Origin of the sequence: Agrobacterium sp. CCNWLW155 (genome assembly GCF_036888815.1) — a bacterium.
Taxonomy (GTDB): domain Bacteria; phylum Pseudomonadota; class Alphaproteobacteria; order Rhizobiales; family Rhizobiaceae; genus Agrobacterium; species Agrobacterium radiobacter.
On record NZ_JBAKFW010000002.1, the window covers coordinates 623649 to 680876 of the forward strand.

Annotated in this window: 53 protein-coding genes (2 of these 53 running past the window's edge); 36 read left to right on the plus strand and 17 right to left on the minus strand. The window is 60.7% G+C overall.

Annotated elements, in window-relative coordinates; all coding sequences use genetic code 11:
- The 4 genes in view from hisS to hisG are tightly spaced (at most 16 nt apart) and all read left to right on the plus strand, a layout consistent with a single transcriptional unit that may run on beyond the window.
- A protein-coding gene (gene hisS, locus V6S97_RS11570; protein ID WP_334426832.1) for a histidine--tRNA ligase crosses the window boundary here: on the plus strand, positions 1–624 show its 3' portion. 900 nt of this gene lie to the left of the window's left edge; only the last 624 of its 1524 coding nucleotides appear in the window; its start codon lies off the left edge, out of view; it ends in the stop codon at positions 622–624.
- A 4-nt stretch (positions 625–628) separates the two neighbouring features.
- A complete protein-coding gene (locus V6S97_RS11575; RefSeq protein ID WP_111792423.1) occupies positions 629–997 on the plus strand; it encodes a VOC family protein in 369 nt (122 codons plus the stop codon).
- Between the two features lie 16 nt (positions 998–1013).
- Complete coding sequence (locus tag V6S97_RS11580; protein ID WP_003503185.1) at positions 1014–2141, plus strand: ATP phosphoribosyltransferase regulatory subunit; 1128 nt, start codon at positions 1014–1016, stop codon at positions 2139–2141.
- Positions 2138–2830 (plus strand): ATP phosphoribosyltransferase, encoded by a 693-nt coding sequence (hisG, locus tag V6S97_RS11585; RefSeq protein ID WP_020010529.1) that lies wholly within the window; start codon positions 2138–2140, stop codon positions 2828–2830. Before V6S97_RS11580 ends, hisG begins: the two co-directional genes overlap by 4 nt.
- A 66-nt stretch (positions 2831–2896) precedes the next feature.
- Here hisG and V6S97_RS11590 read toward each other — a convergent pair whose 3' ends face one another.
- The 4 genes from V6S97_RS11590 to groES all read right to left on the minus strand — a co-directional run bounded on the left by V6S97_RS11590 (position 2897) and on the right by groES (position 6568).
- Complete coding sequence (locus tag V6S97_RS11590) at positions 2897–3343, minus strand: DoxX family protein (RefSeq protein ID WP_003503183.1); 447 nt, start codon at positions 3341–3343, stop codon at positions 2897–2899.
- 156 nt (positions 3344–3499) lie between these two features.
- Entirely contained in the window at positions 3500–3934 is a 435-nt protein-coding gene (locus V6S97_RS11595; protein WP_003503182.1) for a hypothetical protein, read from the minus strand.
- 628 nt (positions 3935–4562) lie between these two features.
- The gene (gene groL / locus V6S97_RS11600) at positions 4563–6197 is read right to left on the minus strand and encodes a chaperonin GroEL (RefSeq protein ID WP_003503181.1); all 1635 of its coding nucleotides are present in this window, start codon (positions 6195–6197) and stop codon (positions 4563–4565) included.
- Between the two features lie 74 nt (positions 6198–6271).
- On the minus strand, positions 6272–6568 hold the full coding sequence (gene groES / locus V6S97_RS11605; protein ID WP_003494080.1) for a co-chaperone GroES: 297 nt from the start codon (positions 6566–6568) through the stop codon (positions 6272–6274).
- Positions 6569–6937: 369 nt separating this feature from the next.
- On the opposite strand from groES, the gene V6S97_RS11610 reads away from it, so the two are divergent.
- From V6S97_RS11610 to V6S97_RS11625, 4 genes are all read left to right on the plus strand, one after another.
- Positions 6938–7786, plus strand: a complete 849-nt coding sequence (locus tag V6S97_RS11610; RefSeq protein ID WP_031234240.1) for a TIGR01459 family HAD-type hydrolase — start codon at positions 6938–6940, stop codon at positions 7784–7786.
- 32 nt (positions 7787–7818) lie between these two features.
- Positions 7819–8799 carry a bifunctional riboflavin kinase/FAD synthetase gene (locus tag V6S97_RS11615; protein ID WP_060726054.1) on the plus strand — a complete coding sequence of 327 codons (981 nt, stop codon included), beginning with the start codon at positions 7819–7821 and terminating at the stop codon, positions 8797–8799.
- Between the two features lie 281 nt (positions 8800–9080).
- Positions 9081–11984 carry an isoleucine--tRNA ligase gene (gene ileS, locus V6S97_RS11620; RefSeq protein WP_060722956.1) on the plus strand — a complete coding sequence of 968 codons (2904 nt, stop codon included), beginning with the start codon at positions 9081–9083 and terminating at the stop codon, positions 11982–11984.
- A gap of 142 nt (positions 11985–12126) precedes the next feature.
- Positions 12127–12768: a hypothetical protein gene (locus V6S97_RS11625; RefSeq protein WP_003503172.1), complete on the plus strand. Its 642-nt coding sequence runs from the start codon at positions 12127–12129 to the stop codon at positions 12766–12768.
- Between the two features lie 50 nt (positions 12769–12818).
- On the opposite strand, the gene V6S97_RS11630 is transcribed toward V6S97_RS11625, so the two are convergent.
- The gene (locus tag V6S97_RS11630) at positions 12819–13277 is read right to left on the minus strand and encodes a nucleoside deaminase (RefSeq protein WP_003503170.1); all 459 of its coding nucleotides are present in this window, start codon (positions 13275–13277) and stop codon (positions 12819–12821) included.
- 71 nt (positions 13278–13348) lie between these two features.
- Between V6S97_RS11630 and V6S97_RS11635 the strand changes: the two genes are divergently transcribed.
- The 3 genes from V6S97_RS11635 to V6S97_RS11645 all read left to right on the plus strand — a co-directional run bounded on the left by V6S97_RS11635 (position 13349) and on the right by V6S97_RS11645 (position 16959).
- Entirely contained in the window at positions 13349–15307 is a 1959-nt protein-coding gene (locus V6S97_RS11635; RefSeq protein WP_003503168.1) for a pseudouridine synthase, read from the plus strand.
- The gene (rsmD, locus tag V6S97_RS11640) at positions 15288–15845 is read left to right on the plus strand and encodes a 16S rRNA (guanine(966)-N(2))-methyltransferase RsmD (RefSeq protein WP_003503166.1); all 558 of its coding nucleotides are present in this window, start codon (positions 15288–15290) and stop codon (positions 15843–15845) included. The genes V6S97_RS11635 and rsmD overlap by 20 nt, the downstream gene beginning before the upstream one ends.
- Positions 15846–16032: 187 nt before the next feature.
- On the plus strand, positions 16033–16959 hold the full coding sequence (locus tag V6S97_RS11645) for a patatin-like phospholipase family protein (protein ID WP_003503164.1): 927 nt from the start codon (positions 16033–16035) through the stop codon (positions 16957–16959).
- Between the two features lie 61 nt (positions 16960–17020).
- Here the strand turns inward: V6S97_RS11645 and V6S97_RS11650 are convergent, their stop codons facing one another.
- Positions 17021–18850 (minus strand): monovalent cation:proton antiporter-2 (CPA2) family protein, encoded by a 1830-nt coding sequence (locus V6S97_RS11650; protein WP_003503162.1) that lies wholly within the window; start codon positions 18848–18850, stop codon positions 17021–17023.
- Between the two features lie 116 nt (positions 18851–18966).
- On the opposite strand from V6S97_RS11650, the gene V6S97_RS11655 reads away from it, so the two are divergent.
- The 6 genes from V6S97_RS11655 (at position 18967) to lpxK (ending at position 24979) form a co-directional block, all read left to right on the plus strand.
- Positions 18967–20313: a TldD/PmbA family protein gene (locus V6S97_RS11655; protein WP_003503159.1), complete on the plus strand. Its 1347-nt coding sequence runs from the start codon at positions 18967–18969 to the stop codon at positions 20311–20313.
- A gap of 93 nt (positions 20314–20406) precedes the next feature.
- Positions 20407–21213 (plus strand): 3'(2'),5'-bisphosphate nucleotidase CysQ, encoded by an 807-nt coding sequence (locus V6S97_RS11660; RefSeq protein WP_003503157.1) that lies wholly within the window; start codon positions 20407–20409, stop codon positions 21211–21213.
- A 61-nt stretch (positions 21214–21274) separates the two neighbouring features.
- Positions 21275–21514: a DUF4170 domain-containing protein gene (locus V6S97_RS11665; RefSeq protein ID WP_003503155.1), complete on the plus strand. Its 240-nt coding sequence runs from the start codon at positions 21275–21277 to the stop codon at positions 21512–21514.
- A 215-nt stretch (positions 21515–21729) separates the two neighbouring features.
- A complete protein-coding gene (gene waaA, locus V6S97_RS11670) occupies positions 21730–23052 on the plus strand; it encodes a lipid IV(A) 3-deoxy-D-manno-octulosonic acid transferase (RefSeq protein ID WP_080865886.1) in 1323 nt (440 codons plus the stop codon).
- Positions 23046–23783 (plus strand): HAD family hydrolase, encoded by a 738-nt coding sequence (locus tag V6S97_RS11675; protein WP_003503151.1) that lies wholly within the window; start codon positions 23046–23048, stop codon positions 23781–23783. The genes waaA and V6S97_RS11675 overlap by 7 nt, the downstream gene beginning before the upstream one ends.
- Before the next feature lie 149 nt (positions 23784–23932).
- Entirely contained in the window at positions 23933–24979 is a 1047-nt protein-coding gene (gene lpxK / locus V6S97_RS11680; protein WP_080865888.1) for a tetraacyldisaccharide 4'-kinase, read from the plus strand.
- Positions 24980–25212: 233 nt separating this feature from the next.
- Here the strand turns inward: lpxK and V6S97_RS11685 are convergent, their stop codons facing one another.
- A complete protein-coding gene (locus V6S97_RS11685) occupies positions 25213–25434 on the minus strand; it encodes a DUF2093 domain-containing protein (RefSeq protein WP_003503147.1) in 222 nt (73 codons plus the stop codon).
- Positions 25435–25585: 151 nt separating this feature from the next.
- Entirely contained in the window at positions 25586–27418 is a 1833-nt protein-coding gene (mutL, locus tag V6S97_RS11690; protein WP_003503145.1) for a DNA mismatch repair endonuclease MutL, read from the minus strand.
- A 409-nt stretch (positions 27419–27827) separates the two neighbouring features.
- Between mutL and V6S97_RS11695 the strand changes: the two genes are divergently transcribed.
- Both V6S97_RS11695 and V6S97_RS11700 read left to right on the plus strand, forming a co-directional pair.
- Positions 27828–29447: a response regulator gene (locus V6S97_RS11695; protein ID WP_060726390.1), complete on the plus strand. Its 1620-nt coding sequence runs from the start codon at positions 27828–27830 to the stop codon at positions 29445–29447.
- Positions 29448–29533: 86 nt separating this feature from the next.
- A complete protein-coding gene (locus V6S97_RS11700; RefSeq protein WP_003503140.1) occupies positions 29534–30886 on the plus strand; it encodes a putative bifunctional diguanylate cyclase/phosphodiesterase in 1353 nt (450 codons plus the stop codon).
- A gap of 191 nt (positions 30887–31077) precedes the next feature.
- On the opposite strand, the gene V6S97_RS11705 is transcribed toward V6S97_RS11700, so the two are convergent.
- Genes V6S97_RS11705 through V6S97_RS11720 form a run of 4 tightly spaced genes read right to left on the minus strand, consistent with a single transcriptional unit; the run spans position 31078 to position 34310 of the window.
- Positions 31078–31965 (minus strand): SMP-30/gluconolactonase/LRE family protein, encoded by an 888-nt coding sequence (locus V6S97_RS11705; RefSeq protein WP_060726057.1) that lies wholly within the window; start codon positions 31963–31965, stop codon positions 31078–31080.
- A 4-nt stretch (positions 31966–31969) separates the two neighbouring features.
- Positions 31970–32599 (minus strand): 2-dehydro-3-deoxy-6-phosphogalactonate aldolase, encoded by a 630-nt coding sequence (locus V6S97_RS11710; protein WP_334426838.1) that lies wholly within the window; start codon positions 32597–32599, stop codon positions 31970–31972.
- 14 nt (positions 32600–32613) lie between these two features.
- Positions 32614–33528, minus strand: a complete 915-nt coding sequence (locus V6S97_RS11715; RefSeq protein WP_334426839.1) for a 2-dehydro-3-deoxygalactonokinase — start codon at positions 33526–33528, stop codon at positions 32614–32616.
- Complete coding sequence (locus V6S97_RS11720; RefSeq protein ID WP_060726058.1) at positions 33528–34310, minus strand: SDR family NAD(P)-dependent oxidoreductase; 783 nt, start codon at positions 34308–34310, stop codon at positions 33528–33530. Before V6S97_RS11720 ends, V6S97_RS11715 begins: the two co-directional genes overlap by 1 nt.
- Before the next feature lie 72 nt (positions 34311–34382).
- On the opposite strand from V6S97_RS11720, the gene V6S97_RS11725 reads away from it, so the two are divergent.
- The 14 genes from V6S97_RS11725 to chrA all read left to right on the plus strand — a co-directional run bounded on the left by V6S97_RS11725 (position 34383) and on the right by chrA (position 49015).
- A complete protein-coding gene (locus V6S97_RS11725) occupies positions 34383–35252 on the plus strand; it encodes an IclR family transcriptional regulator (RefSeq protein WP_162686157.1) in 870 nt (289 codons plus the stop codon).
- 212 nt (positions 35253–35464) lie between these two features.
- Positions 35465–36205 carry a helix-turn-helix transcriptional regulator gene (locus tag V6S97_RS11730; protein ID WP_099085615.1) on the plus strand — a complete coding sequence of 247 codons (741 nt, stop codon included), beginning with the start codon at positions 35465–35467 and terminating at the stop codon, positions 36203–36205.
- A gap of 78 nt (positions 36206–36283) precedes the next feature.
- Complete coding sequence (locus tag V6S97_RS11735) at positions 36284–37507, plus strand: CmpA/NrtA family ABC transporter substrate-binding protein (RefSeq protein ID WP_112293133.1); 1224 nt, start codon at positions 36284–36286, stop codon at positions 37505–37507.
- Positions 37508–37626: 119 nt separating this feature from the next.
- Positions 37627–38757 carry an Mrp/NBP35 family ATP-binding protein gene (locus V6S97_RS11740; protein WP_113082698.1) on the plus strand — a complete coding sequence of 377 codons (1131 nt, stop codon included), beginning with the start codon at positions 37627–37629 and terminating at the stop codon, positions 38755–38757.
- A 336-nt stretch (positions 38758–39093) separates the two neighbouring features.
- The gene (locus V6S97_RS11745) at positions 39094–40071 is read left to right on the plus strand and encodes a magnesium transporter CorA family protein (RefSeq protein WP_080865900.1); all 978 of its coding nucleotides are present in this window, start codon (positions 39094–39096) and stop codon (positions 40069–40071) included.
- Positions 40072–40086: 15 nt separating this feature from the next.
- On the plus strand, positions 40087–42006 hold the full coding sequence (locus V6S97_RS11750; RefSeq protein WP_003503124.1) for a potassium transporter Kup: 1920 nt from the start codon (positions 40087–40089) through the stop codon (positions 42004–42006).
- 281 nt (positions 42007–42287) lie between these two features.
- Positions 42288–43451, plus strand: a complete 1164-nt coding sequence (locus V6S97_RS11755; protein ID WP_060726062.1) for a cell wall hydrolase — start codon at positions 42288–42290, stop codon at positions 43449–43451.
- Between the two features lie 270 nt (positions 43452–43721).
- Positions 43722–44087, plus strand: a complete 366-nt coding sequence (locus V6S97_RS11760; protein WP_003503122.1) for an AtpZ/AtpI family protein — start codon at positions 43722–43724, stop codon at positions 44085–44087.
- A 60-nt stretch (positions 44088–44147) separates the two neighbouring features.
- Positions 44148–44897: a F0F1 ATP synthase subunit A gene (locus V6S97_RS11765; protein ID WP_003503121.1), complete on the plus strand. Its 750-nt coding sequence runs from the start codon at positions 44148–44150 to the stop codon at positions 44895–44897.
- Between the two features lie 72 nt (positions 44898–44969).
- Complete coding sequence (locus V6S97_RS11770; protein ID WP_003494147.1) at positions 44970–45197, plus strand: F0F1 ATP synthase subunit C; 228 nt, start codon at positions 44970–44972, stop codon at positions 45195–45197.
- An 80-nt stretch (positions 45198–45277) separates the two neighbouring features.
- The gene (locus V6S97_RS11775) at positions 45278–45919 is read left to right on the plus strand and encodes a F0F1 ATP synthase subunit B (protein WP_003503119.1); all 642 of its coding nucleotides are present in this window, start codon (positions 45278–45280) and stop codon (positions 45917–45919) included.
- Position 45920: 1 nt separating this feature from the next.
- Positions 45921–46406: a F0F1 ATP synthase subunit B gene (locus tag V6S97_RS11780; RefSeq protein WP_020010562.1), complete on the plus strand. Its 486-nt coding sequence runs from the start codon at positions 45921–45923 to the stop codon at positions 46404–46406.
- 392 nt (positions 46407–46798) lie between these two features.
- Positions 46799–47611: a chromate resistance protein ChrB domain-containing protein gene (locus V6S97_RS11785; protein WP_020010563.1), complete on the plus strand. Its 813-nt coding sequence runs from the start codon at positions 46799–46801 to the stop codon at positions 47609–47611.
- A 6-nt stretch (positions 47612–47617) separates the two neighbouring features.
- Positions 47618–49015: a chromate efflux transporter gene (chrA, locus tag V6S97_RS11790; protein ID WP_128286730.1), complete on the plus strand. Its 1398-nt coding sequence runs from the start codon at positions 47618–47620 to the stop codon at positions 49013–49015.
- A gap of 56 nt (positions 49016–49071) precedes the next feature.
- Here the strand turns inward: chrA and V6S97_RS11795 are convergent, their stop codons facing one another.
- Both V6S97_RS11795 and V6S97_RS11800 read right to left on the minus strand, forming a co-directional pair.
- Entirely contained in the window at positions 49072–49725 is a 654-nt protein-coding gene (locus V6S97_RS11795) for a ribonuclease HII (RefSeq protein WP_080570173.1), read from the minus strand.
- Between the two features lie 449 nt (positions 49726–50174).
- Positions 50175–51332 carry a PA0069 family radical SAM protein gene (locus V6S97_RS11800; protein WP_003503108.1) on the minus strand — a complete coding sequence of 386 codons (1158 nt, stop codon included), beginning with the start codon at positions 51330–51332 and terminating at the stop codon, positions 50175–50177.
- A gap of 287 nt (positions 51333–51619) precedes the next feature.
- Here V6S97_RS11800 and V6S97_RS11805 point away from each other — a divergent pair, with 287 nt between their 5' ends.
- Positions 51620–52138: a glycosyl transferase gene (locus tag V6S97_RS11805; RefSeq protein ID WP_003503106.1), complete on the plus strand. Its 519-nt coding sequence runs from the start codon at positions 51620–51622 to the stop codon at positions 52136–52138.
- A gap of 10 nt (positions 52139–52148) precedes the next feature.
- Here the strand turns inward: V6S97_RS11805 and V6S97_RS11810 are convergent, their stop codons facing one another.
- From V6S97_RS11810 to V6S97_RS11820, 3 genes are all read right to left on the minus strand, one after another.
- The gene (locus tag V6S97_RS11810) at positions 52149–53582 is read right to left on the minus strand and encodes an FAD-binding oxidoreductase (protein ID WP_334426851.1); all 1434 of its coding nucleotides are present in this window, start codon (positions 53580–53582) and stop codon (positions 52149–52151) included.
- 50 nt (positions 53583–53632) lie between these two features.
- Entirely contained in the window at positions 53633–54610 is a 978-nt protein-coding gene (locus V6S97_RS11815; protein ID WP_087744271.1) for an L-threonylcarbamoyladenylate synthase, read from the minus strand.
- Positions 54611–54754: 144 nt separating this feature from the next.
- A complete protein-coding gene (locus V6S97_RS11820; RefSeq protein WP_087743453.1) occupies positions 54755–55363 on the minus strand; it encodes a DUF6656 family protein in 609 nt (202 codons plus the stop codon).
- A 332-nt stretch (positions 55364–55695) separates the two neighbouring features.
- Here V6S97_RS11820 and V6S97_RS11825 point away from each other — a divergent pair, with 332 nt between their 5' ends.
- A complete protein-coding gene (locus V6S97_RS11825) occupies positions 55696–56940 on the plus strand; it encodes an aromatic ring-hydroxylating oxygenase subunit alpha (protein ID WP_334426940.1) in 1245 nt (414 codons plus the stop codon).
- Between the two features lie 7 nt (positions 56941–56947).
- Positions 56948–57228 carry the start of a hybrid-cluster NAD(P)-dependent oxidoreductase gene (locus V6S97_RS11830; protein WP_035212538.1) on the plus strand. 802 nt of this gene lie beyond the right edge of the window, so only the first 281 of its 1083 coding nucleotides appear in the window; it begins with the start codon at positions 56948–56950; the stop codon falls past the right edge of the window.

A 57228-nucleotide genomic window follows, 5' to 3' on the forward strand; every position in this document is an offset into this window, starting at 1 on the left:
GTGCGCGGTCTCGAATATTACACCGGCCCGGTCTATGAGGCCGAGCTGACTTTCGATGTCACCAATGAAAAGGGCGAAAAGGTCGTGTTCGGCTCGGTCGGCGGCGGCGGCCGTTATGATGGCCTCGTTTCGCGCTTCATGGGCCAGCCGGTTCCGGCCACGGGCTTCTCCATCGGTGTTTCGCGCCTGATGACCGCGCTCAAGAACCTCGGCAAGCTCGGCCAGGTCAAGCCGCTCGCACCGGTTCTGATCACCGTCATGGATGGCGATGTGGAAAGCATGGGCCGTTACCAGCGCTTCACCCAGGCGCTGCGCGCCGAGGGCATCCGTGCTGAAATGTACCAGGGCAACTGGAAGAAATTCGGCAACCAGCTGAAATATGCCGACCGTCTCGGCTCCCCCATCGCCATCATCCAGGGCGGTGACGAGCGTGCCGAAGGCGTGGTGCAGATCAAGGATCTGATCGAAGGCAAGCGCCTTTCCGGCGAGATCGAGGACAATGCCAGCTGGCGCGAGGCGCGTGTGGCGCAGGTCAGCGTGCCGGAGGCCGATCTGGTGGCGAAGGTCCGCGAGATTCTGGAGCATCAGGCAGAGGACGTTCGCCGCGCCGCCGAAGGGCGCTGAAGCCATGGCGATCCTTGCGCTCGATCACGTTCAACTGGCGATGCCCGCCGGCCGGGAGGGTGAGGCGCGTGCCTTTTATGGCGGCCTGCTCGGCTTTGCGGAGGAGATCAAGCCCGCTAATCTGGCCGCGCGCGGCGGGTGCTGGTTCAGCCGGGGTTCGATAAAACTGCATCTCGGCGTCGAGCAGGATTTCCGCCCGGCGCGCAAAGCCCATCCGGCCTTTCTGGTCGATGATCTGGCAACCTTGCGAAAAACACTTGAAACAGCAGGCCGCCATGTGGTTGAGGATGAGCTGCTTGAAGGATATCACCGGTTTTATGTCCATGATCCCTTCGGAAACCGCATCGAATTGATGCAACCGCTCGAACCGTGACGAAAAGTACCGTTTCATGCCCCTGATCGACATGCCGGAATTTTCCGGAGAGCTACTGGAAGAATTCTCCGCGCGCCGCACGAGCCGTGTGAACACGCCCGTCATCCAGCCCGCCGAACCGTTTCTGGATATGGCGGGTGAGGATTTGCGCCGCCGTATCTTCATGACGGAGAGCGAGACGGGGACGAGCCTTTGCCTGCGCCCGGAATTCACCATCCCCGTCTGCCTGCGCCATATCGAGACGGCGACCGGCACGCCGAAGCGTTATTCCTATCTGGGCGAGGTCTTCCGCCAGCGTCGTGAAGGTGCGAACGAGTTTTATCAGGCCGGCATTGAAGACCTTGGCGATACCGATATTGCCGCTGCCGATGCCCGTGCCGTCATCGATGCCACCGGCATTCTGCAGCGCCTGCTGCCGGGCCGGGCGCTTGCCGTTACGCTGGGGGATCAGCAGGTGTTCGAGGCGGTGGTTGCCGCCCTTGGCCTGCCGCTCGGCTGGCAGAAGCGGCTGGTGCAGGCCTTTGGCGATATGGCGCAGCTCGACGCGCTGCTGGAAAGCCTCGTGCATCCCAAGCCGATGACCGGTCTTGATGCCCGGGTCGCGGGCCTGCTGGCGACTGGCGACGAGGCGGTGCTGGTCGATTATCTCGATACGGTGATGCAGGAGACCGGCTATTCCACCAATGCCAGCCGTTCGCCGCAGGAAATCGCCCGCCGTCTGCGGGAGAAACTGGCGCTTGCGGCCACCCGCCTGCCGGATGATAGCTTCGCGTTGCTCAAGCAGTTTCTGGCCCTGAAGGCGCCGCTGCCGCAGGCCTCGCAGGTTCTGGCTGATTTTGCCGCAAAGGCGAAGCTGAAGCTGGATGGTGCGCTTTCCGCTTTCGACAAACGTGTCGCAGCCCTTGCCAATGCCGGTGTCGATCTTGAGACCGTCACCTATGGCGCGGCCTTCGGCCGTCCGCTCGATTATTATACCGGCCTTGTTTTCGAGGTGGTGGAAGCGGGTGGAGACAGCGTTCTGGCCGGTGGCGGCCGTTTCGACCGGCTGCTGACGCTGCTCGGCGCACAGGAAAAAATACCGGCTGTGGGTTTTTCGCTCTGGCTGGATCGCATCGAAGCGGTGCGGGGGAGCGACAAGCCATGATCACCATCGCATTGCCCTCCAAGGGCCGGATGAAGGAAGACGCTTCCGCCGTTCTGGAACGCGCCGGATTGAAGGTCGCGGCAGTCGGCAATGACCGCTCCTATCGCGGCCGTATCGAAGGACGGGACGATATCGAGATCGCCTATCTGTCGGCCTCTGAGATCGCCCGCGAGATCGGCGCCGGCACGGTGGATTTCGGCGTGACGGGCGAGGACCTTGTGCGCGAGGGACTGACCAATGCCGATGCGCAGGTGGAATTTTGCGCCCGCCTCGGTTTCGGTCATGCCGACGTCGTGGTCGCCGTGCCGGAAATCTGGCTGGATGTGGACAGCATGGCCGATCTCGGCGATGTCGCTTCGGAATTCCGCGCCCGTCATGGCCGCAGGCTGGCGATCGCCACCAAATACTGGCGGCTGACGCAGCAGTTCTTTTCGCGCCAGCACGGCATCCAGCTTTACCGTATCGTCGAAAGCCTTGGCGCGACCGAGGGTGCGCCTGCGGCGGGGCAGGCGGATATCATCGTCGATATCACCTCAACGGGTTCGACGCTGAAAGCCAACCATCTGAAAATCCTCTCCGACGGCATCATCGTCCGCTCGGAAGCCTGCTTTGTCCGCGCCCGCAAGCCGGAGCACGAGGGTGATGCGAGGGTTGAGGAGATCGCCTCGCGCATAAGGGCGGCGGTGTGACGACGTAAGAACAAAAAAAGCCGCCGGAGCGATCCGGCGGCTTTTTTGTTGGTCGATCTATCTGGCTCAGGCGTGGGCCACAGCCGCGCCGCGCTTTGCGTCGACGGAGTAGGCGCCAGCGCCGAAGGCGGCAAGCAGGATGTAAGCGCCGGCAAGCGTGATGTTCTTCACCATCATGATGCCGTTCAGCGTGTTGATCCAGCCAAGAGCCGGCTCAGGCCAGCCGGGAACGGCAACGGTGCCGCTGTGGAAAACCAGACCGGTGAAGACGCAGAAGACGGCAAGCGCCCAGGCGGCGATTTTGGTCTGGAAACCAGCGAGAATGGCAAGACCGGCAACGAGTTCGAACAGGCCTGCGACATAGGCAAGCGCGGTTGCGGCGGGCAGGCCGGCGCCGGTGATCATGCCGGCCGTGCCGGCCGGATCGACGAGCTTGCTGAAGCCCGAAGTAATGAAGATGAAGGAAAGCAGAATGCGGGCGATGAGAACGAGAACGTTCTGGCTGCTGGACATGGATATCTCCGGTAATTGATCGGCGTGTTGCCGGTTGATCTGCAGGGCAATGTCTGGAGACATCAATGTCGGAAAATCACTCATCCATAAAGATGAACAACAGAAGACAAATTGTCTTCATTTTGTGAACGGTGGATGGCATCGCTGCAAAAAGCCTTAGGCGGCGAAGCGAATATCCTCAAGACGCGGAAACAGGAAAAGCCCTGATATGCGCCCTTGCTGGCCGTCTTCGAAGCCGGAAGATTCACCCATGCAGATGACCGGCTGCCGCATTGCCGGCAAGATGGAAAGGCCGGTTGAAAAACAGAAACGTGAGGGCGCCGTGGAAACCTGCTCGAAAAGTTCCAGCACGCGGGCGTGGTCAGCGCGGTCGTAACAGCGGACAAGGCTCAGCAAGCCGCACTCGCCCGGCGGCAGGCCGTGCATGAATGATGCGTGTTCGCCGAGCCGGATGACGCCGCTCGAAAGATCGCTGCTCCACTCCTCCGAAATGAAGAAATGCGACATGGTCCGAGGATCGGGCGTGGTCGTCACCGCCGTTGGCAGAGCATCGTTGCGTCTTGATATTTCAAACAAATCGCGCCCCCGCATGAACACGTGCCAGCGCCGCCATTTCTAGCGCCACTGCCAGGTTGAACCTTTACCGCCACCCGCAGTCGAACGTGTTTGCCAAGCATCGAAACCCCTTCAATGCTCGCCGCCCAGTCGCGGAACCCTTACGGGGGCTGACTTATAGTTTATTTTCCCCTACCTACAACAACCAGTCAGTGAGAAAATCAAAAATATTATGTATTTCTTCTTCAAAATCGCGAGATTTGCGAAAAAGCACAACTAAATAGCGCACTTATAAGCCGGTCCGAGTGGAAATCAGGCCCGTATGGGGTGGTGATTCGCTCATGGCGCTGCCGCATTATTGCATGGGATGGCAAAAAATAGCCGGATAAAATCACGGCTGTTCCAAAACGGGACAATATTTGAGCGCTTCCGCTTTCGGCCTTCAGAATTATGCAATCGGTTGATTTTATGAGGCATCTCTCGCAAGAGAGACGACGTCCTCCTCGGCCTCGTGCCGAGGATCTAATCACGTCGCGGGAAATCAATCGGTTGCAGATGCTCGGGACAGGCCCAAAGATGACGCCCCTTTCGTCAAACGTGCAGGGACGGCAAAGAAAAAGGGCGGTCCGAAGACCGCCCTTTCTTATTCCAGTGACAGGACTGATTAGAAGTCCATGCCGCCCATGCCGCCGCCGGGCATCTGCGGCATTGCCGATTCCTTCTTCGGAAGCTCGGCGATCATGGCTTCGGTGGTGATCAGCAGCGAAGCAACCGAAGCTGCGTTCTGCAGAGCCGTACGTACAACCTTGACCGGGTCGACGATGCCGAGCTGGATCAGGTCGCCATATTCGCCGGTCTGGGCGTTGTAGCCGTAGTTGTCTTCGTTCTTGTCGAGGATCTTGCCGACAACGATGGAAGCTTCGTCACCTGCGTTTTCTGCGATCTGGCGAACCAGAGACTGCAGAGCCTTACGCACGATGTTGATGCCGGCTTCCTGGTCGTCGTTTGCACCCTTGACGGTGATCTTCGTGGAAGAACGCAGCAGGGCAACGCCGCCGCCCGGTACGATACCTTCCTGAACAGCAGCGCGCGTCGCGTTGAGAGCGTCGTCAATGCGGTCCTTCTTTTCCTTCACTTCAACTTCCGTCGAACCGCCAACGCGGATCACGGCAACGCCGCCAGCGAGCTTGGCAAGACGTTCCTGCAGCTTTTCGCGGTCGTAATCGGAAGTGGTTTCTTCGATCTGCGCCTTGATCTGGGCAACGCGGCCTTCGATGTCGGACTTCTGGCCTGCGCCGTCAACGATCGTGGTGTTTTCCTTGGAGATCGAAACCTTCTTCGACTTGCCGAGCATGTCGAGGGTAACGCTTTCGAGCTTGATGCCGAGGTCTTCGGAAATGACGGTACCACCGGTCAGGATGGCGATGTCTTCCAGCATGGCCTTGCGGCGGTCGCCGAAGCCCGGAGCCTTGACGGCAGCGATCTTGAGGCCGCCACGCAGCTTGTTGACGACGAGCGTTGCAAGAGCTTCGCCTTCTACGTCTTCAGCGATGATGACGAGCGGCTTGCCGGTCTGAACGACAGCTTCGAGAACCGGCAGCATAGCCTGGAGGTTCGAAAGCTTCTTTTCGTGCAGAAGGATGTATGCGTCTTCGAGGTCAGCAACCATCTTTTCCGGGTTGGTCACGAAGTAAGGCGACAGGTAGCCGCGGTCGAACTGCATGCCTTCGACGACTTCGAGTTCGGTTTCAGCGGTCTTGGCTTCTTCAACAGTGATGACGCCTTCGTTGCCGACGCGCTGCATTGCTTCAGCGATGTCGAGACCGATCTGACGCTCGCCGTTTGCGGAGATCGTGCCGACCTGTGCAACTTCTTCCGAAGTGTTGATCTTCTTGGCCTTGGCCTGAAGGTCCTTGACGACTTCTGCAACAGCAAGATCGATGCCGCGCTTGAGGTCCATCGGGTTCATGCCGGCAGCAACTGCCTTTGCACCTTCGCGAACGATGGCCTGGGCCAGAACCGTTGCGGTGGTGGTGCCGTCACCGGCGATGTCGTTGGTCTTGGAGGCAACTTCGCGAACGAGCTGTGCGCCCATGTTCTCGAACTTGTCTTCCAGTTCGATTTCCTTGGCGACCGAAACGCCGTCCTTGGTGATGCGCGGAGCGCCGAAGGACTTGTCGATAACGACGTTACGACCCTTCGGGCCGAGGGTTACCTTCACTGCATCAGCGAGAATGTCGACGCCCTTGAGCATCTTTTCGCGCGCTGAGCGGCCGAATTTGACTTCTTTGGCTGCCATTTTCAAAACTCCTGGTTTCGAACGGCCGGAATGGATCCGGCTTGAAATTTAAGGAAACGATGGGTTCGGCGAAATCAGCCGATGATACCCATGATGTCGGCTTCCTTCATGATCAGAAGGTCTTCGCCGTCGAGCTTGACTTCGGTGCCCGACCACTTGCCGAACAGGACGCGATCGCCAACCTTGACGTCGAGAGCGACGACCTTGCCGGCCTCATCGCGAGCGCCGGAACCGACGGCGACGATTTCGCCTTCCTGCGGCTTTTCCTTGGCGGTATCGGGAATGATGATGCCGCCCTTGGTCTTTGCTTCGGACTCAACGCGACGAACGACGACGCGATCATGAAGCGGGCGGAAATTGGTGCTTGTCATTGCCTAATCCCTCGATCAAATGACTGCGCGAGCTTTTGGAACTCGCCTGATGGGTGTTAGCACTCTCCTTTATCGAGTGCCAGCGGAACCGAGATAAGGAGGGCGTCTGCCGGAGTCAAGAACGCCCTGTCTGAAAAATTTCATGGCTTATGGTTATCAGCGTTCCATGACAGAAATTTCCCATGTGCGGATGCGCGCCATGACGACATTCTTTTCGCGCGATGCGCGTCGCATCCATCTGCGGGACATTTGTGTTCATGCTGCGTCAGGCGGGGCCGAAGACCGGTCACGCGCCGCTTTTTTCCTTGCCATCGGCGTCCCGCTTTGCGATGTGACGCACACCCTCTTCTCGCATCCGGAAAGCATCTCATGGCCCACCGCATTCTCACTCTCGGCGAAATCACTGATGGGTTCGACGTTATTCTTTCGGATGTCTGGGGCGTGCTGCACAATGGGGTGAGCGCCTTTCCGGATGCGGCGGTTGCGCTGCGGGAAGCGCGCAAGGCTGGCAAGACGGTGGTGCTCATCACCAATTCGCCGCGTCCCGCCCCCGGCGTCATCGCCCAGTTGCGCGTTCTCGGCGTGCCTGATGAGGCCTATGACCGCATCATCACCTCGGGCGACGTTACCCGTGGTCTGATCGCGGAAGGCCCGAAAAAGGTCTTCCTGCTCGGCCCGGAACGGGACATGCCGCTGCTGGAAGGTCTCGATGTCGAATGTGTCGGCGAGGCGGAAACGGAATCCGTGGTCTGCACCGGCTTCTTCGACGACGAGACGGAGACGCCCGAAGACTATACCGAAATGCTCAAGGGCTTCATTGCCCGCAAGGTGCCGATGATCTGCGCCAACCCCGATCTGGTGGTGGAACGCGGCGAGCGCATCATTCCCTGCGCCGGCGCCATGGCCGCCTATTACGAACAGCTCGGCGGCGAAGTCCGCATTGCCGGCAAGCCGCATGCGCCGATCTATGAAGCCTGCTTAGCTGCGGCCAGGGAAGTGCGCGGCGCCTTCGCCAAGGATCGCGTGCTCGCCATCGGTGACGGCATGCCGACGGATGTGAAGGGCGCGATTGCGAGCGGTCTCAACCTTCTCTATATCAGCGGCGGCATTCACGCTGCCGAATATACGCTGAACGGCCAGACGGACGAGGCGCTTCTCAACGCCTATCTCAAGGGGCAGGGTGCTGCTCCCGGCTGGTGGATGCCCCGTCTCGCCTGAGGAATAGCTGGCGCAGGAATGGATCGATTGCCATGACCGTCTTTCACCGCAATGAAAAAAAGGAGCCGCTGCCGGAAGCTCTTCGTGGCGGCGTCATCGCCATCGGCAATTTCGACGGCGTGCATCGCGGCCACCGGGCTGTGCTGGATCGTGCTCTGGAACTGGCGGAAGCCCGTGGCGTTCCCGCGCTGGTGCTGACCTTCGAGCCGCATCCCCGTTCCGTCTTCCGTCCCGACACGCCGGTGTTTCGCCTCACGCCCGCGCCTTTGAAGGCGCGTATCCTTGAGGCCATCGGTTTCCGCTCCGTCATCGAATATCCCTTCGACCGGGAATTTTCGCAGCGCTCGGCGGAGGAATTCGTTCAATCCATCCTGGTCGACTGGCTTCATGCCAGCGCCGTCGTCACCGGCTTCGATTTCCATTTCGGCAAGGGCCGGGAAGGTGGCCCGGCATTCCTGATGGAGGCCGGCAAACGCCATGGTTTTGACGTGACGCTGGTGGATGCCTTCCGCGACGAGGGTGCGGATGTCGTCTCCTCCAGCCGTATCCGCTCGCTTCTGTGCGAGGGTGATGTGGCGGGCGCCGCAGGCCTGCTCGGATACCGCTTCACGGTGGAAAGCGAGGTCATTGGCGGCCAGAAGCTGGGGCGCACGCTGGGTTATCCCACCGCCAACATGGCGCTCGCCCCGGAAACGGAACTGAAGGCCGGCATCTATGCCGTGCGGTTCCGTCGCCCCGATGGTTCTATCCACGATGGCGTGGCAAGCTTCGGTTATCGTCCGACCGTCACAGAAAACGGCGCGGCGCTGCTCGAAACATTCGTCTTCGATTTCTCCGGCGATCTCTACGGCGAGGTCTGTTCGGTCTCCTTCTTCGGGCACCTGCGCGATGAACTGAAATTCGATGGCCTCGATCCGCTCGTCGCCCAGATCAGGCGCGATGAAGAAGAGGCGAGAGCGATGTTATCGGGCGTGCGCCCGCTCAGCGCGTTGGATGCGAAGATTGCGTTTTGATCTGATGAGACCTGTCAGCCCATATTCCGGGCTATATTGCCGTCGCTTTTCTCTTCCTTTTTGCCGGAAAACCGCATAAACAACCGGCCATGTCCCAATACCGGTTGAAGTTTACAGTTCAGATTGGCCGAATTATTGGCCCGGCCTTCCGCCCGCTCTGACGAGCCGGAAGGTCCGGGATTTTGGCGCTTGTCATGGCATTTGTCATGGCGCTTTCCGTATTTGCCCCTCTTTGAAATTGAGACGGCGCGACCGACACGGCGCGCAACAACGGTACGATTATGAGCGACACCGCAGAAAAACTGGACTACTCCTCCACCCTCTATCTGCCGCAGACGGATTTTCCGATGCGCGCTGGCCTGCCGCAGAAGGAACCGGAAACGGTGAAGCGCTGGCAGGAGATGGGCCTCTACAAGCGCCTGCGCGCTTCCGCCGCCGGCCGCGAAAAATTCGTGCTGCATGACGGCCCGCCCTATGCCAACGGCAACATCCATATCGGCCATGCACTGAACAAGATCCTGAAGGACGTCATCACCCGCTCTTTCCAGATGCGCGGCTACGACGCCAATTACGTTCCGGGCTGGGATTGCCACGGCCTTCCGATCGAATGGAAGATCGAGGAAGCCTATCGCGCCAGGGGCAAGAACAAGGACGAAGTTCCGGTCAACGAATTCCGCAAGGAATGCCGTGACTTCGCGGCCGGCTGGATCAAGGTTCAGTCGGAAGAGTTCAAGCGCCTCGGCATCGAAGGCGACTTCGAAAACCCTTATACGACGATGAACTTCCACGCCGAAGCCCGCATCGCCGGCGAACTCCTGAAGATCGCCAAGAGCGGCCAGCTCTATCGCGGCTCCAAGCCGATCATGTGGTCGGTCGTCGAGCGCACGGCGCTGGCGGAAGCCGAAGTCGAATATGCCGATGTCGAGAGCGACATGATCTGGGTGAAATTCCCGGTAAAGGACGCTGCGCCCGCTCTTTCCGGCGTCTCCGTCGTCATCTGGACGACCACGCCGTGGACCATCCCCGGCAACCGCGCCATCGCGTTTTCTTCGCGGGTCGAATATGGTCTTTTCGAAGTTGAAAGCGCGCAGAATGATTTTGGCCCGCAGCCGGGCGAAAAGCTGATCTTCGCCAAGAAGCTGGCCGATGAGGCCGCAGCCAAGGCGAAGCTGACCTTCAAGCTCGTTCGCGACGTGAAAACCGAAGAACTGGCCGCCATCACCTGCGCCCACCCTTTGGCTTCGCTCGGTTACGATTTCCCGGTTCCGCTTCTCGAAGGCGATCACGTCACCGACGATGCCGGTACGGGCTTCGTGCACACCGCGCCGAGCCACGGTCGTGAGGACTTTGACGTCTGGACCGCGCATCAGCGCGAGCTGGAAGCGCGCGGTGTTTCGTCGGCCATCCCGTTCCCGGTCGGTGACGATGGTTTCTACACCGAAGACGCTCCCGGTTTCGGCCCGTCCGCCGAAGGCGGCGCTGCCCGCGTCATGGATGATAACGGCAAGAAGGGCGACGCCAACGACCGCGTCATCAAGGCGCTGATCGCTGCCAATAACCTGTTTGCCCGCGGCCGCCTGAAGCACAGCTATCCGCATAGCTGGCGCTCCAAGAAGCCGGTCATCTTCCGCAACACGCCGCAATGGTTCGTCTATATGGACAAGGAACTGGGCGACGGCACGACGCTGCGTTCGCGCTCCTTGAACGCCATCGATCAGACCCGCTTCGTTCCGGCCTCCGGCCAGAACCGCCTGCGCGCCATGATCGAAGGCCGTCCCGACTGGGTTCTGTCGCGCCAGCGCAGCTGGGGCGTGCCGATCGCCGTTTTCGCCGACGAGCATGGTGAGGTTCTGGTCGACGAGGCCGTCAACGCCCGTATCATCGAGGCTTTCGAAGCTGAAGGTGCGGATGCCTGGTTTGCCGAAGGCGCCAAGGAACGTTTCCTCGGCAATGACCACGACCACGCCAAATGGCAGCAGGTCATGGACATCCTCGATGTGTGGTTCGACAGCGGTTGCACCCACACCTTCACGCTTGAAGACCGCCCGGACATGAAGTGGCCGGCGGATGTCTATCTCGAAGGTTCCGACCAGCATCGCGGCTGGTTCCATTCGTCGCTGCTCGAAAGCTGCGCGACGCGCGGCCGCGCGCCCTATAACGCCGTTGTCACCCATGGTTTCACCATGGATGAGAAGGGCGAGAAGATGTCCAAGTCCAAGGGCAACGTCGTCTCGCCGCAGGAAGTCATGAAGGACGCCGGCGCCGATATCCTGCGCCTGTGGGTCATGACGACGGATTATTGGGAAGACCAGCGTCTCGGCAAGGCCATCATCCAGACCAATGTCGATGCCTATCGCAAGCTGCGCAACACCATCCGCTGGATGCTCGGTACGCTCGCCCATTATAAGGGCGAAGAGATCGCCTATGACGATCTGCCGGAGCTGGAAAAGCTGGTGCTGCATCGCCTGTCCGATCTGGATAAGGTCGTGCGCGAGGGTTATGACGGCTTCGAGTTCAAGAAGATCGCCCGCGCGCTGGTGGATTTCGCCAATGTCGAGCTTTCGGCCTTCTATTTCGATATCCGCAAGGACACGCTTTATTGCGACGCGCCGTCGTCGCTGAAGCGCCGGGCATCGCTGTCGGTCATCGCCAAGCTGTTCGATTGCCTTGTTTCCTGGCTCGCGCCCATGCTGCCCTTCACCACCGAAGAAGCGTGGCTATCGCGTTATCCGGATGCGGAATCGGTGCATCTTGCCCAGTTCCCGGAAATCCCGGCGGAATGGAAGAACGACGCGCTGGAAGCGAAGTGGGAGAAAATCCGCAAGGTCCGCACGGTCGTGACAGGCGCGCTGGAAGTCGAACGCCGCGAAAAGCGTATCGGCTCCTCGCTCGAAGCCGCGCCCGTCGTGCACATTGCCGACGCCGATCTTCTGGCGGCGCTGAAGGGGCAGGATTTCGCCGAAATCTGCATCACCTCGGCCATCTCGGTGGTTGGTGACGAAGGCCCCGCCGATGGCTTCCGCCTGCCGGAAGTGGCAAAGGTCGTGGTCGAGCAGAAGCTGGCGGAGGGCGTAAAATGCGCTCGCTCCTGGCGCATCACCACCGATGTCGGTTCCGATCCGGACTATCCGGAGGTTTCCGCCCGCGATGCGGCCGCGCTGCGCGAGCTTGCAGCCCTGGCATAATGAAAATGGCCGGATGAATTGCGCTTTGCCTCTTCATCCGGTACACCTGCCTGAAAATGGCCGGATTTGCACGGCAATGCGGGCTGCCGCCTGCCGAAAGACGATGTCTGGCGCAGTGGGACGGACGGCTGGAAGGGTTTCGATGAAGACGATGCAGGGTAATGCGCAGGGTTTGGGCATGTTTCGCACGGTTGCAGGCATCACGGCGATAGGCGTGCTGCTCGGCGCCTGCACGAGCCCGACCTACGGTACGGGCAAGACGGCGGCTGAACAGCTTGTCGACGATCTTGGCAACGCGACCTCGATCACCGGTGACCAGAGCAAGCGCAACCTGAAATACAGCCCCCGCCCGGGTCTCGTCGTTCCCGCCCAGACCCGTGCCGAACAGCTGGCCACGCCGCAGCAGAACATGGCAAGCCGCGAAAACAACCCGCAATGGGTGGAATCGCCGGAAGAGACCCGCGAACGTCTGCGCGACGAGGCGGATGCCAACAAGAACAACCCGCATTACCGCTCGCCGTTGCTCGCCGGTAACGGCACTGCCGGCCAGATGACCGAAAGCCAGAAATGGGAAGCCTTCCGCAAGGCGAAGGCCGAAGCCCAGGGCGGCTCCGTCGTTAATGCCCAGCGCAAGTTCCTCACCGACCCGCCGGCTGAATATCGCAGCGTCCCGCAGGATCAGCTGACCGATCTCGGCGAGCCGGAGCAGAAGAAAGAAAAGCGCCGCAAGAAAGAAGCGGCAGTCGCCGGCACCGGCAAGAGCTGGTGGAACCCCTTCCAGTAAAAACGAATGGCTGATGGCCTGCGGGAAAGCATGAGCCTCCCGCCGGCCGCTCAATCGTCGAGGCGTTTCTCGCGAAAGAATTGCCGCAGGATGTCGGCACTTTCGCTTTCCGCCAGCCCGGAATAGACATCCGGCGCGTGGTGGCAGGTCGGCTGGCTGAAGAAGCGCACGCCATTATGCACCGCGCCGCCCTTCGGGTCTTCCGCACCGTAATAGAGCCGGCGGATACGGGCGAATGAAATCGCCGCAGCACACATGGTGCAGGGCTCCAGTGTCACGTAGAGATCAGCGCCGGGCAGGCGTTCCTGCTCCAGCGCTTCGCAGGCCATGCGGATCACGGCGATTTCGGCGTGCGCCGTCACATCATTCAATTCACGGGTGCGGTTGCCGGAACGGGCGATGACGCGGCCGTCCAGAACCAGTACGGCGCCGATCGGAACCTCCTGCCGCTCGCCGGCGGCACGGGCTTCCGCCAGCGCCAGTTCCATGAAATGCGTCCTTTCGGCCATTGCGTTTCAATTTCCTCTTAACCCTTGTGCTTGGACCTGATAGGACAGCCCAAACAACAGGCAAACAGCAAATGACTTTTAAAGACAAGCCGAAGCGTGACGGCGGCAAGACAATTAGCCGCGACAAGAAGCCGAAAGGCCCCGGCAAGCCCGCCGCAGAGCGCGAAAAGAAACCGACCGAGGCAAAGGCCGCCCCGGCGCCGGAAACCGTTGGCGGCTCCAAGCCCGAGCGCATTTCCAAGATCATGGCGCGCGCAGGTGTGGCCTCGCGCCGCGATGTCGAACGCATGATCATGGAAGGCCGCGTGTCGCTGAACGGCGTCAAGCTGGATACACCGGTGGTCAACGCCACGCTGTCGGACAAGATCGAAGTCGACGGCATGCCGATTCGCGGTGCCGAGCGCACGCGCCTGTGGCTCTATCACAAGCCCGCCGGTCTGGTGACGACCAACTCCGACCCGGAAGGCCGCCCGACCGTTTTCGACAATCTGCCGAGCGAACTGCCGCGCGTTCTGTCCATCGGCCGCCTCGATATCAATACCGAAGGCCTGCTGCTGCTCACCAATGATGGCGGTCTTTCCCGCGTGCTGGAACTGCCGACCACCGGCTGGCTGCGCCGTTACCGCGTCCGCGCCCATGGCGAGGTCGATCAGGCAGCGCTCGACAAGCTGAAGGAAGGCATTGCCGTCGATGGCGTGCTTTATGGCGCAATCGACGCGACGCTCGACCGTACCCAGGGTCACAACGTCTGGATCAGCATGGGCCTGCGTGAAGGCAAGAACCGCGAGATCAAGAACGTGCTCGGCGCACTCGGCCTCGAGGTCAACCGCCTGATCCGCGTTTCCTACGGTCCGTTCCAGCTCGGCGATCTCGCCGAAGGCAAGGTGCTGGAAGTGCGCGGCCGCATGCTGCGCGACCAGCTCGGACCGCGTCTGATCGAACAGGCCGGCGCCAATTTTGACGCGCCGATCTATAATGCGCCCGTTGAAGACGAGGAAGACAACACGCCGAAGCGGGCGGTGAAGTCCGAATGGGCAAAGAGCGATGCGCCGGAAGGCAAGCCGCGTTTCGACAAGGCTGCCGGCAAGCCGGAAGACCGTCGCGAAAAGGCGCTCGGACGGCTGGATACCAAGCGCGGCGACAAGCCGGCTGGCAAGTTCGGCTCCAAGCCCGCCGGGAAATTTGGCGCAAAGGGCCGCAGCGAGGATGATGGCGACGACCGCCGCCCACGCCAGCCCGCCGGCACCAGCCGCACGGCCAATGTCTGGATGGCACCCGGTGCAAGGCCCACCCGTGATGGCAAGGAGCGCAAGTCTTCCGCCCGCGCGGAAGCCGAAAACCTCTTCAAGAAGCCTTCCGCCCAGGACGAGGCGCGCCGCAACGTTGTGCGGCATGCGGATGCCGAGGGCGAGTGGATCCGCTCAGATTCCCCCCGCGAAGAAGAAGGTGGCCGCGGACGCGGCGACCGTCCGCGCGGCGAAAAGAGCTTTGGCGATCGTGGTGGCCGCGGCGGAAAGCCGTTCGGCGACCGGCCATTCCGCGACAAGCCGCGTGAAGAAGGTGATCGCCCGCGTGGCGACCGTCCGCGCGGCGAAAAGAGCTTCGGTGACCGCCCGGCGCGCGGCGGCAAACCTTTCGGCGACCGGCCGTTCCGTGACAAGCCGCGTGAAGAGGGTGATCGTCCGCGCAGTGACCGTCCACGCGGCGAAAAGAGTTTCGGTGATCGCACCGCCCGCGGTGAAAAACCTTTCGGTGACCGTCCGTTCCGCGACAGGCCCCGTGAAGACGGTGAGCGCCCACGCGGCGAGCGCCCGGCGGGAGACAAGCCTCGTGGCGGCAAGCCGGGCGGTAAACCCGGATTCGGCAAACCGTCCTTCGGAAAATCGGGCGAGCGTGGCGAACGTTCGGGTTTCTCAGGCAAGAGCAAAGGCCCCGGTGGTCCCGGCGGCGGCAAGCCGGGCGGCAAAGGCCCGGGTGGCAAACCTTCTGGAGGCAGGGGAATGACACGTAATGCGGATCGTAGGCGGTGAGTTCCGCGGCCGGACACTGGCCGCGCCGAAATCGAATTCCATTCGTCCGACCATCGACAGGACGCGGGAAAGCCTCTTCAACATTTTAAGCCACGCCTATCCGGAAAGTCTGGACGGCACGCGCGTTCTGGACGTTTTTGCCGGAACGGGCGCGGTTGGTCTGGAGGCGCTTTCGCGCGGCTGTCGTGTGGCGCTCTTCGTCGAAAACGGCGTCGAGGGCAGGGGGCTGCTCTGGGAAAATATCGATGCGCTGGGTCTGCATGGCCGCGCCCGCATTTTGCGGCGTGACGCCACCAAGCTCGGTGGTGTCAATAATATCGAGCCCTTCGATCTTCTCTTCGCCGACCCGCCCTATGGCCATGGCCATGGTGAGAAGGCTTTCTCTGCAGCCCATGGCGGCGGCTGGCTGACACCTGGCGCGCTTGCCATTCTGGAAGAGCGCGGCGATGTGGCGGTGAAGGTCGATCCGGTATTCAAGCCGCTCGAAAGCCGCATCTTCGGCGACACGAAAATGCATTTCTACCGCTACGAGCCCTAGAACCTTTCCAGGAAAAGTGGAGCCCGGTTTTCCGTCCGGAAATGCGACAGAACAAAGAGTTGGAGTGTTTTCGCGATTCGAAGAAAAGCGAAAACACTCTAATAGGAACACCTCCCGTCACGCCACGGTCTTGTCTTGTTTGCCAAATAGGCAGAGTCTTTGCCGCGGAAAGAATTTGGGTGTTCGCATGGAGCAGGGTGTAAACGAAAGCGTCACGATCGTCCGCGCCGGGGAAGAGGTTCTCCAAGTTGACGGCGCGGGTGGCCACGAGCCGACATTCGGACTGGCGCTCGGCGGCGGCGGGGCGCGGGGCATCTGCCACATCAACGTCATCGAGGCGCTGGACGAACTCGGCATCCGGCCGGTGGCGATTTCCGGTTCTTCCATCGGCTCCATCATCGGCGCGGGCATGGCAGCCGGCATGACCGGCCGCGAAATCCGCGAATACACGCTTGAACTCATGGGACGAAAGGGCTCGGTCGCCAACCGGCTCTGGAGCCTCGGCCCGGCATCGATGCGACACGCGGTGGACGGTTTTCGCCTTGGGCAGTTCAACCTCGAACTCATTCTGCACGCGCTGATGCCGCAGGCTCTGCCGAAGGATTTTTCGGAGCTTGCCATTCCGCTCAAAGTGATAACCACAGACTATTACGCGCAGACCGAAGTGGTGGTGGAACGCGGGGAGATCATCCAGGCGCTGGCGGCATCCGCGGCCATTCCGGCACTGTTCATGCCTGTTCGTATCGATGGCCGCATCATGATCGATGGCGGCATCTTCAACCCCGTGCCCTACGAACATCTGCTGGATCGGGCCGATATCGTCATCGGCGTCGATGTCGTCGGTGGCCCCGAAGGCGACGGCACCACCATGCCGAACCGGCTGGACAGCCTGTTCGGCGCCAGCCAGCTGATGATGCAGGCGGCAATCGCCCTGAAACTGAGGCTACGCCCGCCGCATATTTTCCTGCGCCCGCCGGTGCACCGTTTCGGCGTGCTGGATTTCCTGAAGTCCGAGGAGGTGCTGAACGCGTCGGCTAGCATCAAGGACGACCTGAAACGGCAGATCGACATGCAGGTGGAGCTGTTTCATCGCGGGCAGGGTGTGGAGGCTTGAGCGGTACGTCCTGGATATTCGCTGGGAAACAAGTGGCGCTCTTCCAGCCATCGCCTTTGAATCACAGCGAAACTTCCGTCTCGCTCTCCTCCGAACCCTCTTCCTCCTCCCACTTTTCCGCCTTGGTCTTCGGCTTCATCAGCGGTTCCGGCTTCACCTCGCGCACCGGCTTGTTGTGCAGCATCTGCCGACCGGCGGCGAGGCCTTCGACGGCCTGAAGCTCCAGCCGCTGCTCGTCGCGTTCGCGAATATCGTCGGCGATTGCCAACGCCCTTTCGCCGTCCATGTCCAGCCCCTCCAGAATGCGCCTGCCGAACAGCAGGCCGGATTCCAGCGTCTCGCGGATTTCATATTCCACGCCCTTTTTCCTGAGGTCGAGGGAATGCACGCGGTCATAGGAGCGGGCATAGATGCGCACGCTTGGAAATTCTGACTGGATCATATCGATGATACGGTCGGTGACCTCCTTTTTATGGGTGCAGACCGCCACGAGATCGGCCCTTTCTATGCCGGCGGCGATCAGCACGTCCTTGCGGGTGCCGTCACCGAAAAAGATGCGAAAGCCGAACCGGGCGGCCTGACGCACGCGGTCGGCGGAACTGTCGATGACGGTTACGTCGCGCCCGCCGGCGAGAAGAATCTGTGAGGCGATCTGGCCGAAACGGGAAAAGCCGATCATCAGCACATCCGCGCCCGCCCCGTCGAAATCCTCTTCCAGCTTGTCCTCTTCCGCATCCTCCGCCGTCAGCCGCCGCGAAATCACAGCCAGCAGCGGCGTCAGCGCCATGGAAAGCGTGACAACGGCAACGAGGATCGAGGCGGTTGCCTGCGGAAACAGCCCGGAGGCCGCCGCCGTGGTGAAAAGCACGAAACCGAATTCGCCGCCCTGCGCCAGAAGCAGCGCAATCCGGCTCGATGCATAACGCGAGGAGCCGGCGATGCGGCAGAGGCCATAGATCATGGCAGCCTTCACCGCCATCATCGCCGGCACGGCGATCAGGATGAGGACGATGTGCTCATAAACGATATGGATGTGCAGTGACATGCCGACGGCCATGAAGAACAGCGCCAGAAACAGCCCGCGAAACGGCTCGATATCCGCCTCCAGCTCATGGCGATAGGAAGATTCCGACAGCATCAGCCCCGCCAGCAGCGCACCCATGCCCATGGAAAGCCCGACCATCTCCATGATGGCGGCAGCACCGATGACGACAAAAAGGGCGGCCGCGATCATCACTTCACGCGCACCCGTGCGGGCGATGATCTGGAACATCGGCGTGAGCAGGTAACGCCCGGCCAGCACCATGCCCGCCACAGCAACGACGGAGGCGATGAGATCGGACACCATCGAATCCGTCGGCACATCCGGGCGGTTGGAAAGAATGGTGACGAGGGCAAGAAGCGGCACGATGGCAAGGTCCTGAAACAGCAGGATAGAGAAGGACCGGTTGCCATGCCGCGTATTCATGTCGCCGTCATCGGCAAGGATTTGTAGCGCAAAGGCGGTGGAGGAAAGCGCAAGACCGAAACCCGCAACCACGCTTCCCCGCCAGTCGATCAGCCCCGCCCACCATGCAATGGCCGCCAGCACGCTGCCGGTCACCAGCACCTGCGCCAGCCCGAGGCCTAAAATATCGCGCCGCATCTGCCAGATGCGTGAAGGCTTGAGTTCAAGGCCGATGATGAAGAGCAGAAAAACGACGCCCAGTTCCGAGACGTTGAAGATGTCCTTCGCATCCGTGACCAGATGCAGGAACGGGCCGATGATGATGCCGGCGACCAGATAACCGAGCACGGTGCCAAGCCCGAGCTTGCGGAAAACGGAGGCCGCGATGACTGCGCCGGCCAGAAGCAGCAATGGTTCGGAAAAGAGAGCGTCGTGCTCGGTCATGCGGGCGGACTTTCGAATAGGGTGGCGACAAAACCGTCCGAATGGAGAAAGCGGCGTTTCGCCCTTGATGCGGGGTTGCTGGCACAATAAATGGAACAGGAATGAAAGGCCAACTCATGTCCTCAGAAATAGATTCTTCCAAACTTCTCGATCGCGCCAGCGAACTTGTCGATCTTGCCCGTGCCGCCGGTGCGGATGAGGCGGATGCCGTTGTCGTCCGCTCGCGCTCGCAGTCGGTCGGCGTGCGGCTCGGCAAGGTGGAAAGCACCGAATCCTCCGAAAGCGACGATTTTTCCCTGCGCGTCTTCGTTGGCCGCCGGGTGGCGAGCGTGTCCGCCAATCCCGGCTTCGATCTGAAGACGCTGGCGGAACGGGCCGTCGCCATGGCCAAGGTCTCGCCGGAAGATCCCTTTGCCTGCCTGGCGGACAAGGAGCGGCTTGCGACGTCGTATGACGATCTCCAGCTTTTCGATGCGACTGAGGTCTCGGCCGATCAGCTGCGTGAGGCAGCCCTTGCTTCTGAAGAAGCAGCACTCGGCGTCAAGGGCGTCAGCAATTCCTCCGGTGCCGGCGCATCGAGCGGCATGGGCGGTCTCGTCCTCGCTACGTCACACGGTTTTTCCGGCAGCTATATGGGCAGCCGTTTCAGCCGCTCCGTCAGCGTCATCGCCGGCCAAGGCACGAAGATGGAGCGCGACTACGATTTCGACAGCCGCCTTTATTATGCCGATCTCGATGAGGCCGAGGAAATCGGTCGCCGCGCCGGTGAAAAAGTCGTGCGGCGTGTCGGCCCGCGCCAGGTCGATACCGGCAGCAACATCACTGTGGTTTTCGATCCACGCATCGCCCGCGGCTTCGTCGGTGCAATTGCCGGCGCGATCAACGGCGCTTCGGTTGCCCGCAAGACCAGCTTCCTGCGCGATAAAATGGGTCAGCAGGTTCTGAAAAAGGGCCTTTATCTCACCGACGACCCGCAGATCGTGCGCGGCCCGTCCTCGCGTCCCTTCGATGGCGAGGGTGTTCGCGGCGAGAAGATGACGATGATCGAGGATGGTGTCTTGAAGCATTGGTTCCTTTCCACTTCGGCGGCGCGGGAACTTGGCCTTGAAACCAACGGGCGCGGCGTGCGCGGCGGCACGGCGGTTTCGCCGGCCTCTACCAATCTCGCGCTGGAGCCGGGCGATCTCTCGCCGGAGGACTTGCTGAGGCAGGTCGGAACCGGCTTTTACGTCACCGAGCTGATCGGCCACGGCGCCAATATGATCACGGGTGAATATAGCTGCGGCGCCAGCGGTTTCTGGATCGAGAATGGCGAAAAGACCTTCGCGGTTTCCGAGGTCACCATTGCCTCGAACCTGAAGGACATGTTCATGCGGGTCACGCCGGCCAATGATATCGATCGCAAATACGGCGTCGCGGCCCCGACGCTCGCCATTGAAGGCATGACGATCGCGGGCAAGTGAGGCGGCCTGCGGGTTGTTTTCGCCGACACTTTATGTGCAAGTGCGAAGAGAAAAACGGGCGCGCCGTTTGAGGCGCGCGGAAAAGACGGCAAAATGAACGATATGGCTGAAGCCCGCTGGGCCTCCGATCTGCGGCTGGTCCTTAAAGCCGCCCGCAAGGCGGGTGAGACGGCCCTCGGTTTCTTCCGCAAGGATCCCGAGGTCTGGTGGAAAAATGGCGGGCTTTCGCCGGTCAGCGCGGCCGATTACGCCGCCAATGAAATCCTCGAAACCATCCTGCGCTCCGCCCGGCCGGATTATGGCTGGCTTTCCGAAGAGACGGATGACGATACGGACAGGCTGTCCCGCTCCACCGTCTTCGTCGTCGACCCCATTGACGGTACCCGCGCCTTCATCGGCGGCCGGGATACATGGTGCGTCAGCGTCGCCGTGGTGCATGAGGGCCGGCCGGTGGTCGCGGCGCTTGTCGCCCCGGCGCTTGCGGAGGAGTTTACCGCATTTGAAGGTGGTGAAGCTCTGAAGAACGGGTCACCCGTTTTTGCCGCGCGCGAAAATGCCGGCATCTTCCATCTGGCAGCGCCCGAAGACGTGATCACGCATCTGCCGGAAGAGGTGCGCAGCACCGTCAAACGCATTCCACACGTGCCCTCGCTCGCCTACCGGCTGGCCATGGTGGCGGATGGCCGCATCGACGGAACGCTGGTCAAGGCCAACTCGCATGAGTGGGATCTGGCCGCCGCCGACCTCATTCTGGAGAAGGCCGGCGGTCGTCTGGTCGGGCTCGATGGAAAACCTCTGATGTATAATCGCCGGCAGGTTAACCACCCCGCATTGTGCGCTGCAGCAGATTATGCGCTGCCTGCACTTTTGAAAGCGTTTTCACATCTGTCTGACAGTTGACGTTTGCCGGGAAATCCCGCAGATGAAGGCCTCTCTCAGCGTTTAAGAAAGAGACTAAGAAATGACGGAATCTGGCAAACCGAAACAGCTGCTGCACCTCGTCTTCGGCGGCGAACTTGAAAACCTTCAGGATGTTCAGTTCCGGGATTTGAACGCGCTCGATATCGTCGGCATCTATCCGGACTATGCTTCCGCGCTCACCGCATGGAAGTCCAAGGCGCAAATGACTGTTGATAACGCCCATATGCGTTATTTTATCGTGCATATGCACCGTCTTCTCAATCCGGACGATAAAATTTGAGTCCTTTTGCCCTTGCGTTGTAATACTATTGGGTGAAAGCGAGCTTTCCCGTGATTCCTGCGCGAGCGGCGCAGGCCGGGAATGCCGGAGCGAGAAAATGTGATCGCGCTTTCGTTTCCGATGACAAAAAATGACGCAATTTAAGAAGAAGTAGGCGGCGATAACAACCAGAACAGGGGCAGGGCATTGCGCGGAATGATCAAGGGCAGAATGTCATGAGCAGCCGTCTCGCACGTTTCGCTCTTTCCGGTTACCGCATTGCCGGTATCGCCGCGTACCCGTTCGCCAAGCCCTATCTTTCCTATCGGGCCGCGAAGGGCAAGGAAGACAAGCGCCGCCGGCTCGAACGTTTCGGTTATGCGAGCGCAGAGCGCCCGCGCGGCCCGCTCGTCTGGTTCCACGCCGCAAGTGTCGGCGAAACGCTTGCCCTCATCCCGCTGATCCGTGAAATCCGCAAGCGCGATATCTTCGTGCTTCTGACCACCGGCACGGTCACCTCGGCCGAACTGACCCGCACCCGGCTCGGCGATGACGTGATCCACCAATATGTGCCGCTCGACATCAAGATCGCGGTCAATCGCTTCCTCACCTACTGGGCGCCGGATGCCGCCATCACAGCGGAATCGGAAATCTGGCCGGTGACGATGATGGAGCTGGAGCGCCGGCACATTCCGCAGATCCGGGTCAATGCCCGTCTCTCCGACCGTTCCTTCGACCGCTGGAAAGCCCGGCATGATATTGCGGAATCGCTGTTTTCAAAGCTGGCGCTGGTGGTTGCGCAGTCCGATCTCGATGCCGAACGTTTCCGTGATCTCGGCTCCTGGCCGGTGGTGATTTCGGGTAACCTCAAAGGTGACACCGACCCGCCGCCCTGTGACGAGGCGCTTCTGGAGCACTATCGCAAGCAGGTCGGCAATCGCAAGACATGGGCCGCCATCTCCACTTTCGACGGCGAGGAGAAGGCTGCCGCCACCGCGCATGCGGCGATCAAGTCCCGCAATGGCCAGTTGACCATCATCGTGCCGCGCCATCCCGAGCGCGGCGATGATGTGGAGGGCATGCTGAAAGGCATGGGGCTCACCGTCGCGCGTCGCAGCCGCAATGACGTGATAACGCCGGAAACCGATATTTTCCTTGGCGATTCCATCGGCGAAATGGGGCTTTACCTGCGGCTGACCGAACTTGCCTTTGTTGGCCGCTCGCTGACGGCCGAAGGCGGGCAGAACCCGCTGGAGCCTGCGATGCTCGGCTGCGCCGTCCTGTCAGGCGCGCATGTGCAGAATTTCCGCGAGGCCTATCAGAAGCTCATCCGCGCCGGCGGCGGTCGTATCATTCGGGATGTCGAGATGCTGGCCAAGGCGGTGCATTACCTCCTGGTCAATGACAATGAGCGTTACAAGATGATCGATGCGGGCAACCGGGTCATTCAGGATATGCGCGGCGCTCTTTCTTCCACCGTCAAGGCGCTGGAGCCCTATATCAACCCGCTCACCGTTTCCGCCAAGCTGCAACCACGGAGCGCCATCGGCTCATGGTAGCGGATATCGAACTCAACGCGGCGCAATCGATCGCCGCAGTCCTTTTCGACAAGGACGGAACGCTTTTAGGCTATGACGCCAGCTGGGGACCGGTGAACCGCGAACTTGCGGCCATCGCGGCCAAGGGAGATCCCGTTCTCGCCGACCGGCTTCTCTCCGCCTGCGGAATGGACCCCGTTACCGGTCATGTGGTGCCGGACAGCCTGCTGGCCGCCGGCAACACGGCGGAAATCGCCGCCGGTCTGGTAGCCGCGGGCTCTCCCTGCGATGTCGGAGAACTGACTGCCCGCCTTGACCGGTTGTTCACCGAGGCTGCGGATAAATCCGTGCCGGTGACCGATCTCAAGGCATTTTTCGCAAGGCTGAAGGCGCGCGGCTACAAGCTCGGCATCGCCTCCAGCGACAATGAAAACTCCATTCGACAGACGGCCATCCGCTTCGGTTTCGAAAACGACGTCGATTTCGTCGCGGGATATGACAGCGGTTACGGCACCAAGCCGCAGCCCGGCATGGTTCTGGGCTTCTGCGAGGCGATCGGCTTCCCGCCGGAACGCGTGGCCGTTGTCGGCGACAATAACCACGATCTGCACATGGCGAAAAATGCCGGAGCCGGTCTGCGTATCGCCGTTCTGACGGGAACAGGCTCGCGCGAAAGCCTGGGTGCGGATGCCGATTATTGTTTCGAGGACATTACCGCTCTCGAAGCGCTTTTGCCGGAACGGGCTCTCTGAACCCGGTTAGATTTCCGCCGGGCCCGGCATGGCCCCGTGGAACCGTCTAATCCATTTTTGCAATTTACGGTTTTTTCTGGCAAACAACCTCCCTGACATGTGACAAGCGAACGGAATGCCGTGGGCGACGCGGCCGGGAGCGGGAATAGATGGTTTCTGAAGCGCCGCCGTTCTGGTGGCAGAAAGCGGGCTGGCAGGCGTGGCTCCTGTCTCCTTTCTCGCTTCTTTACGGGAAGGTTGCCGGCCGGCGGATGCGAACGGCGAAACGGGCAAGCGTTCCCGTTCCGGTCATCTGCATCGGCAACTTCACCGTGGGCGGCGCTGGCAAGACGCCGACGGCGATGGCAATTGCGAGAGCCGCCGTCGCAAAAGGCCTGAAACCCGGATTTCTCAGCCGCGGTTATGGCGGCACGCTTGACGTTACCACCCTTGTCGATCCCGGACAGCACCGCTCCGCCGATGTCGGAGACGAGCCGCTGCTTCTGGCGCGCGAGGCGATCACGGTCATTTCCCGCAAGCGGGTGGAAGGTGCGCACCGGCTGGTGAAGGAAGGCGTCGATCTCATCATCATGGATGACGGTTTCCAGAGCGCGCGCCTGACGCTGGACTATGCGCTTGTTGTCATCGATACGGTGCGCGGCATCGGCAACGGCCATCTCGTGCCGGGCGGTCCGGTAAGAGCGCCGCTTGCCGAACAGATGCGGCATATGACCGGGCTCCTGAAGGTCGGCAAAGGCCATGCGGCCGATGCGCTGGTCAGGCAGGCGGCAAAGGCTGCCAAACCCGTCTTCGTTGCGGCGATCACGCCGCAGGAGCCGCAGGACTTCAGGGGAAGGCGCGTGCTGGCCTATGCGGGCATTGCCGACCCGGCCAAATTCTTCAGAACCGTCGAGGCGCTCGGCGGCGAGATCGTGCTGCAGCGCTCTTTCCCGGATCATCACCACTTCAGCGACGACGAGATCGCCGATCTTCTGCAGGACGCCGGCAAGCAAAATTTGCAGCTGGTGACGACGGCCAAGGATGCGGTGCGGCTCAACGGCCACCACGGCCGGGCGGAAGAATTACTGTGGAACAGCCTGGTGATCGAAATCGACATGGTGTTCGATGACCCCAACGCGGCCACGACGATCATCGAGACGGCGGTAGGGAACTGCCGCGCGCGTTTGCTGCGGGAAAATGCGCGGACGTCGCTTTAAGCTTTTTCCGAATGTAAGCCGCCCGCCACCTTACCTCTCCTCATTCCTGTGCTTGTCACAGGAATCCAGCCGACACGCGTCTGCGTGCCGGGAAGAGCCTTGTCAGCCCAAGGACTTGGGCTGGCTGGATCCCTGTGACGAGCACAGGGATGAGGGTGGAGAGTTGAGCAGTCTCAGCGTGAAAAGAAGCGTTCTCACGCATGGCTCTTTATGGGCGTGCTTCCGCGCCCTTATCAGGCGGGCAAATTACCAGCCTTCTTTTCGGCCTCCAGCGAAGCCGCCGCATCCACATAGGCTTCCTGCCTCGCCACGCTCCAGTAGCGCAGCTCATCAACCGGGATTGTCTTGCCTGTCATGGCGCAGATGACATGCGAGCCGGTCTGGACGATGCGGAAGTCACCGTCGAGATATTCGATGACGGCGAGGCGGTTGCCGCCTCCTTCAAATCTGTTCATCCGTTTTCGTCTCCTGCTCTGTCCTGTCAGGGCACCCAGTCCGAAACGGCGTAGCGTTTTCCTGAACAATCCGGATGCTCCAGTATCCTGAATTTATATAGCCCGGCGCGGCGCAAGGCCAGCCCCGCCTGCTTGCGGCTGGATGAAGGTGTCAGCTGCGGCCGAAGAGCCGTTCTATATCGGAAAGTTTCAGTTCGATATAGGTCGGTCGGCCATGATTGCATTGACCGGAACCCGGCGTGTTTTCCATCTGCCGTAGAAGCGCGTTCATCTCTTCCGGCCGCATACGCCGGCCGGAACGCACCGAGCCGTGGCAGGCCATGGTGGCCGCGACATATTCCAGCTTGTTGGCAAGCGTGGAGGCGGCGTCCCATTCGGCGATCTCGTCGGCAAGCTGACGCACCAGCCCCTGCACATTGACCTCACCCAGCATGGCAGGCGTTTCCCGGACGGCGACCGCGCCCGGCCCGAAACGTTCGATGACGAGCCCCAGCGCATCGAACCCGGCGGAGTGATCCATCAGCCGGTCGCAATCCTCTTCCGGCAAATCGATGATTTCAGGGATGAGCAGCACCTGCGACGGCGGACGCCGGGAATGCAGTGCATTGCGCATTTCCTCAAACACCAGCCGCTCATGCGCGGCATGCTGGTCGACGATGACAAGGCCGTTTTCCGTCTGGGCGATGATGTAGTTCTCGTGCAGCTGCGCCCGCGCAGCGCCGAGCGGGTAAAGCACAGGTTCCGGCGAGGGGCTCGCGGCGGTCTCGTAAATCTCCCGAGGCTCGGCCCGCGCCGTCGGCATGGTGATGTCGGAAAAGCGCGATTGCACCGCCTCGGCAAATTGCATGTCCCCGGAAACCGCAAGCGGCCGCGACGGTGAGGTGGCGGCGGACCACGGCGCGGGGGCTGCCATGGAAGGCGAGGGCCTGAGGCCGGACGGGCTATAGCCGGGGCGGAACGCATTCATCATCTGGCTCGCGCCCGTCGTCGCGGCCCTGTCGCCGTCGCGCGTCAGCGCCTGGCGGATCGCCCCGACGATCAGCCCGCGAATGAGGCCGGGATCACGAAAACGCACGTCGGATTTCGCCGGATGCACGTTCACATCCACAAAGGCGGGGTCAAGCGTGATGGACAGCACCGCGACCGGATATCGCCCATGCGGCACGGTTTCGGCATAAGCGCCGCGAATGGCGGATAAAAGCAGCTTGTCCTGCACCGGGCGGCCGTTGACGAAGACATATTGATGCGCCGAGTTGCCGCGATTGAAGGTCGGAACACCGGCAAAACCGGTCAGCGTCACATCCTCGCGCCCGGCATCGATCTCGATGGCGTTGTCCTTGAACTCGGCGCCCAGAATCTGCGCCATGCGGGCCAGATGATCGTCGCCGGTCGAAGGAATTTCGAGCGTCGAACGGTCGGTGCCTGATAGCACGAAACGGATATGCGGGAAGGCGATCGCCATGCGCTTGACGACTTCGGTAATCGCGGCCGCCTCGGCCCGTTCCGTCTTCAGGAATTTCAGCCGCGCGGGGGTGGCGAAAAACAGGTCGCGCACCTCGACGATTGTACCGGCATTCGAGGCGGCGGGCCGGACATCGGAAACCTTGCCGCCGGTAACGGAAATCACCGAACCCTGTTCAGCGCCCTGTTGGCGGCTGGTAATCGTCAGCTTGGCGACCGAGCCGATGGAGGGCAGCGCCTCGCCACGAAACCCGAGCGTGCGGATATCATCCAGCGTATCGGAAATTTTCGAGGTGCAGTGACGCCTGACCGCAAGCTCCAGATCGGCAGGTGACATGCCGGAACCGTTATCGGTAATCCGCACCAGCCCCTTGCCGCCGCCCGCCGTGGCGATCTCGATCCTGGTCGCGCCAGCGTCGATGGCGTTTTCCACCAGTTCCTTCGTGGCGCTGGAGGGTCTCTCGATGACCTCGCCGGCGGCGATCTGGTTGATAAGGGTTTCTGAAAGCTGCTTGATGGCCATGATCGTCATTTTCGCGGATTCGCTACGGCTTCGAAAGCAAAAAACTCGGGCTGTGGAAATTTGCACATGTTTTACGGTCCCTTGGGCATTTGATCATTTCGGTCAACATGGCGTTAAGCGTTAATCCGCCTTTAATCGGCCTTGATTATGGTGAGGCGGCTTGAAATGACCGCAGGAACGGGGCCGCCTTCGCCGGGCGGCGTGTGACGTCGACTATGGGTGAGCGTCATCTTCCCCTCAAGACTGCTTCAAGTTGCAAACCCTGATGTCTCTTTTTCGGAATTTTTCGTTTCATCCCGGCATTTGCCCTGGACGATTCCACTAGAAACATAAGCCTGACCCCTGAAAAACAGGCGGGAGTTTGCAGTTGAGTGATTTGGCGTCCTCTGGCGCGGGCGTTCATACGGTGATGCTTGATGCCCTTTGCGACGCGCTTGGCGCGGCGATCGTCGTTTACGACCGTAATGATCACATTATTTTTGCAAGCCGGAAACTCCTCAGCTTTTTTCCGCTGGAAGAGGCCGTTATCGGCCCGGGCGCGCGGCTGCGCGACTACCTGAGCGCGCTATATGATTGTTATCTGCTCGAGGCGGAAAGCCTCTCCGCCAATGCCCGCCCGCTCGGCCGGGAGGAATGGATCGGCGAGCGGCTGGCGCTGCACTGGAAGGAAAGATCGGAAAAAACCGAACGGCTGAAGGGAGAGCGCTTCCTGCGCTTCGTCATGAACCGCCTGCCGTCCGGCCTCGGCATCAGCGTGGTTGCCGATATTTCCGAACAGAAGAAACGCGAAGAGCAATGGCGCATCGACCTTGAGCGCGTACAGCTCGTTGAGGAAATTCTCGACAATCTGCCATTTCCCGTCTTCGTCAAGGATCGGAACATGGCCTATGTCGCCCTCAACAAATCCGCCAGCGCCCTGGTCGAAACCAGTCCCGAGAGCATTCTCGGCCGTACCGTTTTCGATCTCCACTCGCGCAAGGTCGCCGGACGGATCGATGCCGCCGATCGTATAGTGCTGGATAGCGGTACGCCGGCTGTCATTCCCGAAAGGGTGCGACGCCTGAATGGCGAAGAGGTGTTGACAATCACCCGCAAGCAGCGTGTGGGCCGGCCCGGCCGATATTTCCTGGTGACGACGATGGAGGACGTGACCGCTCTTGCCACCATCGATGCCAATGGCAAGCCCGTTATCCCCTCGCTCGAACATGTTCCCTTCGTGGCCTCAATTTATGGCAGGGACGAGGAAACGGACAATCGCGGCGGGGTTTTAAAGAGCAAGGCGGTGTTGGTCGTCTCTGAAAACGGGCGCTTTGCGGAAGCCGCCGGTCGTCTTTTGACCGCGGGCGGCATGGACCATGCGGCGGTGACGAGCGAGGACGAGCAGCGCGCATTCATCGATGTCGCGGCTTCCGCCGGTGTGAGCATCGATGTGGTCGTTGTCGACGCCCAGATGAGCGTCGCATGCCTCGATATTGCCGCCGCGCATGATCTGCCCGTCGTCACCATCGAGGAGGAGGAAATAGATGCTTCCCTGCTGCATTATCTTGCCGCTGGGTTGAAATCCTCCCCAAAGGAGAAAACCGCTGACGAGGACTGGGAGATCATGACGGAGGATCTGCCCGAAATACTCAAGACCGGCGGCGTCTGCGAGATACTTCTCGTCGAGGATAACAGGGTCAACCAGATCGTCTTCTCGCAGATACTCGAAGGTCTGGGGCTTTCCTGGCGGCTCGCCACCTCGGGCGAGGAAGCCTTGCGTCTCTTTGTGGAACAACCGCCTTCCGCCGTCCTGCTCGACACGACGCTGGGCGATATCGACGGCTTCGAGGTCGCCCGCCGCATGCGCGGCCTGGGCGGCGAGAAACATATTCCCATCGTCGGCGTCATCACCCACGCATTCGAGGGCGATCTCGACAAGTGCCGGGCCTCCGGCATGGATGACATGCTGCTGAAACCCGTCAGTCCTGACATGGTCGAGGCGGTTTTCCTGCGGCTTTTCGGCAAGGACGCCCTGCGGCTACAGGCCTGAAATTGCCATTGCCGGGAGGCTATGGCTTTTTTAATACTTGCCCTGCATTGTGAGCGCGGTTGACACAGGATTCACGAGATGCAGGAATGAAACGGGCAGAGCCGCAATCGTTGCAGGTCAGCCAGAACGAGTTGCAGGCGATGGCCTACAGCGACCCGCTGACGGGGCTGGGCAACCGCTACCGTTTGCGGGACAAGATCCGGATGCTTGCCAGCGAGCGCTCCAGCGATCCCGCCCCCTTCACGGTCGGCATTGCCAATATAGACGGCTTCAAACCCATCAACGATCTTTTCGGCGTGCAGGCGGGCGATGAAATCCTCTGCCAGGTCGCGCACCGGCTGAAGGCCTGCATTCCCGATGGCGCGGTCGTGACGCGCCATGACGGTGACGAATTCGCTTTCGTGCTGCCGCTGGTGTTCGAGCGTACTGGCGCCGAACGTATCGGCAACATGATCAAGGACGTGCTTTCTGCCCCTTATGATCTCGGCGACCGCAACGTCCGGCTTTCTTCCTCCTTCGGTTTCGCCATCTATCCCTTCGCCGGCGATGAATTCGAGGATTTGCTGAAAAGCGCCGAGACGGCGCTCTATCGGTCCAAGAGACGTGGCCGCGGCCAGATCACGGTCTATTCGCGTGAGATCGCGCAGGAGATGAAGCGCGCCACGCAGCTGGAACAGGCGCTTAGAAACGCCATCATCACCGATGCCATCGATGTGCATTTCCAGCCCATCGTCCGGCTGGAAGAGGCAAAGGTCATCGGTTTCGAGGCGCTGGCTCGCTGGAACGATCCAGACCTCGGTTTCGTATCGCCCGCGGTTTTTGTGCCGCTCGCCGAAGAGCGCGGTTTCATCGATGCGCTGTCGGAAGCCCTGCTCAGAAAGGCGGCGGAAGCGGCCCTGTTCTGGCCGCGCGAGCTTTTCCTGTCCTTCAACCTCTCTTCCGCGCAATTGATGGACCCCAGCACGGCGGACAATATTCTGTCCATTCTCTCGCGTGTCGGCCTCGATCCGCATCGGCTGGAACTTGAGATCACCGAAACGGCTGTCATGACATCAGCCGATACCGCGCAACGTATCATCAGCGAATTGCAGAGCGCCGGCGTTCGCATTTCGCTTGACGATTTCGGCACCGGCCAGTCGAGCCTCGGCCGCCTACGGGATTTCACCTTCGACAAGGTAAAGATCGACCGCGCCTTCGTGTCGCGCATCAGCAGCGACCGTCCCTCGGAACACATAATCAAAGCCATCGTCGCCATGTGCGAAGGGCTCGATCTCGAAGTTGTGGCCGAGGGGATAGAAGAGCGGGCGGAAGAAGAAAAGCTGCGCGCGCTCGGCTGCGCCATGGGGCAGGGCTATTTCTACGGCCGCCCCGCCGATGCCGCGGCGACCCAGCGGTATCTGCACGAGAATTACCGCGAGATATTGTCGGATATTTCCTGAGACAGAGCGGTCTGGCCGCGGCTGCAAGGCGGCGGACGCAATCTCCAACTTCCCTCATTCCTGTGCTTGTCACAGGAATCCAGCCGACGCGCGTTTGCGCGGCGAAACGACTCCTTTCAGCCCAAGGACTTGGGCTGGCTAGATTCCTGTGACAAGCACAGGAATGAGGAGAGTGCGGTGCGTGCCGCGCCTTAGAGCCTGTAAAGCGGCTCAAACCGGCCCTTGACCTCAACCCCCAGCTCGAACGTCAAGCCATGCTGCGGATTGGCGGCAATGGCGTCGTCGTCTAGATGTTCGCGCGCCGAGGTGACAAGAAGGCGCGACGCGTCGGGGCCGATGAAGGCCGGGCAGGTCGTCTGTTTGCCGGGCACCTCATATCGGGCGATGTGATTGCCGTCCGTATCGTAACGATCGACCGCACCCTCACCCCAGCGGGCGTTCCAGATATGCCCTTCGGCATCGCAGACGGATCCGTCCACGCCGCCTTTGATACCGGTGGAATCGATGAAGACTTCCGCCTTGCCGGAGGGCAGGCCGGTCCCGGCATCAAGCGGCACCCGCATCAGTTTGTTCACCTTGGTATCGACGTAATATCCCGTCGCGCCATCGGGTGAGAAGCAGATCGAATTCGGAATGCTGATCTCGCCAAACAGCTTCGTCACGGTGCCTTTGGAAACATGATAGATGCTGCCCGCGCCTGTCTCCGCCTTACGACCCATGGTGCCGATCCACAGCGCGCCGGAGGGGTGCATGCGCCCGTCATTGGAGCGGTTGCCGGGCAAATCCTTTTCCAGCTCCGCATGCAGCGTCAGCACGCCTGTTGCCGTGTCTCGCAGGAAAAGTCCGTCATCGGAGGCGATCAGCTGTTTGCTGTCGCTGACCTTGGCGAGCGCACTGCCCATGAAGGGCAGGGCATGCACGGTCTTGCGGCCGGAGGCGAGATGCAGCTCATGCAGTTCGCGCTCGAGAATATTGAACCACCAGGCGGTGCCGGTCGCAGGGTCGAAGGTCGGGCCTTCGCCGAGTAGCATCGGCGTCTCGTCCAGAACACGTCCGGCAAAGGGAAAAACAGTCGCCAAGCTCTTATCCTCCGATGGCTGCATCATAGGCTGAAAGTGTGACAGTGGCGCGTTCGCGCACCTCCGCCGCCGTCATGCCCGGCTTATAAAGGCTGGTGCCAAGCCCGAAAGCCGTAATGCCGGCGTTGGTATATTCCGCGAAGTTCCTGTCCGAGACGCCGCCGACGGCGGCGATGACCAGATCCTTCGGCAGGATGGTCCGGATCGCATTGATACCCGCGGGGCCGATGATGCTGGCGGGAAAGAACTTCAGCCCGGTCGCCCCGGCCTTTGCGGCCACCAGCGCCTCGGTGGGGGTGAGAACGCCCGGCATCGTCACCATGCCCTTGACGCGGGCGGCGACGATAACGTCGGCATCGGCATTGGGGCTGACCATCAGCTTGCCGCCGGCCGCATCCAGCGATTCCACCTCTTCCACGCTAAGCACGGTGCCGGCGCCGATCACGCAATCGGCGGGCGCCATCTTTGCGGCGATCTCGATCGAGCGGAACGGATCGGGCGAATTGAGCGGGATTTCGATGGCGCGGAAGCCGGTCTCGATCAACGCGCCGACAACGCCTTCGGTTTCCTCGGGCTTCAGACCGCGCAGGATGGCGATCAGCGGATATTTGATGGAAGGGAAGGGAATACGCATGATGTCTCTTTATCCTATGGCCAGATGGCATTTGCAGCGGCGAGCAATCCGCGCCGCACGGCCTCGTCGGCGTCGATGACCGTATATTGAATCTCGAGGGCTGCGAAGGCACCCTCGTAAAGCGCGCCGAGCGCACCGGAGCCGATCAGCACCACGGGCGTCTCCCGCCGTGCCGTCGAATGCGCACCGGCGATTTCCAGCCCGATCATGATGCCGGAGAGCTTGGCCTTGGCGTCGGTCGCGGTAAGCCCGTGCAGCAATTGCCCGGAGCGCAGGGTGAAAAGGCGATTGGTCGCAAGCGCGGGATGGGCGTAAATATCGCGCACGGCCGCCGTGAAAGCCTCATGCTCGCCGGTAAAGGCTTCGGCCTCTGCCACCGCATGGGAAAGGATCGTCTGCTTCGAGATGACTTCGAAGAGTTCGCCGGTCATGAAAGTGGCAAAACCCGTCACGCCGCCATCCTTTACGGTCACCCATTTGGAATGGGTGCCGGGCATGCAGACGAGTTTTTCACCGGCGTCCGAAGAAGCGAGAGCGCCAAGCAATTGCGTTTCTTCGCCGCGCATCACGTCGGGCGCGTTTTTATCCCGCTGCGCCAGTCCCGGCAGAATGCGCACATCCCGCACCTGGCCCGGCACGCGAACCGCGCCATCGAGAACCGCCGAAAGCGATGCCGGCACGTCGATATAACCCGCTTCGACCCAGCCCTGCCGCGCTCCGGCCATGCCGCAGACGAGAACCGGCAGATCTTCCGGTGCGCCGATAGCGTCGAGATGCGATTGCAGCACCTCGGCAAAACCGGTCCGCATGGCGGTGGTCATGCCTTCCGTGCTTCTGCGCTCCGCCAGCACCGCGCCCGATCGGCTCATGAGCCAGAGCCGGAAACTGGTTGTACCCCAGTCGACGGGGATGAAAGCGGGTTCAGACATTATAGAAGGCCTCCGTCTACGATTATGGATTGCGCCGTGATGGCGCTCGATGCCGATGATGCGAGAAACAGGCACGGACCCGCCAGGTCGGCGGCGACGAGCGTGCGCTTCAGACATTGCCGCGCCGTGGTGGCGGTAATGCCCTCATCCGTCAGCCATAGTTCCTTCTGCCGCTCCGTCACGATCATGCCGGGCAGCAGCGTGTTGACGCGGATGTTTTCCGGGCCCAGCCGGCCGGCGAGGCTTTTCGTCAACCCGATAATGCCGGCCTTGGCCGCCGCATAGGATGGCAGCTCGCCCATGTTGAGCAGAAACGAGATGGACGAAAAATTGACGATAGAGGCGCCCTTCGCCTGCCGGAGGTAGGGCAGGGCTGCCTGAACCGAGAAGAACATCTGCTTGAGATTGACCGCCTGATTGGCGTCCCAATAGGCTTCGGTCACCGTTTCTATGTCGTGGCGGTCGTCCCAGGCGGCATTGTTGACGAGTACCTTAATACCGCCGGTGGCCAAGGCCGCCGCCTCCACCGTCTTTCCGATCGCCGCGATATTGCGAAGGTCGGTTTTGAAGAAGTGGACCGGATGCTGCGCCGTTGTCGCAAGCCGCTTTACGAGCGCCAGGCTTGGCTCCTCGGCGATGTCTATGAACGAAACCCTCGCTCCCTGCATCGCGAAGGCTTCCACCAGCGATGCCCCGATGCCGGAACCGCCGCCGGTGACGAGCACGCCCGCGTCCTTGAGGTCCGGAAATTGGGCTTGCGTCATCGGCGTCATCTCATCCATTGAAAGGCTTGATTGTTCCATTATTTAGAACTAGATTTTACTAAATGGAATTATTCTCTTGGCGTCACGCTTATGTCAAGACAGATGACGGTGGATGTTGCCATGGCCGATAATAAAAAGCCCAATGGGCAAAAGCCTGATGCGGTTCCGATGGTGCAACGGAAAACCGGGAGTGACACGGGCACGCTCGGCAAGGCCGTCTCGCTGCTGGAGTTGATCGCCTTTGCCGACAAGCCGATGCGCTTTACCGATGTGGTCGAAGCCTGCGGTCAGCCGCGCGGCTCGGTTCACCGCCAGCTCGCCCATCTCGTCGCCGAGGGCCTTATCGATCACGCTGCCGATCAGACCTATGCCGTGGGGCTGAGACTGCTGCAACTGGCAGCGAAAGCCTGGAGCGGCAATGACCTGCGCAGCGTCGCGGCCCCGCATCTGGCAGCGTTGCAGGAGGTGACGCAGGAGTCGGTGCATCTCGCCGTGTTGAACGGCAGGCAGGTGACCTATCTCGACAAGATGGAGGGGCAGCACACATTGCGCATGCATTCGCAGGTGGGCAAAACCTCACCGGTCTATTGCACGGGGGTGGGCAAGGCGGCGCTGTCGCTGTTATCAGCTGATGATCTGGCGGAACTGGCTGCGGAACTGGATTTTCACCACTTCACGAAAAATACGATCACGACCCCGGAAGCACTGATGGCTGATGTGGCGACCATTCGCGACAATGGCTACGGTTTCGACCTTCAGGAACACGAGATCGGAATTCACTGCGTTGCAGCACCGGTCCGGGCGCCCGGCCGCAATTTTCGCGCGGCGATTTCCGTCACCGGTCCGGCCTATCGTGTGGATGTGGAACAGCTTCGCAAATGGGCCCCTCTGGTGCGCGAGACCGCCGATAGAATTTCCGATGATCTGGCCTGCAGATTATCCCCGGTTGCGGATGGTTGAGGAAAGCACGGGGCGTTAGCCGGTGGATTTTCCCTTATGGAAAGCGCGGGGACGCGTCCATTCATGTGCATTTGATATTATTTTCGACTATTCTGAATTAAGTTTTCAACTTTTGTTTGCATGAATCGTTTTGGTGAGTAACATCCGCAACAATTTCCGGGCAAAGGCGGGCCTTTGCGGCGGCATTTTCTCATTCTCGAAGAACAGCTTTGATGCAGAAAACAGAGACGGCCGCCGTTCAGTCGATTGGTGTTGATTGCGTTCGCGAGATCGCTGATCTCAACACGCAATTCGATATATTCCGGTTTCTGAAGCGGCTGACGGAGGCCTGGGAATTCAGGGCTTTCATGGTGCTCGACCTGTCCTCGGAAGTGGCGAGCGAACTGTCGCAATATACTGTTATCACCAGCTGGCCGGCCGAGCTTTTGCAGCGCTACGATGAAGAGGGCATGCTGCAGACCAGCCGGGTGATGGCCCAGTTGAAAAAATCGACCGTCCCCTTTTCCGTCTCGATGGATTTTCTGGTCAGAGGCGACGGAGAAATCGCCAAGAAAACCGTGATCAACCTTTTCGAACGTTTCGAGATGATCAATTCGGTGTGGTTTCCCGTTCATGACATCACCATGCGACGCGGCGCGGTCTCGTTTTCCGGCAACAAGACGGCTCTGCCCGCCAGCCGGCTTGCCGAGCTTTTCTACATTTCCAGCCATGTCTTTGCCCGGCTATCTGAAATACGACGCCTCGATTTGAGGGTTCCCGAAACATTGAGCGAGCGGGAGATCGACTGTCTGAACTGGACCGCCGCCGGCAAGACCAGCGCTGAAATTGCTGAAATCATGATGCTGTCGGAACACACCATCAATCATTACCTGAACCGCGCAACGAAAAAACTCGACACGGTCAACCGCACCCAGGCTGTCGCCAAAGCGCTGCGGGTCGGCCTGATAAAATAGCGAAACCGTAATTTTATCATTGTGATAAAGCGCTTCCTGGGCGATCCTCCTTTCGAATCACCGGAAAGGAGAAATCGTTTGCCGGAGCGGCATAGGGTAAAAGCAGGATTTTCTCCGACTATCGACTGCGCCGTGCTGATAGCCGCTGCCGAAAAAGGCTTTGCTGCCGATGAGGGCATAGAACTCGAACTTTTCCGAAAACAGTCCGCGCGCGCCGTGCTTGCGGCGCTTGGCGAGGATGGCGTTCATGTCGCGCATCTGCCCGCTCCGGTTCCTGTTGGTTCCGCTGTTGGCCTGGATGATCTGCCGGGCGGTATTGTCGGCGTCTTCACACTTTCCCTTGGCGGATCGGCAACGACCGTTTCGCACGGATTTTATGACGAACTTTACCGCGAAGGCCTGAAGCTGCCGGATCCGGCGGCTTTTGGGCGGGCCATGGCCCGCGTCTGCGCCGCGCGCCGCGCAGCAGGTGAAAACCCGCCGGTCTTTGCGGTTGAGGATATTGTCTCCACGCCATTTTATGCCCTGCGTTATCTACTCGGAAGCTGCGGCGTGCTGCTCGGCCGGGACATGGAAATCGTCGAAGCCCTGCCGAAGGCGATGCCGTCTCTGCTGGAAAGCGGCAAGGTCGATGCGCTCTGTACCGCCGAACCGGCGGGCAGCGCCGTGGTGCTGGGCGGCGCCGGCCGTATCGTCACCACGGGCGCGCTGATCTGGCACAATGCGCCGGAAAAGATACTGGCCGTGAAGACGCGCTGGGCAGAGGAAAACGCCGCCCTTCTGGAAGGGCTGCTGCGGGCGCTTTACCGCGCCGGCGAATGGTGCGCCAATGCCGCCAACATAGAGGAACTGGCCGGCATCCTCGCCGCGCCTCAATATCTGGATGAGAACGGCGAATTCCTGCTGCCGGCGCTGACGGGCTATATTTCCACCTCGCAGCGGGACATGCAGCGGTTTCAGGAGTTTTTCGTGACGAGCGCCAAGGCCGCCAATTTCCCATGGCAGAGCCAGGCCCTGTGGTTCTTCAGCCAGATGTTGCGCTGGGGCGAGGTTTCCGCCGATTACCGGCTCGATGCCGCCGTGGTGGAGGCCGCCCGCAACGCCTACCGGCCGGATATTTTCCGCAAGGCCATGAAGCCGCTTTTCGTGCCGGTGCCGGGTGCCAATCTGAAACTCGAAGGCACGTTGCGCGAGCCTGTTCATGTCGGCGCGTCGCGCACGGGTCTGGTGCTCGGCCCCGACTGTTTTTTCGACGGCCATGTTTTCGATCCGGAAACGCTGGCGATGGACGACGAAATCTGAAACGGCAGCGTTAAATCGTCGCGAATGCCTGACTGTCGCGCTTTGGCATTGGCGAAGCGCTCCGGCTTGTCTATGGATGGCACGCAATACCCGGTCGGACGATGTAGCGGAGCAGGAATATGGCAGAGGTCAGCAAGAGCCAGGTGGAAAAGGCGCTGGAAGCGGTGATCTATCCCGGCAGCGGTAAGAGCATCATCGCACTCGGCATGGTCTCGGAAATCTTCATCGCCGATGCGAAAGCCTATTTCTCGATCACCGTACCGGCCGACAAGGCTGCGGAGATGGAGCCGCTGCGGCTTGCCGCGGAACAGGCGGCCAAGGGCGTTGAGGGTATCGTCGGCGCGGTCGTCGCGCTGACGGCCGATCGCAAGCCCGGCCAGCAGCAACCGGCGCCGGCGCGCCCCGCCGCCGCACCCGGCCGGCCGGCCACACAGCCCGGTTCGTCAAAGGTGGGCGTACCGGGCGTGCGGGCCATCATCGCCGTGGCCTCGGGCAAGGGCGGGGTAGGCAAGTCGACGACCGCGGTCAATCTGGCGCTGGGTCTCCAGTCGCTCGGCCTGAAGGTCGGCATGCTCGATGCCGATATTTACGGCCCTTCGCTGCCGCGATTGCTGAAAATTTCCGGCCGTCCGAAGCAGCAGGAAGACCGCATCATCCTTCCCATGGAAAATTATGGACTGAAGGTCATGTCCATGGGTTTTCTGGTGGATGAGGAAGCAGCGATGATCTGGCGCGGGCCGATGGTGCAGTCCGCGCTGATGCAGATGCTGCGCGAAGTGGCCTGGGGCGAGTTGGATGTGCTGGTGCTGGACATGCCGCCCGGCACCGGCGATGCGCAGCTTACCATCGCCCAGCAGGTGCCGCTCGCCGGCGCCGTCATTGTCTCCACACCGCAGGATCTGGCGCTGATCGACGCGCGCAAGGGCATCACCATGTTTCGCAAGGTGGAGGTGCCGCTGCTCGGCGTCATCGAGAATATGAGCTATTTCATCGCGCCCGATACCGGCGCTCGTTATGATATTTTCGGCCATGGCGGTGCGAAGGCGGAAGCGGAAAGGATCGGCGTGCCCTTCCTCGGCGAAGTGCCGCTCACCATCTCCATCCGCGAAATGTCGGATGCCGGAACGCCTGTTGTCGCCGCCGAGCCCGGTGGCCCGCAGGCCGCGATCTACCGCGATATCGCGCAAAAAGTCTGGGCGCGCATTGGTGCGAGCGAGCAAAAAGCCGCGCCGAGGATCGTTTTCGAATAATGCGCCAGTCGCGGACGCAAAGTGGGCAGGCATCTGCCCGCTTTGAATAATCCTTTTAAAACAGAAGATTAACCGAAAGTATCTGGTAGCATTTCCGGATTTGAACTCCAGAGATGCTTCGCCTGCAATGCTGTCGCGAAAAAATATTGCTTGATTGCATCTCGCTTTGGGCGCATACGCCTGCGCCGTTTGGCTCTTGGTCCATCGGGCTGGCGAGATTGTGAAATCCCGCCTGGTCCGGCGCTCCCTGAAGTGTCGTCCAAAGGTTTGCCGACGGCAAACAGGATATGTTAAGCAGCATTGCGGCAAGCCCGCGATGTGGAGCGGAGAAGCGGATTGATAAAAGCCTATCGCGCCAATTGCGAGGCGATCAGCCTGTCGGCAGTCGACGGCTCCGGACCGATTCCCGACGACATCGTCTGGATCGATCTCGTCAATCCAGACAGGGCGGAAGAGCAGCATGTGGAAAAGCTGCTGGGCGTGGAACTGCCGACGCGCGAAGACCTGAAGGATATCGAGCCTTCCAGTCGTCTCTATATGGAAGACGCCAATGTCTTCATGACCGCGTCTCTGGTGTGGAAGGCGGATTCCGATGATCCGCGCCTCACCGATGTCGCCTTCGTTCTGGTTGGCAAGCGTCTGGTGACAATCCGTTATGCCGAGCCGAAATCATTCCACCTTTTCATTGCCGCCATTACCCGCGCGCCGCACGAAATGCGCAGCGGCACGGCGCTGCTTTTGAAACTGCTCGAAACAATCGTCGACCGCACGGCGGAAATTCTCGAAAACTCGGTCACTGGCATCGATAATCTCGCCGCCGACATTCTCGGCAGCCAGGCTCGTTCCAAACGCAAGGCGCCGCGCTATCTCGAAGACCGCCTGACCAATATCGCCGCCTATCACCGGCTGATCTCGAAGGTCCGCGTCAGCCTCGCATCGCTGGCGCGGCTACAGACCTTCCTCTCCACCAGCGATCAGGCTCGCGAGGACAAGGGAGCGAGGGAACAGGGCAAGTCGATCGGGCGCGATATTCAATCGCTGAACGAACATGCCTCCTTCGTTTCCGGCAATCTGACCTTCCTGCTTGACGCCTCGCTCGGCATCATCAACATCGAGCAGAACGGCATCATCAAGATATTCTCGATCGCCTCGGTGGTGTTTTTGCCGCCCACGCTGGTGGCCTCGGTTTACGGAATGAACTTTCAACTCATGCCGGAGTTGAACTGGACGTTCGGTTATCCCCTGGCGCTTGTTATCATGCTGATGTCCGCAATCATCCCGTTTCTCTTTTTTCGTTGGAAGGGCTGGCTCTGAGGAGCCAGGATCATCATGTCCCAGATCGTTGACAAGGACGTTGCCGAGAAACCGGATGCCGATGACGAGCACAAGAACAAGGGGCTTTACGCCGCGATCCTTGGTTCGATCGGCGTCGTCTATGGCGATATCGGCACCAGCCCGCTCTATGCCTTTCGCGAAGCCCTGCGGCCCATCGCCTATGACGGGGTGACTCAGGAAGAAGTCATCGGCCTGACATCGCTGATGATCTGGTCTTTGACGATCATCGTCACCTTCAAATACATCACGCTGCTGCTGCGCGCCGACAATGACGGCGAAGGCGGCACGCTTTCGCTGCTGGCGCTGCTGATGAAGACGGCGGGCACCCATCGCGGCGTGCTCATCGTGCTCGGCCTCATCGGTGCTGCCCTGTTTCTCGGCGATGCGATGATCACCCCGGCACTATCGGTGCTTTCGGCGGTGGAAGGCCTGAAACTCGTCACGCCGGAAATGGACGAGTTCATCATTCCGATTTCCGTCGGCATTCTCATTGGCCTCTTCGCCATTCAGTCTCACGGCACGGGCACGGTGGCGAAGTTCTTCGGGCCGATCACCGCTGTCTGGTTCATCGTCATGGGGCTTGCGGGCCTCATCCATATTGCCGACGATTTCAGCATTCTCTTTGCCTTCAACCCGTGGCATGCGGTCGAGTTTCTGGCGAATGAAGGTTTTTACGGCATCGTCGTGCTGGGCGCGGTCTTCCTGACGATAACAGGGGCGGAAGCGCTTTACGCCGATCTCGGCCATTTCGGTCGCCGTCCCATCCAGTGGGCGTGGTTCTGTCTGGTTTTCCCGGCATTGACGCTGAACTATCTCGGTCAGGGCGCGCTGGTGCTGAAAGACCCGGCGGCGATGTCCAATCCGTTCTATCTGATGTTCCCGCAATGGGCGATCCTGCCGGCCGTCATTCTGGCGACTGCCGCCACCATCATCGCCAGCCAGGCGGTCATAACAGGTGCGTTTTCGCTCGTGCGTCAGGCGATCCATCTCGGCTACCTGCCGCGCATGGAAATCCTCTTCACCTCGGAAACCAATACGGGGCAGATCTACCTGCCCGCCGTCAACACCATCCTGCTGTTCGGCGTCGTCGCGCTGGTGCTCACCTTCAAGAGTTCGGATGCGCTGGCCACCGCCTACGGTATTTCCGTGACGGGCGCGATGGTCGTCACCAGCCTGATGTTCTTCGAATTCGTGCGCAAGCGCTGGCAATGGTCGGTCTGGCTGGCAATCGCCGTGCTGGCCCCGCTTCTGGCGCTGGAACTGATCTTCCTTGGCGCGAATCTGCTCAAGATTCACGATGGCGGCTACGTGCCGGTGCTCTTGGCAATTGCCTTCACCGTCATCATGACCACCTGGCAGCGCGGCTCGAAAATCCTCTTCGCCAAGACCCGCCGCGGTGATGTGCCGTTGAAGGCTTTCGTCGCTTCGGTGGAAAAGGAAAGCGCCCATGCGCCGGTGCGCGTGCCCGGCACCGCGATTTTCTTGACCGGCGATCCGGAGGCCGCGCCGGCGGCATTGCTGCACAATCTCAAGCATAACCATGTCCTGCACGACAAGAACGTCATCCTGACGATCCGCACCGAAGACCAGCCGCGCGTTCATCCCGAGGATCGTTATACGCTGACGAAACTGAGTGATCGTTTTGCCGTGGTCGAACTGCATTTCGGCTTCATGGAAACGCAGAACGTCACCCAGGCGCTCGGCTATCTGCGCCGTACCGGCTACAAGTTCGACATCATGTCCACCTCGTTTTATCTCGGCCGCCGCAAGCTGGTGCCGGATCCGAAATCGGGCATGCCGGGCTGGCAGAACCGCCTCTTCATCGCACTTGCCGAAACGGCCGCCGATCCCTCGGACTACTTCCGCTTGCCCGCCAACCGCGTGGTGGAACTCGGCTCGCACGTCGTCGTCTGACGACGGGAGCATGCCTCTCGGCAATCTGAGAGGCTCCTTCCTTCCGTCATGCCGGCTCAAGACCGGAATGACGGCGGTGGGGATGCCGTGCATGAAGCTGTGTCCGATACTATGGAATCTAAAGCAGCGCGACGCGCATTAGAATATGTTCACACATTAACGTGAAGCCGCGTCCGTGCCCGGCGTTAACCAAGCATCAAGGTTAATAAGAGATTCTCGAACACCTGTAGCAAATATGGTTGTCGGTGTTCGGAGTGCTGGTTTTGCGTTCGAAAAGAGTAATGCGTCGTCGGTCCCCCGTGTCCCTTCAGGGGTGGGTGTCAAAATGGACCTCGCCCGTCGTCTTCGGCCTTGCCGCCTGGCTCGTTTTTCCATCCCTCGCTGCGCGTGCCGATCTGGCCTCGCTTCTGGCCGGGCTGGACAAGGGCGGGGAGCAATGGCGCATGGTGCTGACGGCATCTCCGGCAGGCTCCGTTCATAATGCCTCGCTGACTTTCGATGATGCCGCAGGGGAGGCCGCATTGCATGGCGGCGGCATGACCCTGCCCAATGGCAGCAAGGTCGCCTTTGTCACAAACAAGAAGGGCGAGGCAACGACGCCGGACAGCGAGCGCGTCAACCGCGCCGCCAAGAAGGGCCGCATCGTCGCAACCGAAATCATGCAGCCGCCCAAGGCCTTCACCGCCGGTTCCGTCCTGCAGCGCACCAGCATGCTGGATATCGAGCCGCTGAAGCGCAAGGACCGCACTGCTTTCGTCAAGCCGAAGCGCGGCAAGGACGTGGAACTCGCCTCCTTCTATTTCCGTCGTGAGGAAAAGAAGGCGGACAAAAGCGTCTCGCCGATGCTGGCCGAACTCATCACCAACAGGACGCCGGATATTCTCGCCACGGCTTACGCGCCGGCCGAGCCGGATTTCGCCCGCGAGTCGCCCTTCGACGCCATTCTCAAAAAGCCCGAGGCCGGTCGTTTCGTGCCGCAGATCAGCCAGGACGATCACGCCTGGGCAGCCACCCCGCTGCCGGCCGCCGTGTTTTCCGCAGCCGAACAGCAATGCCTGGCTTCAGGCATCTATTTCGAGGCGCGCGGAGAATCGGTGAAGGGACAGGCGGCCGTGGCACAGGTCATCCTCAACCGCGTGCGCAACCCCGCTTATCCGAAAACCATCTGCGGCGTCGTTTATCAGAACAAGGACTGGCGCAACCGCTGCCAGTTTTCTTTCGCCTGCGACAATATCAAGGACCGGGTGAACTCCGAACGCCACTGGAAGATGGCGCGTGAAGTGGCCATGGCCACCACCGCCGGCAAAATCTGGTTGAACGAAGTGGGCTCCGCTACCCATTATCACGCCGTTTATGTGCGTCCCGCCTGGGGCAAGTCCATGAAGAAGGTCGGCAGGATCGGCCTGCACGTCTTTTACCGTACCTATGGTGGCGGCTGGAGCTGATACCACCGCCGATTTGTCGCATTTTGCGTGTCAAAAATGCCGATTCCCTGGGGAAACATCGCCGCTAAACCGCGATTTGATGTCAAGCTGTTGTTTTTGCATGATTAATTTGTGCCAAAACAACCGCTCGCAGTGCCTTGACTAGAGAAGCCCCTAAAACTATGTTGCGCGCGACTTCAGAGCGGGCTGGAACAGGCTTAATCCGTCACCGTTTACAACTCCAAAGGGTTCTGGCATGGCTGGAACGGAGAAAATGGGTGGGATTTTAAGATGACTGGCAACCGTGACGATAGTCTGGACGAGCGCCGCAAGCGCCTTGCCGAAGAGCTGGCAAAGGTGAAGGCGGAGGATGAGGCGGAAGTGAGGGCGGAGACCAACGCTGCGGAAAACCGGAAAGGTTTTGCGATGGCGGTTAAGCTCTCATCGGAGTTCATTTCGGCCATCGTGGTCGGCGCTATGCTGGGTTATCTTCTGGACTATTTTGTCGGCACGACGCCGTGGGGGATGATCGTTCTTCTTCTTCTCGGTTTCTGCGCAGGCGTATTGAATGTGTTGCGCTCGACTGGCGCGGTGGCCAAGCCGCCGCTGCTGGAAAAGGCGGACAGACAGGACGAGGGTGGAAAAGACGGCGTTTAAGCTGTTTTTTCTTGCAGTTGAGATGCCGCGACAGGCGGCGACAGGTAAAGAGGGCAGCCGGTGGCAAACGATCCGACCCATCAGTTCTTGGTGCAGCCGATCATTCCGATCGAAATTGGCGGCGTCGATTTTTCCTTCACCAATGCGTCGCTTTTCATGGTCGCGACCGTGGCTGCCGCTTCCGGTTTCCTTTATTTCGCAACGTCGAACCGCGGTCTGATCCCGACCCGCATGCAGTCCGTTGCTGAAATGTCCTACGAGTTCATCGCCTCCATGCTGCGCGAGGGCGCCGGCAAGAAGGGCATGGTGTTCTTCCCATTCGTGTTCTCGCTGTTCATGTTCGTACTGACGGCAAACCTGCTTGGCATGTTCCCGTATTTCTTCACGGTCACCAGCCAGATCATCGTCACCTTCGCGCTTGCCTGCCTCGTCATCGGCACGGTCATCGTTTACGGTTTCTACAAGCACGGCCTGCACTTCTTCGGCATTTTCGCCCCCTCGGGCGTGCCGAAGGCGCTTTTGCCGCTTGTCGCGTCAATTGAAATGATTTCGTTCCTGTCGCGCCCGATCAGCCTTTCCGTTCGTCTTTTCGCGAACATGCTGGCCGGCCACATCACGCTCAAGGTTTTCGCAGGCTTCGTCGCCTCCATGGGTGCGCTCGGCGCGCTCGGCATCGGTGGCGCAGTTCTGCCTCTCATCATGACGGTCGCCATGACCGCTCTCGAATTTCTCGTTGCCTTCCTGCAGGCTTATGTCTTCGCGGTACTGACTTGCATGTACCTGAACGACGCCGTGCATGGTGGTCACTGAGAAGTAAAGTCGCTGGCCCCGGCAACGGGCGTCAAAAACAGCCGCAACAACCAATATCTCAAGGAGTCTCACATGGAAGCGGAAGCAGCAAAGTACATCGGCGCAGGTCTCGCATGCCTCGGCATGGCTGGTACGTCCCTCGCACTCGGCCGTATCTTCGGTGATTACCTGTCCGGCGCACTGCGCAACCCCTCTGCTGCCGACAGCCAGTTCGGCCGTCTGGTATTCGGCTTTGCCGTTACGGAAGCTCTGGGCATCTTCTCGCTGCTCGTTGCTCTCCTTCTCCTGTTCGCTGTTTAATATCAGCGTCAGGTCTGGATCACGGCCCGCAACATAGCGTGCCGTGATCCTTCGCATTTGCAGTCCCCCTGGAGGTGAGCATGTTCGTGACCGAGGCTTATGCCCAGTCAGCACCGACCGTAGGTGAAACGCATACGGAAACTCCGGCCGTCGGCCAGCCGCAACCGGAAGCCACGCACACGGAAACCGGTGTGGCGCACGGCGCTGAACACGGTGCTTCCGGCGTATTCCCGCCGTTCGACCAGTCTACTTATGCATCGCAGGTTCTCTGGCTGGCGATTACGTTCGGCCTTTTCTACCTGCTCATGCAGAAGGTCATCGTTCCGCGCGTCGGCGGCATTCTCGAAAACCGTCATGGACGCATCGCACAGGATCTCGATGAAGCGGCACGCCTGAAAAGCGAAGCCGACGCTGCCGTCGAAACCTATGAAAAAGAACTCGCGGCAGCCCGCGCCAAGGCAAGCTCTATCGGCGCCGCGGCACGTGACTCCGCTAAAGCGAAGGCCGATGCCGACCGCGCCGCCATCGAGGCCGGACTTGCTGAAAAGCTTGCCGCCGCCGAAAAGCGCATCGCTGGTATCAAGGAACAGGCTTTCGCCGATGTCGGCGCCATTGCTGAGGAAACCGCGACCGCGATCGTTGACCAGCTGGTCGGCACTAAGGTCAAGGATACCGACGTCAAGGCCGCCATTGCAGCCGCTTCGACTGTGAAGGGAGCCTGATATGGCGTTTGATGCATCATTTTTCGCTCTCGTCGGTCTTGTTCTCTTTTTCGTCCTGATCGCCTATCTCAAGGTTCCGGGCATGCTCTCCAAGTCTCTGGACGAGCGCGCGCAGAACATTCAGGACGAGCTGGCCGAAGCCAAGCGCCTGCGCGAAGAGGCCCAGCACCTGCTGGCCGAATATCAGCGCAAGCGCAAGGAAGCCGAAGCTGAAGCCGCCGGCATCGTTGCTGCCGCCGAGCGTGAAGCCGCAGCGCTCACCGAAGAAGCCAAGCAGAAGACGGAAGAATTCGTCGCCCGCCGCACGGCCCTTTCGGAACAGAAGATCAAGCAGGCCGAAGAAGACGCCATCGGCGCCGTCCGCGCCGCCGCAGTCGATATTGCCATTGCCGCTTCCGAGAAGCTGCTGGCCGAAAAGACCACGGCTGCCACTAAGGCCAAGCTTTTCACCGCCACGATTGGCGAAGTGAAGTCTAAGCTGAACTGAGATTTATCTCGGACTGATAAGAACCCCTCCGGCGAGAGCTGCGAGGGGTTTTTTGTTGTCAAATCCGGTTGGAGTTATAGCGCCAAAGGTGGGTGATCGACCCGCTTTGGCCAAAGTCTTCTTAATGGCGGATATCGGATTGCTCTTCCGCTTTGCACCAACAGCGGACATGCTGTGCATTTTCTGACGCAACCAACTTATCGTCGGGAAGGCTTATTCGATAGCGAGGCACAGAAGCGCCATTTGCTGGTGTGGTCCGATAGGACGCCCGGTCACCTGCTTGACATATTCCAATTCCGGTGCGAATTTTTACCTATGGGGTAGCGATCGCCCCATGAGGCCACGGCCGAAGAATCGCGTCCTTTGAACCCGAAAAAACGGAGGGACGCGCGATGCCGTCATTTCTTGAAATCACACCCGAAAAGCTCAATCGCATTATCGGCACGCCCAACGCGCCGACGATTATCGACGTCCGCACTGACGAGGACTTTGCTGCTGATCCCCGCCTCATACCGGGAGCGATTCGGCGCGATTACCGCCAAGTGATGGACTGGGCCGAAGGGCTTACCGGGCCATTGGTCGTCCTCTGTCAGAAAGGCCAGAAGCTCGGTCACGGTGTTGCCGCTCACCTTCGTGCGGTTGGCAGTGCCGCCGAGGTTCTCGAAGGCGGCTTCGAAGCCTGGCGTGCGTCGAAAGCGGCCCTGGTCCCCGACGATAGGCTGCCGCCCCGCGACAGCCGTGGCCGGACGGTCTGGGTAACCCGCTCGCGTCCGAAAATCGACCGCATCGCCTGCCCGTGGCTGATCCGGCGCTTCGTCGATCCTTCGGCGGTCTTCCTGTTTGTAGCGGCGGCGGAAGTATCAGCGGTCGCCGATCGCTTCAACGCCACGCCCTTCGACATTGAAGAGGTTTACTGGAGCCACCGTGGCGAGCTTTGCACCTTCGACGTCATGGTCGAGGAATTCGGCCTTGCGACGGAACCCATGCTCCGCCTCGCGACAATCGTCCGGGGAGCAGATACGTCCAGACCCGACCTCGCCCCCGAAGTGCCGGGACTGCTTGCCGCCTCACTCGGCTTATCCCGGATGTTCAACGACGACCTCGAACAACTCGCGGCCGGCATGACGCTCTACGATGCGTTTTACAGATGGTGCCGTGATGCAACCGAGGAGACCCACAACTGGCCCAACCCGAGGAAGGTATGAGAGACCATGACCGACCTTGCAAAGACCAGTGTCCGCCTGGATGCGGGCGAAGACGACATCGTTCCGCTTTCCGAAGCCGTGAAGGTATGGGCGCGCGTGGCAGCGCTCAGCTTCGGCGGCCCAGCAGGCCAGATAGCAGTGATGCACCGCATCGTCGTTGACGAGAAGCGCTGGGTGGGTGAACACCGTTTCCTGCATGCCCTCAACTACTGCATGCTGCTGCCGGGGCCGGAGGCTCACCAGCTTGCCATCTATATCGGCTGGCTGCTGAACAAGACCAGGGGCGGCATGATCGCCGGCCTGCTGTTCGTCTTGCCGGGATTTCTATCCATTCTGGCGCTCAGTTACATCTACGTTATCTTCGGCGACGTCACCGCGATCGAGGGCATGTTCTTCGGGCTGAAATGCGCGGTCCTCGCCGTTGTCGTTCAGGCGGTCTTTCGGATCGGCAGCAGGGCGCTAAAAAACAATGTGATGGTCGCCATGGCGGCCGTCGCCTTCGTCGTGATCTTCTTCCTTCACGTGCCCTTTCCACTGATCATCCTCGCGGCCGCAATCATCGGCTGCTTCGGGGGGCGGGCAGGGCTTCCCGCTTTCAAGGCAAACGGCGGACACAAGTCGGGATCGGGCAAGATACTCGAAGACAGGGATTCCATCCTCGGCGAGGACATTCCCCTTCACGCCAGGCCCAACCTTGCCTGGTCGCTCAAAACCTCTGGCACTCTTGCAGCGCTCTGGCTCATTCCCGTCGCGACGCTGATCCTGGTGCTCGGTTGGGACAATGTGTTCTCGAAGATGGGTCTGTTCTTTAGCCAGATGGCCGTCGTCACCTTCGGCGGCGCCTATGCCGTGCTCGCCTACGTCGCTCAGGCTGCGGTGGAAAACTATGGATGGCTTCGTCCGGGAGAAATGCTTGATGGTCTCGGTATGGCCGAGACGACGCCCGGTCCTCTCATTATGGTAACGCAGTTCGTCGGCTTTCTCGCGGGCTATCGCGATCCGGGGGCGTTGTCGCCGCTGGCGGCGGCAACTCTCGGAGCGCTCCTGACGACCTGGGTAACCTTCCTGCCGAGTTTCCTTTGGATATTCGCTGGCGCGCCCTTCATCGAGAAGATGCGCGGTAACGCGGCGCTTGGCGGGGCGATGTCGGCCATCACTGCGGCCGTCGTCGGGGTGATCCTCAACCTGGCGGTCTGGTTTGGACTTCACGTGCTGTTTGAGGAAGTCCGACCCGTGGCCCTCGGCCCGCTGGCATTGGATGTTCCAGTCTTCTCATCACTCCTGCTGCCGTCGCTCGCCCTGACATTGCTCGCGGCATTCGCCATTTTCCGGCTCAAGCTGTCCGTGATAGTCACGCTGGCCCTGTCTGCAGCGCTTGGGATTGCCTGGCGGTCGATAGTTTGAAACCCGGGGTCCGCTTTGGCCTATCGCGGAAGTGATTGCCGGACCTTCATTCACGATCAGTCCCGCTTCAGCGGCCGAAAGCTCATCCTGTGCAACGGGCAGGGGCCGTGGCTTTCGATGGCGCGCAGGTGGGCGGGCGTACCGTAGCCGGCATGGCCTTCGAAGCCGTAGGATGTGTGCACCACACCGGCGCGTTCCATCATCCGGTCGCGCGTCACCTTGGCGATGATCGAGGCTGCGGCGATGGAGAGGGAGCGGGAATCGCCCTTGATGACGGCCTTGGCTTCGCAGGTGATACCCGGCGGCCGGTCGCGGCCGTCGGCGAGAACGAGGGCAGGGGAGATTTCGAGACCGAGCACGGCGCGGCGCATGGCGTCCAGGCTGGCGCGCAGGATATTCATGCTGTCGATCAGGCCGGGGCCGGAGGAGGCGACGGATACGATCGAGGTTTCCATGATCTGTACGAACAGGCTTTCCCGCTTCTGCTTAGTCAGCTTCTTGGAATCGTCCATCCCCTTGGGAATATTGTCCGGATCGAGAATGACGGCTGCCGCAACCACCGGCCCGGCCAAAGGCCCCCGGCCCGCCTCATCCGTGCCGGCGACGGGCCAGAGGCCCTTCTTTTTCGCTTCCAGTTCGAAGGAAAAATCCGGGCCGGCATCGGCAAGATCAAAAAGAGCAGGAGAATCGGGTGTGGCCGTGCGTTTCATGCGGCGAAACTGGCACACACACCCGATCTCCTGCAAGCCCCCGGAAGCGGGCGATGACAGGCATGGTGAGCCGGGGTCAAGGGGCGTGGCTCACCGTGCCCCGAAGGTCATCATGACCTTTGATCCTCCAACGGGGCGGCGGAGGAAAAACGATCGCACGCGAGGCGGCGGCTCCGGGGGCGATGTCCGGCGGGCCAGGGAAAACCCGTCGGGCATTTCGTCGAGAGCAACAAGATGAGAAGGTTGCTCCCTATCGTTTTGAATTTCGTTTAATATAGGCTCACAGAGCCTCCGATTGTTGGCGAGTTATCCTTCATGCTCGACGTCATCCTCGGGCTTGACCCGAGGATCCACTATCGCGCTCGGTTTATATCCTCGGGTCAAGCCCGAGGATAACGTCGAGTTCAGTTCGGGCATCCATCACCTCAGTCACTTTCAGCGTTTGCTTCTCAAAGCAGCGACAATTGCACGCCTGCACCGCCCGGCGGCACGAAGAGATCGTCCCGCAGGTGGATGCCACGGCGGATGAGGCCAAGCCGTTTCGTCGCCATCTCGAAACGCCTGCCGATCTGCCAGGCATAGGGGCCGGCGCCCTTCATGCGTTTTCCGAATTCCGCGTCATAATCCTTGCCGTCACGCATGGAGCGCACCAGCGACATGACATGGCGGTAACGGTCCGGATAGTTGCGCAGCAGCCAGTCGCGAAACAGCGGGCTCACCTCCAGCGGCAGGCGCAAAAGCACATAAGACGCTTCGGTGGCGCCGGCGGCCTTGCCAGCCTCGAGAATGCGCTCGATTTCATGATCGTTGAGTGCCGGAATGACGGGCGCCATCATCACGGCTACGGGAATGCCGGCCTCGGTCAGCGCCTTCACCGCGTCCAGCCGCTTCTCCGGCGTGGCAGCGCGCGGCTCCATGTTGCGCGCGAGCTTGCGGTCCAGCGTCGTCACGGAAATGCCGACCTTGGCGAGCCCCTTTTTGGCCATGGGCGCCAGAATGTCGATATCCCGCTTGATCAGCGCCGATTTGGTGACGATGGCGACGGGATGATCGGCTTTGGCCAGCACTTCCAGTATCTGCCGCATGATGCGCCATTCGCGCTCAATCGGCTGATAAGGGTCGGTATTGGTGCCAATGGCGATCACCCTTGGCTTGTAGCCCGGTTTCGCCAGTTCCCTTTCCAGCAGCTTTGCCGCATCCGGCTTGGCGAAGAGCTTCGATTCGAAATCCAGACCGGCCGAAAGTCCCATATAGCTGTGTGTCGGCCTTGCGAAACAATAGATACAGCCATGTTCGCAGCCGCGATAGGGATTGATGGAGCGGTCGAACGGGATGTCGGGCGATTCATTGCGGGTGATGATGCTGCGTGGCTTCTCCACCTGCACCTCGGTGCGGAACTCCGGCATGTCCTCGAGCGTCTGCCAGCCATCGTCGAAAACCTCGTGCTGCAAGGTCTCGAAACGTCCATCCGGATTGAGCCCGGCGCCACGGCCGCGACGGCGGTCGATCTCGATGCGCAGGCCAGATGCATCGGCCAGCGCATTGGCAATGTCAGGCATATGGCTCGGCTGGAAGGCAGCCTGCCCCGAAAGCGTATGGTTTCTCATCTGGATGCTCCCAGGACGCCGCACGCCTTTCGAGGCACGCTCAACGCCCTAAACCGTTTCCGTCCGGACAGGCTTTTTATCGCCTTCCGAATGATTAAATTCCTACATCAGGAATGAGAACATTACAAGAACAAAATTGCAGATTCAGCTCGCGCATCAGACAGGGGCGTGACCGCGATATGCCTGACCGCGTGCGGAGGCCGTGTGACGTTCGGCATAAGCAGCCACGGATTTTACCGCGATCAGCACAGTGGCAATTTATTGTGCGATGCGTTAGAGCTATGCAGATGTTGACAGTCATAATGGAATGCCGGGATCACGAACCGGAGCTGGCGCATACGCTGTCTGCGCTTGTCACCGGGGCCGTGGAAGGGCTTGTAAGTGATGTTGTGATTCTTGATCACGGTTCGCGCGATGGGTCGTCGCGCGTCGCCGATGCCGCCGGTTGCCGTTTTTATGGGCAATGGGACATCGAGGATGTCGTGAAGTCCGCGCGCGGCGGCTGGCTGCTTCTGATCGAGCCCGGCGCCCGCCCGCAGGCGGGCTGGATCGACGAGATTCTCGAATATGTGGCGATCTGTGCGCAGCCGGCCCGCTTCTCGCCCTCGCGCTATCACCGGCGCAATGTCTTCAGCCGCGTGCTGCGCCGTATTCCGCCATTGGAACACGGATATCTTCTGCCAAAGAAGCATGCCGTGTCGATTGCGAAATCGGGCATGAGCCTGACGCAATTTGTCGGCGCGCAGAAACCGCGCCGGCTGAATGCGGAAATAGTGCCCGCCTGGGCGCTGCGGGCTTCGGCTTAACGGGCGCGTCTTACCCGGCCAGAACCTTGCCGGGATTCATGATGCCGGCGGGGTCGAAAGCATGCTTGATGCGTCGCATCAGCTCCATTTCGATGCCGGGGCGAATGGCGGCCAGTTCATCGCGCTTCAATTGCCCTATGCCGTGTTCGGCCGAAATGGAACCGCCGAGCGACAGCACGATGCCATGCACGATCTCGTTCATATCCCGCCAGCGGCCGAGGAATTCGGCCTTGTCGGCACCGACAGGCTGGGAAATATTGTAGTGGATATTGCCGTCACCCAGATGGCCGAAGGCACAGACACGCGCGCCCGGGATGGCGGCGAGAACCGCCTTTTCCGCCGTCGCCATGAATTCCGGTATTTTTGAAACCGGAACGGAAACATCGTGCTTGATCGACCCGCCTTCGGGCTTCTGCGCATCCGACATGCTCTCGCGCATATGCCAGAGCGCCTGTCGCTGCGCCTCCGATGCGGCGATCACGGCGTCCTGAACCAGCCCGGCCTCAAAACCGCGCTCTAGCAGCGATTGCATCATCGTATCAGCCGTTTCCGCCGAATCGGAGGTGGAGATATCGATGAGCGCGTACCAGTCGTGCGGTTGCTCCAGGGGATCGCGCACGCCGGGAATATGTCTGGCGGTGAATTCGACGCCGATTCGCGGCATGAGTTCGAAGCCGGTCAGCGCCGTGCCGCAGAGGTTGGAGGCCATTTCAAACAGCTTCAGCGCATCGTCGGTGGAGGTCAGTCCCGCAAAGGCCACCTGATGGCCGAGCGGCTTCGGGAAGAGCTTCAGCACCGCGCCGGTGATGACGCCAAGCGTGCCTTCCGAGCCGATGAAGAGATCACGCAGATCGTAACCGGTGTTGTCCTTCTTCAGCCGGCGCAGCCCGTTCCAGATTTCGCCTGTCGGCAGCACCACTTCGAGCCCGAGGCACAGCTGGCGCATATTGCCATAGGCCAGAACCGCCGTGCCGCCGGCATTGGTGGCGAGATTGCCGCCGATGCGGCAGGACCCTTGAGAGCCGAGCGACAGCGGGAACATGCGCTCCACCGTGTCGGCGGCCTTGTGGATGTCGTCGAGAATGCAGCCGGCATCGGCGACGATGATATTGGCGACCGGATCGATATCGCGGATGCGGTTCATGCGTTCCAGCGACAGGATGATGTCGGTGCCATCGGCACGCGGCGTCTGGCCGCCCACAAGGCCGGTATTGCCGGTCTGCGGCACGATGGCAGTGCCGGTCTCGCTGGCGAGCTGCAGAATGGCCGAGACCTCTTCGACCGAACCGGGCTTGAGCAGCAACGGCGAGGCGCCGCGATAAAGGCCGCGATTTTCCACCAGCCGCGGCGCCATTTCCGCCGGGTCGCGCACCGCGTTCTTTTCGCCGACAATGGCGGCAAAGCGGTCAAGGATGTCGGAGGAGGGGATGGCGGTGGTCGTCATGGGCGGCGTCTCGCTGTCTTTTGAAACATGGGCGAAAGGGTGGGGTGCCGTCAGCCTCGCGGCGCGGCGGCGCGGGAAAGGCGGTCGTTGATCGCCTCTCCGAGGCCATGGGTGGGAATGGCGGTGATGGCGATGGTGTCCGCACCGCTCGCATCGGCGGCTTTCAGATAATCGAACAGATTGGCGGCGGCCTCGGCAAGATCGCCGATGGGGCTAAGGTCGAGAACGGTGCGCGCGGCCTCTTCGCCTGATATGGCGATGCCGCCGAAGCGGATCAGCGCTTCGCCCGGCAGAACCGTTGTGGCGCCGAGACGCACGGCAGCACCCGGTGCATAATGCGAGGCCAGCATTCCCGGCGCCTCAATGGCGGCGGAAGCTTTTTTCGGACGTTCGAGGCTTTTGCCCGCAACACGTTCTATGTCCTCGGTGACGATGCCGCCGGGACGAAGCAGCCGCACCCGGCCGTCCTCTTCCACCTTGACGATGGTGGATTCCACACCGACGGACGCGGCCCCGCCATCGAGAATGAGATTGATCTTTTGGCCGAGATCCGCCTCCACATGGGCGGCACTTGTCGGGCTGATCTTGCCGGAACTATTGGCGCTGGGGGCGGCGAGCGGCCTGCCGAAGCGGCGGATCAGATCACCGGCAAAACCCTGGGGCACACGAATGCCGACGGTATCGAGCCCGGCTGTCGCCAGCGAATGAATGTCGCTTGCCGGTTTGAGTGGCAGCACCAGTGTCAGCGGGCCGGGCCAGAAGGCCTCTGCGAGCTTCAGCGATATGGGATCGAAGACGGCGTAACGTTCGGCCATGGCGATATCGGCCATGTGGCAGATCAAGGGGTTGAACTGCGGCCGGCCCTTCGTCTCGTAAATGCGGGTAATCGCCGCCGGGTTGGTGGCGTCGGCGGCAAGGCCGTAGACCGTTTCCGTCGGCAGGGCGATGGGCTGGCCGGCGGCAAGCTCGGTTGCTGCTGCCTGCAGGGCTGTTTCCCGCTCGTTGTCTATATTGATATGACGCGCCATGATGCTGCCTTTCAGGCGGTCAATAGCGTATTTCAGGGCGGAGTGGGAAGCGCTAATGCATGTCGCCCGAAAGTGGTCCGCGGTTTCGGGATAACGACATGCATAAAACAAATAAAGATAAAGCGCCGGGGCGCTCTATCGCTTTTATATCGCCTTGATGATCTTGCGCATCTCCTCGGACCGCGCGCCGAGCATGAGCACGTTTTTCAGCGCCACGCGCGGATCATGGGTCTGGAACAGCAGACCGCCGCGATGGATGGAGGTGTCGACGGCGATTTCCTGATCCGGAAGCGCGTTGATGGCGACGGCGAAATACATCCGTGAATAGCGCGCATCGATATTTTCGAAGAAGTTCCCGGCCCCGCTCAGCTCGGCGAAGAAATTCGCGAAATAGAACGACCAGAGCACATGGCGCTCGGCATCGAAGCTCGTTTTCGCCGCCGTGACGTGACAATAGCCGAGATGCGGCCGGTCATTGAGCAGATGGTGAAAAACCATCTTCGGGAAACGGATGGACTGGTGAAAGGCGTTGAGACGGTTGTGGGTGGCATCGGCGGCGGCTTCCAGCTTTCGCCCGGTCAGCGCAGCCACTTCATCATGACTGTAATAGACGCGTTCCCTCGGCAACCAGCGCTCTTCATAACGGCTGATGCGCCCTGTCCGCAGGAAATCCGAATGCGCGGTCTTCGATCTTATCGGTGTGACCGAATGCCTGCTCGCATCGAAATAGCGTATGCGTGTCGCCTTCTCCACCGGAAGCGCCCTCGTTGCTGTCGATCCGGCAAGATAGTTTAGGGCGCGTTAATACTCCGTTGCGTCGCGCCTCCCGTTTTTTAACGGGTGGGGAGTAAAGCGCGCGACATCATGCGTCATATTGCGACGTGATTTCCGACATTGAATAGCGGTCGGATTTCCCAGCGGAATGGGCTGCGACGGCGAATTGCGCATGTCGCAATTTGTCGCCAATGCGGAAGCCGATGTCGCTGTTTGTGCTGCCGCAAATGACCGCCGGTGTTTAGATGAGTACATGCTTCCGCAACCCCGCAAATGGTGTCGGGCAGGGCGGTTTGATCGAGGATTTGGCCATGGAATTGCGTGATACCGTATTGCGCCAGCTGAAAAACCGCCGCGAAGGCTTCAGCCTGGAACAGCCCTTCTACACGGACCCGGATTATTTCAAGCTGGATATGGAAACGATCTGGTATCGCGACTGGCTGTTTGTCGGCCATGATTGCGAAGTGCAGAAGTCCGGCAGCTATTTCACCGTTCAGGTCGGCGCCTATTCCGTCGTCATCGTTCGCGGTCGCGATGGGCAGATCCGCGCCTTCCACAATTCCTGTCGCCACCGCGGCTCCCGCGTCTGCACCACGCAGAAGGGCCAGTCGGCGCGCCTTGTCTGTCCTTACCACCAGTGGACCTACGATCTCGACGGCAAGCTGCTCTTCGCACGTCACATGGGTGAAGAGTTCGACAAGGGCGATTTCGGCCTGAAGCCTGTCGCCTGCGAAACCGTCGCCGGTTACGTCTTCATCTGCCTTGCCGATCAGCCGGCGGATTTCGAGCCCATGCGCAAGGAAGTCGAGAGCTATATGGCTCCGCACCGCATCTGGGAAGCGAAGGTCGCGCATGAAAGCACGATCATCGAAAGGGGCAATTGGAAGCTCGTCTGGGAAAACAACCGCGAGTGCTACCATTGCGCCGCCAACCACCCGGAACTCTGCCGCACCTATCCCGAAAACCCGAGCGTGACGGGAACGGATGGCGGTGCCAGCGACCCCGAAATCGGCGGCCACTGGGCGCGCTGCGAGGCCGCCGGCCTGCCGAGCCGCTTCAAGATCGACCCGAAGGGCCAGTTCCGCGTCGCCCGCATGCCGCTGATCGGTGAAGCGGAAAGCTACACCATGTCTGGCAAGCGCGCCGTGCGCCGGCCGCTTTCGGAGGATGTCAGCATCAGCCATATCGGCGCGCTGCTCCTGTTCCATTACCCGACGACCTGGAATCATTTCCTCGGCGACCACACCATTTCCTTCCGCGTGCTGCCGCTCAGCGCCACGGAAACCATGGTCACCACCAAATGGCTGGTGCACAAGGATGCGGTCGAAGGTGTGGATTACGATCTCGAAGATCTCACCCATGTCTGGAACGAAACCAACGACCAGGACCGCCGCATCGTCGAGGAAAATGCCTTCGGCATTCGCTCGCCCGCCTATGAGCCCGGCCCCTATTCCATGGAGGACGAGGGCGGCGTGATGCAGTTCGTCAACTGGTATTCCGATTTCATGGTCGACCGGCTCTCCGGCGATAAGGCCCGGCTCTCTGCTGTAGCGTGATGCGAAGATGAATATGGTTGTGACCTACAAGCACATAGACGAGATGAAGCCGTGGAGCGACAAGCTCCAGCTGCTGGAATGCATTTCAGTGACGCCCGAGACATCGGATGTCATGACGTTTCTGTTCCGCTCCGAGGACCAGAACTGGTTCCGTTATCTGCCGGGCCAGTTCGTCACGCTGGAATTGCCCGTGGGTGCGGAGCCGCTCTACCGCACCTACACCTTGTCCTCCAGCCCGTCGCGACCCTACGCGCTGTCGGTCACGGTCAAAGCGCAGGCCAACAGCAT

Bases quoted from the DNA above. Each gene is read 5' to 3' on its own strand.
- V6S97_RS11610 (WP_031234240.1), top strand. From the start codon at position 6,938: ATGGCCCACCGCATTCTCACTCTCGGCGAAATCACTGATGGGTTCGAC.
- V6S97_RS11795 (WP_080570173.1), bottom strand. From the start codon at position 49,725: ATGAAACGCACGGCCACACCCGATTCTCCTGCTCTTTTTGATCTTGCC.
- V6S97_RS11800 (WP_003503108.1), bottom strand. From the start codon at position 51,332: ATGAGAAACCATACGCTTTCGGGGCAGGCTGCCTTCCAGCCGAGCCAT.
- mutL (WP_003503145.1), bottom strand. From the start codon at position 27,418: ATGGCCATCAAGCAGCTTTCAGAAACCCTTATCAACCAGATCGCCGCC.
- V6S97_RS11760 (WP_003503122.1), top strand. From the start codon at position 43,722: ATGACTGGCAACCGTGACGATAGTCTGGACGAGCGCCGCAAGCGCCTT.
- V6S97_RS11575 (WP_111792423.1), top strand. From the start codon at position 629: ATGGCGATCCTTGCGCTCGATCACGTTCAACTGGCGATGCCCGCCGGC.
- V6S97_RS11780 (WP_020010562.1), top strand. From the start codon at position 45,921: ATGGCGTTTGATGCATCATTTTTCGCTCTCGTCGGTCTTGTTCTCTTT.
- chrA (WP_128286730.1), top strand. From the start codon at position 47,618: ATGACCGACCTTGCAAAGACCAGTGTCCGCCTGGATGCGGGCGAAGAC.
- V6S97_RS11815 (WP_087744271.1), bottom strand. From the start codon at position 54,610: ATGGCGCGTCATATCAATATAGACAACGAGCGGGAAACAGCCCTGCAG.
- waaA (WP_080865886.1), top strand. From the start codon at position 21,730: ATGAGCAGCCGTCTCGCACGTTTCGCTCTTTCCGGTTACCGCATTGCC.
- V6S97_RS11695 (WP_060726390.1), top strand. From the start codon at position 27,828: ATGCTTGATGCCCTTTGCGACGCGCTTGGCGCGGCGATCGTCGTTTAC.
- V6S97_RS11625 (WP_003503172.1), top strand. From the start codon at position 12,127: ATGAAGACGATGCAGGGTAATGCGCAGGGTTTGGGCATGTTTCGCACG.
- V6S97_RS11755 (WP_060726062.1), top strand. From the start codon at position 42,288: ATGCGTCGTCGGTCCCCCGTGTCCCTTCAGGGGTGGGTGTCAAAATGG.
- V6S97_RS11660 (WP_003503157.1), top strand. From the start codon at position 20,407: ATGAACGATATGGCTGAAGCCCGCTGGGCCTCCGATCTGCGGCTGGTC.
- V6S97_RS11655 (WP_003503159.1), top strand. From the start codon at position 18,967: ATGTCCTCAGAAATAGATTCTTCCAAACTTCTCGATCGCGCCAGCGAA.
- V6S97_RS11775 (WP_003503119.1), top strand. From the start codon at position 45,278: ATGTTCGTGACCGAGGCTTATGCCCAGTCAGCACCGACCGTAGGTGAA.
- V6S97_RS11710 (WP_334426838.1), bottom strand. From the start codon at position 32,599: ATGCGTATTCCCTTCCCTTCCATCAAATATCCGCTGATCGCCATCCTG.
- V6S97_RS11650 (WP_003503162.1), bottom strand. From the start codon at position 18,850: ATGACCGAGCACGACGCTCTCTTTTCCGAACCATTGCTGCTTCTGGCC.
- V6S97_RS11635 (WP_003503168.1), top strand. From the start codon at position 13,349: ATGACTTTTAAAGACAAGCCGAAGCGTGACGGCGGCAAGACAATTAGC.
- V6S97_RS11645 (WP_003503164.1), top strand. From the start codon at position 16,033: ATGGAGCAGGGTGTAAACGAAAGCGTCACGATCGTCCGCGCCGGGGAA.
- groL (WP_003503181.1), bottom strand. From the start codon at position 6,197: ATGGCAGCCAAAGAAGTCAAATTCGGCCGCTCAGCGCGCGAAAAGATG.
- V6S97_RS11580 (WP_003503185.1), top strand. From the start codon at position 1,014: ATGCCCCTGATCGACATGCCGGAATTTTCCGGAGAGCTACTGGAAGAA.
- rsmD (WP_003503166.1), top strand. From the start codon at position 15,288: ATGCGGATCGTAGGCGGTGAGTTCCGCGGCCGGACACTGGCCGCGCCG.
- V6S97_RS11810 (WP_334426851.1), bottom strand. From the start codon at position 53,582: ATGACGACCACCGCCATCCCCTCCTCCGACATCCTTGACCGCTTTGCC.
- V6S97_RS11825 (WP_334426940.1), top strand. From the start codon at position 55,696: ATGGAATTGCGTGATACCGTATTGCGCCAGCTGAAAAACCGCCGCGAA.
- ileS (WP_060722956.1), top strand. From the start codon at position 9,081: ATGAGCGACACCGCAGAAAAACTGGACTACTCCTCCACCCTCTATCTG.
- V6S97_RS11590 (WP_003503183.1), bottom strand. From the start codon at position 3,343: ATGTCCAGCAGCCAGAACGTTCTCGTTCTCATCGCCCGCATTCTGCTT.
- groES (WP_003494080.1), bottom strand. From the start codon at position 6,568: ATGACAAGCACCAATTTCCGCCCGCTTCATGATCGCGTCGTCGTTCGT.
- V6S97_RS11715 (WP_334426839.1), bottom strand. From the start codon at position 33,528: ATGTCTGAACCCGCTTTCATCCCCGTCGACTGGGGTACAACCAGTTTC.
- V6S97_RS11725 (WP_162686157.1), top strand. From the start codon at position 34,383: ATGTCAAGACAGATGACGGTGGATGTTGCCATGGCCGATAATAAAAAG.
- V6S97_RS11720 (WP_060726058.1), bottom strand. From the start codon at position 34,310: ATGGATGAGATGACGCCGATGACGCAAGCCCAATTTCCGGACCTCAAG.
- V6S97_RS11730 (WP_099085615.1), top strand. From the start codon at position 35,465: ATGCAGAAAACAGAGACGGCCGCCGTTCAGTCGATTGGTGTTGATTGC.
- V6S97_RS11675 (WP_003503151.1), top strand. From the start codon at position 23,046: ATGGTAGCGGATATCGAACTCAACGCGGCGCAATCGATCGCCGCAGTC.
- V6S97_RS11665 (WP_003503155.1), top strand. From the start codon at position 21,275: ATGACGGAATCTGGCAAACCGAAACAGCTGCTGCACCTCGTCTTCGGC.
- V6S97_RS11785 (WP_020010563.1), top strand. From the start codon at position 46,799: ATGCCGTCATTTCTTGAAATCACACCCGAAAAGCTCAATCGCATTATC.
- V6S97_RS11630 (WP_003503170.1), bottom strand. From the start codon at position 13,277: ATGGCCGAAAGGACGCATTTCATGGAACTGGCGCTGGCGGAAGCCCGT.
- V6S97_RS11750 (WP_003503124.1), top strand. From the start codon at position 40,087: ATGTCCCAGATCGTTGACAAGGACGTTGCCGAGAAACCGGATGCCGAT.
- V6S97_RS11805 (WP_003503106.1), top strand. From the start codon at position 51,620: ATGTTGACAGTCATAATGGAATGCCGGGATCACGAACCGGAGCTGGCG.
- V6S97_RS11700 (WP_003503140.1), top strand. From the start codon at position 29,534: ATGAAACGGGCAGAGCCGCAATCGTTGCAGGTCAGCCAGAACGAGTTG.
- V6S97_RS11770 (WP_003494147.1), top strand. From the start codon at position 44,970: ATGGAAGCGGAAGCAGCAAAGTACATCGGCGCAGGTCTCGCATGCCTC.
- hisG (WP_020010529.1), top strand. From the start codon at position 2,138: ATGATCACCATCGCATTGCCCTCCAAGGGCCGGATGAAGGAAGACGCT.
- lpxK (WP_080865888.1), top strand. From the start codon at position 23,933: ATGGTTTCTGAAGCGCCGCCGTTCTGGTGGCAGAAAGCGGGCTGGCAG.
- V6S97_RS11740 (WP_113082698.1), top strand. From the start codon at position 37,627: ATGGCAGAGGTCAGCAAGAGCCAGGTGGAAAAGGCGCTGGAAGCGGTG.
- V6S97_RS11615 (WP_060726054.1), top strand. From the start codon at position 7,819: ATGACCGTCTTTCACCGCAATGAAAAAAAGGAGCCGCTGCCGGAAGCT.
- V6S97_RS11685 (WP_003503147.1), bottom strand. From the start codon at position 25,434: ATGAACAGATTTGAAGGAGGCGGCAACCGCCTCGCCGTCATCGAATAT.
- V6S97_RS11595 (WP_003503182.1), bottom strand. From the start codon at position 3,934: ATGCGGGGGCGCGATTTGTTTGAAATATCAAGACGCAACGATGCTCTG.